Source organism: Pedobacter sp. Leaf216 (assembly GCF_001421515.1).
Classification (GTDB): domain Bacteria; phylum Bacteroidota; class Bacteroidia; order Sphingobacteriales; family Sphingobacteriaceae; genus Pedobacter.
Genome location: NZ_LMKM01000037.1, coordinates 57,672 through 115,342 on the forward strand (window position 1 = coordinate 57,672; position 57,671 = coordinate 115,342).

A 57,671-nucleotide genomic window follows, 5' to 3' on the forward strand; every position below is an offset into this window, starting at 1 on the left:
TGCATTTGAAACTGGCAAGATCCCAATCCGTCAGCACATTAATGCAAATTACTTTTTTGCCCAAACCGATGTTTCCACTTTAGAGAAAATCCCTCATCCGGCACCAAGGAGGCAATATGTTATTACGCTTAAAGGTAAATTGAAGTTTACAGTTAGTAACGGAGAAACCTTTATTATCGAACCAGGAATTGTGCTTATTGCCAATGATACCGCTGGAGAAGGGCATACCTGGGAAATTGTAGATGGTAATGAATGGGAAAGAATTTATATCCCGCTGGAAGAAGATGCAGATGATTATTTTACTTTAGACTAAGACTGTTAAAACCAAAATTGGGTCAAATCCGTAAATAATAGCAAAACCTACTATTATGAAAACGATCTGCTCACTCCTGCTTGTTCTTTTAACTTACCTGCCCATGGAAAAAAATGTTCCTGTGGCTAAATTAGATTTAAAAAAATATTCTGGAACATGGTATTCGTTATATTCTATTCCTACAATTTTTGATAGAGGAAGCCGGGAAACAACCACAAAGTATACCTTGAATAAAGATGGTTATTACAATGTATTTACTACCTATAAAAAACCGGGCGATGATAAGGTGTACTCCAGGAGTTCGAAAATGTTTCCTTCAGAAGATGGTGATAAAGGAGAATTACAGGCGCAATTTATTTGGCCGATAAAGGTTGATTACTGGATTATTGAGCTGGCTGATGATTATTCTTACGTAGTGGTTGGCCACCCAGATCATAAATTTTTGTTCATCATGAGCCGTAATCAAACAATGCCAAAGAAAACTCATGATGAAATAGTAGCCAGATGTAAAGCTAAAGGATATGAGGTAGCTAAACTAACCTCGCAGTTGCACGAAAAAGTTTAAGCTGTAATTTTTTCGCCGCGTTTAACACTAAAGAGCATAAATATAACGCCTACCAAAAGTACAATCCAACCCCATTGGAAGTGTACTACTTTACCGATCAACTTATTGGCGAAACTATATTTTGTGTAATTGTTGGCGGTAAAATAAACGGCTACAACAGCTAAAACATACCATATTGCCATTACAAAACTCATAAACCTAAATGCACCAACACTTCTGATAAAAAGGAATAGAACTGAAATGGCTATTATCGCATAGGTAATTAGAAATAAACGCGCATCAGATTGATACAAATTCCAGTTCCCTTTAATAGGTACCTTTAAAATTGGGCAAAAGCCAGCAATAACGCATAATATTATGCCTAACCAAGCCCTGAATTTATTTAATACTAACATTTTTATAATGGTTAATTGTATGAATGGTCAACTGTTTTGGAGTTAATGATAGTCCACGGTAATGTAAAAAATTGGTCTGCCTATCTCAAAACTTCCTTAATTGATAAATTGTTTGAATTGTTACCTGTTTCAACATTAGTTAATGTGCAATAGTTGATTGCCTATAGTGTATCAGCCTAATCTGCATTTTTCAAAAACCCTAAAAGCGAAAACTATTAGAATTGATTAACACATCTGACACAAGCTGATGGTTTCAAAATTTTCAGCTAAATGCCTGTCATTTTTTATCCATTAACTATTGACTAAACTACTGTCCTTCAATAATCCCCATTTTATCGGCAAAGTGTGCACAGTAATCGCGCAGATCTTCAACAATTAAAGTTTCGTTTGTGGCTTTTAAAAAGCTATCTCCCATTGTTTGCAAAGTTTCGTAAAAGAAACGTTTCATTTCATCAACAGGCATATCTTTTGTCCAGAGATCAATACGCATCGAGTTTTTATAATTATGATCCCAAAGGGCAAGAATCATCGATTTTACCGGCACCTGATCTGTTGTTTGTGCATCGGTACTTTCCCAAAGAATATTCTCTGGCATATTGTTATCGTCTAACTCAACTGTTATTTTAATTTCTGCTTTTCTCATGTTAATATTGATTGCACCGCTTCAATAGATTTCTCCAATTAGATCGGTTAATTTTTCCGGATGCAAAGATGCTTATTTAATTTGATTCCTCTGATTGGTTGCTTAAACCGATAAAGATTGAACAGCGATTTTTACGGTTTGATTACGTTACCTTTTGTAAAATCAGCATAATTACTGCCGCAATTACAATGAAAATCAGTTCTACCACCCAAATTCTTTTTAAATCTTTTAAGGTAAAACGAAAAATCATATCAGTTATAAATGTTACCACAATTAAACAGCCCAAAATAAGCAGGTAAAAACCATCCATGTTTACATGTCTGGGTGCTGTACTTTTATCCGATAAAAGATTTACAACCACAAGCCCTAATCCTGCGGCACTAATGATATTCAAAGGTGTAATCCTAAGTTTCATCTGTGTTTATTTATTGTTTTAAATTGTCAGATGGAGCCTTTGACGATTTAAATAATTATTTAGAAAATTAATACTTATTTTAATTGCGTCGGGTTCATTACTTTTTCTTATCGAATTTTTTACCTTTTTTAAAGCTCTTAATCTGCTTTCCGGCCTTTGCTTTCGCTTTTTCCCTTACCTTTTTTTCAATTGCAGCAGCATGTTTTTTCTCATGGAAAGCACCTTTAAAATCAGGATCTTCTTTCCGTTTTTGCATATCAATTTCCTTCGCAATGTGTTGACGTTCTTCGTAAGGGGTTTCATCAATAAAAACTCCTTCAGGAATTTCAACAACAGGAATATACTGGCGGATCAGTTTTTCGATTTTGCGGATATAATATTTTTCAGCATCTGTAGCAAATGTTATCGCATCGCCTTTGGCAAAAGCCCTACCTGTACGCCCGATACGGTGCACATAATCTTCAATAATGATAGGCACATCGAAATTAATTACGTGACTTACATCACTTACATCAATCCCTCTACTCGCAACATCTGTAGCAACCAAAACCCTGATATTACCTTCTTTAAAGCTATTTATAGAGTTAATTCTTGTATTCTGACCTTTATTGGCATGAATTACGCGAACATTATCGGCACCATACCTCCGTTCGATAAAACTATATATGTTATCTGCAACGGTTTTGGTTTTACAAAAAATAATCAGGCGGTTAAAAGCCTCGTCATTCTTTAGCAAATGCTGAAGCAAGTTAATTTTCGTTTTAAAATTCGGAACGTAATATAAGGCCTGTGTTACATTTGCAGCCGGGGTTGCTTGCGCAGATGCCTCAATCACAAGTGGATTATTCAAGAAATCGCCGGCAATTTTTTGTACTAGCTCACTCATTGTTGCCGAAAACAGCAAATTTTGGCGTTTACGTGGAACAATTTCTAAAATTCGGTGAATTGAGCCAATAAAGCCCATATCCATCATTTTATCAGCTTCATCCAACACTAAAAATTTAAGACTTTGGGTATTGATATCGCCAGACAAATACAAATCCAAAAATCTTCCAGGGGTAGCAATCAAAATGTCGATACCCTTAGCAATCTGTTCTTTCTGCGTTTTTGGACCAATTCCACCGAAAATTACCAATGAACGTAGATCGGTATGTGTAGAAAACAACTTTACCTGCTCTGCAATTTGCATGGCCAATTCGCGGGTTGGAGATAAAATCAAAGCCCTGGGATTGTCACCCTGAGCATATTTTAATTGCATTAAAATAGGCAAAACAAAAGCCGCGGTTTTCCCTGTACCGGTTTCGGCAATACCAAAAATATCCTGTCCCGATAATACCGGAGCAATTGCTTTTTCCTGTATCGGCGTGGCAACGGTGTAACCTGCATCGGCAACTGCATTTAAAATTTGCCTGTTTAACTTAAATTCTTCGAACGATTTTGCCATAGCGCACAAAGATAGTGATTAAGGTTGAGGGTTTGAAGGTGTTAGGCAGATGGTTTCGATCACATTCAAAAACAGGGCTCCTTTTATAAGAATGAGTAGAAAAGCAATTTCAGGAATTCTTCTTTAATCAAGCCCCACAATCTGCTCTACTTCATGCCAGTAATTTTCCGGTTTATTGCATTCAAAACAGTAACATTAAAACTCTTCTGTACCTCTTTCCGCTTAACCAGCGTGTCAAAATTCTCAAATCTCCTATCTAACTTCTCAAATCTATTTTTACCTTTGAAAGTATGAATACTTACCTGATAAAAGCTGCCACAATTGTAAATGAAGGACAAAAAATTGTTGCTGATGTATTGATAAAAGATGGATTGATAACCAAAATAGGCCAAAATTTATCTGCAGCCGATGCACAAGAAATCAACGCAGAAGGCCAATACCTTTTACCAGGAATGATTGATGACCAGGTGCATTTTCGCGAGCCGGGCTTAACCCATAAAGCAGATATTTTTACCGAAAGTATGGCTGCCGTTGCCGGTGGGATTACATCCTTTATGGAAATGCCAAATACTGTACCCAATACCTTAACACAAGATTTACTGGCTGATAAATATGAAATTGCCGCACAAACTTCGCTGGCCAATTATTCATTTTATATGGGCGCCAGTAACGATAATATTGAAGAGGTACTAAAAACGGATCCAAAAAATGTTTGCGGAATTAAAGTCTTCATGGGCTCATCCACAGGAAATATGCTGGTTGATAACGAAAAAACGTTAGAAAACATCTTTAGCAAAGCACCGATTTTGGTAGCAACCCATTGCGAAGATGAAGCCACTATTCGCCATAATCTTGCCGAATTTAAAGCGAAATACGGTGAGGATCTTACAATTGAAATGCATCCACTGATCCGTAGTGCTGAGGCTTGTTATAAATCATCCTCATTAGCGGTAGAACTGGCTAAAACTTATCAAACACGTTTACACATTCTACATATCTCTACAGCAAAAGAAATTGCTTTATTTGATAACATTACTCCATTAAAAGATAAAAAAATTACAGCCGAAGCTTGCGTGCATCACCTATGGTTTAACGATAAGGATTACGCATCAAAGGGAAATTTCATTAAATGGAACCCGGCTGTGAAAACCGAAGATGATCAAAAAGGGGTGCTCAAAGGTGTATTAGAAAATTATATTGATGTAATTGCCACAGATCATGCGCCACATACATTGGCAGAAAAGCAACAGCCTTACAGTCAGGCTCCATCAGGAGGGCCATTGGTTCAGCATGCTTTGCCTGCTTTGCTGGAAATGCATTTACAGGGTAAAATTTCTTTAGAAAAAATTGTTGAAAAAACGGCACATAACCTAGCGATTTGTTTTGATATAGAAAAACGCGGATTTATACGGGAAGGATACTGGGCTGATTTAGTTTTGGTAGATTTAAAAGATTCATGGACGGTAACCAAGCTTAATAATTTTTACAAATGTGGCTGGAGCCCCTTTGATGGAGATACTTTCCAGGCGAGTATTACACATACTTTTGTATCAGGCAATTTAGCTTATCAAAAAGGGAAATTCACGACTGATCAAATCGGAAAACGCCTAACTTTTGCCAGATAGATTTGTTATATTTGTTTTAATATAAAGTTATTATATATGGAAACATTAATTGCACATCCAAAAAACGAAGAAGAAGCTACTGCCTTGAAAGTTGTTATGAAAGTTTTGAAGATCGATTTTGAAACAGAAGAAAGTCCGTATAACCCAGAATTTGTAGCTAAAATAAAAAGAAGTCAAGAACAAATGAAAGCGGGAAAAGGTGTCAAAATTGCCGTAGAAGATTTATGGAAATAAGCTCTTGGGTGACGTACAAAACATGATAAAATAAATCCATTAAGCGCTCAATACCATGGATATTATATATTATGATGAAGCCTTAGCCGACATCGAATTTTGGAAAAAATCTGGAAATAAAACAATTCAGAAGAAGATTCAACAGTTAATTATTGCGATTTTGAAAGACCCGTATGAAGGGATTGGAAAACCAGAACCTTTAAAACATGATTTATCCAGTTTATGGTCCAGAAGAATAAATCGCGAACACAGAATCATCTATCAGATATTAAACGATGCCTTACATATCCATTCACTAAGAGGCCATTATAAATAAATAATGATAGCCCGACGATTACTCATCAAATTATTCATTTCACTTGGTCTTGCCATCTTAATTTTCACCTTTGGCTTCTTCCCCACCCTTGTCCAAAAATATTATTCAACAGGCTTTTACCCTTATATTTCTTCAGCATTAAGATTTATATCGTCCATTTTCCCTTTTGCCATCGGCGATATCATTTATGCTTTGCTTATTGGCTTTGTATTTTATAAGATTTTTAGGTTTTATAAGCAACGAAAATCACTAAAAAAGACGGATAGGATTTTTGTTCCTTTACAAGTGCTCAACTTTTTTCTGGTTCTCTATATCATTTTTAAAATTGTATGGGGCTTAAATTACAGTCGACCAAGTGTTAGTGAAGAATTAGGCATAGGCAATGAAAAGTATAATCTTAAAGAACTGGTTCTCCTGGGTGATTATTTTGTGCAAAAAACCAATAACCTAAAGCTTAAACAAGGCAAAATCCCCGCTTATACGATTAAGGAACTGGAAGTAAAATCGTCAGAAGCTTATTCACTCATGTTGCAAAAAAATCAATTATTTCGATATCAAAACCCTTGTTTAAAGTCGGTTTTAAACGCATGGATAATTAGTAAAATCGGAATCGAAGGCTATTATGCCCCGCTTTCAGGCGAAGCAAATATGAATATGAATCTTCCTGACTTTGTAAAACCTTATGTAAGTTGCCACGAAATCGGACATCAACTTGGCATTGCCTACGAAGACGAAGCTAACCTATTGGGGTACCTAACGGCCAGTAACAGTAGTGATGTGAATTACCAATATTCTGCCAATTATGAAATGTTGCGGTATATTTTGTTCGAAATCAGAATGAAATCTCCTGACGATTATAAAATACTTTATTCGAAAATTTTGCCACAAGTTTTAGCAGATTTTAAAACCGAAAAAGAATTTTGGAGAAAATACAATGGCGATATGTTCGGTTACATGGATGCCGCTTTCGACAGTTTCTTAAAGTTAAACAACCAGAAAAAGGGAATAGATAGCTACCAGGATATTGTAATCTGGTTATGGAATATACATAAAAAGGAGTTAACAGTTGCCAATTAACAGTTGATGATGAAAAACTGCAAACCGAAAACTTAACTATCCGTGTATTGCTTCTTTAGTTCCGAAACTCTGAATCAGTTCTCCTTCAAAATTCAGCCACTCTTTCCAGCGTTTATCCACATCTACATCTGTACTGTATTTACGGGCGAAATTTAAAAATGTAGTGTAATGGCCAGCTTCCGATACCATTAATTCGTGATAAAACCTGGCCAGTTCCTCATCTTTTATATTTAACGATAATACCCTGAAACGCTCGCAGCTTCTGGCTTCAATCATTGCGGCAAACAACAATCTGTCAATAAATGCCATATTCCGGCTACCATCTTTTTTGCTAAACTTTACCAAACGGCCAACATAATCATCTTTGCGTTCTCTACTTAAGGTATAGCCGCGTTTTTTTATAATGTTTATTACCATTTGGAAGTGTTGCATTTCTTCGATGGCAATCGCTGTTAACTCATCTACAAGATCTTGATGTTCAGAATTTTGTGTAATCAAAGTAATTGCATTGGTTGCTGCTTTTTGTTCGCACCAGGCATGATCAGATAAAATTTCCTCTAAATTCGATTCCGCAATATTTGCCCAACGCGGGTCTGTCAATAATTTTAATCCTAACATGTAATGCTTTGTGTTGAGCTGCAAAATTAGGAATATTTAAGATACGTTTAATATTTCGGGCAGATTTTTAGATCATGTAGATTTTACTTTTCACGCTGCAAAACTAAATTTATCTGTGGGAGCCGAAAAAAAGAGTTTATTTTGCAGGAACATGAATAAAGGTGCTAAGAAATTATTGATAATCGGATTGGTGTGGCCCGAACCCACTTCATCGGCAGCGGGAACAAGAATGATCCAACTGGTTAATTTATTTCTATCAAAAAATTATCAGATCACTTTTGCGTCAGCAGCATCAAAAAGCGATTTCAGTTATAATTTTAATGGAATTGGTGTTTCTGAGCAGGAAATTGAACTGAATAACGAAAGTTTTAACGCATTTTTGAGAGAACTGCATCCCGAAATCGTACTTTTCGATCGTTTTATGATTGAGGAACAGTATGGCTGGAGAGTACAGCACGAATGCCCCCATGCACTAAGAATTTTAGATACAGAGGATTTACACTTACTGCGGAGTGCCCGCGAGCTGAGCGATAAGAAAAAACAAGCTTTAGATTTATTTTCAGATACCGCTAAAAGAGAAGTTGCGTCAATTTTACGTTGTGATTTATCCTTAATTATTTCAGAAACTGAGATGGATATTTTAACAACAGATTTTAAAATTGACCGCTCATTGATTTATTATCTACCTTTTCTTGAAGAAGAAATTAATACCGATACCATCAAAAACTGGATACCGTTTGAAGATCGATCTGATTTTATTTTCATAGGTAACTTCCTGCACGAACCGAACTGGAATACCGTACAGTTTTTAAAAACCAAAATATGGCCAATACTACGGAAAAAACTCCCTGGAGCAAGGCTTAATATTTATGGTGCATACCCCTCTCAAAAGGTTCTACAGCTGGCTAATAAAGCCGAAAAATTTATGATCAAAGGTAGAGCACTATATGCTAAAGAAACCATTTCCAAACATAAGGTATTGTTGGCACCCATTCAATTTGGTGCAGGAGTAAAAGGCAAATTTATCGATGCCATGCAGACAGGTACACCATCCGTTACCACTTCTATCGGTGCAGAAGCCATGAAAGGCAATTTAGAATGGAACGGTTATGTTGAGGATAATTTAGACGAATTTATAGATAAAGCCGTAGAACTTTATCAGGATAAAAATAGCTGGCAAATAGCGCAACAACATGGCATCCAGATTATTAACCAAAGATATTCGGCAAAACATTTTATTGATCATTTTACATCAGAAGTTGAAAGATTAATTTCAGGTTTAATAAAACACCGTCAGGATAATTTTTTTGGCCAAATTCTAAATCACCACACTGCACAAAGCACAAAGTACATGAGCTTGTGGATTGAAGAGAAGAATAGAAAGTAGGTTGGAGGTTTTAGTGGAGATTAGGTAGTTCCTGGCCAAATAATTATATTATTAATCCCTCGATTTGTGTACCCACAGACCAAAACACCTTCACACTCGCGCAATACAATCCTTGTAAAATAAACCTTATGGTGCGGATGCCGATCCTTCAATCGGAAGAAGGGACAGCAGGAATGCAGTAACCAAAGAATTACCGAACACTTCATTTCCAAACCCTAATTCAATTTGAGAAAAACGAATTTCAATCTTGACAACATTAAAACATTTCAACCCTAAAACCTTACAACATTATTGTAAATTTGCAACCATGGCAAAAATATCAATTAACCTTGCTACAGGTTCGTTTCAGAAGGAAGAAATTATAGTTGGAATCGATTTAGGCACAACCAATAGTTTGGTGGCGTTTATCAATCCAGATAAAAATCCACAGGTAATTAACGATGCAGGTAAAGGAATATTGATACCATCGGTGGTATATTTTAATGGCCAAAATGAGGCCGTTGTAGGTAATGAAGCGAAAGAATACTTAACAACAGATCCTTCAAACACCATTTTTTCTGTAAAAAGATTATTAGGCCGCTCTTATAAAGATGTAGCCGAACACAAGGATATTTTTTCTTACAAGATTATAGACGATGATAGCGATGCATTGGTTAAAATCCATGCCGGCGACCGTTTCTACACACCGATTGAATTATCCGGAGAGATTTTGAAAGAACTCAAAGCAAGAGCAGAACATGCGCTAAAAACTCCTGTTAACCGCGCCGTAATTACTGTTCCAGCTTATTTTAACGATAGTCAACGCCAGGCCACCCGCGATGCAGGAAAGCTGGCCGGTTTAGATGTAATGCGCATTGTGAACGAACCTACTGCGGCAAGTTTGGCTTATGGAATTGGATTAGACCCTTCGCAACAAAAAACAATTGCAGTTTACGATTTAGGCGGAGGAACATTTGACGTTTCTATTCTACAGATTCAGAATGGAATTTTCGAAGTTTTGGCCACAAACGGCAATACTTATTTAGGTGGCGATGATTTTGACCGCGCCATTTTAAATTATTGGCTGGAAAAAAACAACCTTGATGTAGCAGAAGTTGCGCAAAACAATATATTGATGCAAACTTTGCGTTTACAGGCAGAGGCAGCGAAAAAAGCCTTATCAACTCAAAATTTATATAACGAACAGGTTGGCGATATTTGGTGTACGCTTGATAAACAAACTTTTGAAGCGTTAATTTCATCGAAGGTAGAAGAAACCATCACTGCCTGTAAAAATGCATTAAAAGATGCAGATTTATCTGTAAGCGATATTGATGAAGTCATTTTAGTGGGAGGTTCTACCCGAACACCATATGTAAAACAGGCTGTAGAAAATTTCTTCGGTAAAAAACCACAGGATAACATCAACCCTGATGAAGTAGTAGCCCTTGGCGCAGCCATTCAGGCTGATGTTTTGGCTGGAAACCGCTCCGATATCTTATTGTTGGATGTTACGCCATTATCTCTAGGTATAGAAACTATGGGTGGTTTAATGGACGTTATTATCGCCAGAAACAGTAAAGTACCTACAAAAGCAGGTCGCCAATACACAACCTCTATCGATGGACAAGTAAACATGAAAATTTCTGTTTATCAGGGTGAACGTGATCTGGTGAGGGAAAATAGAAAACTGGCAGAGTTTGATTTAAAAGGAATTCCTGCAATGCCGGCCGGTTTGCCTAAAGTAGATATTAACTTTTTGTTGAATGCCGACGGCATTTTAACCGTTCAGGCAATTGAATTACGTTCTGGCGTTAAACAAGAGATAGAAATTACACCAAGCTATGGCTTAAGTGATGACACTGTTGAAAAAATGCTTTTAGATAGCATTGAGCATGCAAAAAGCGATGTAGAACAACGTATGCTTATAGAAGCAAGAAGTGAAGGCGAGCAACTGGTTTATACCGCAGAAGGTTTTATTAAAAAGCATGCAGAACATTTAACTGAAGCTGAAATTGCAGAAACGGTTTCCTATATAGAAGCACTAAAAACAGCTCTGGCTACCCATGAAAAAGATACCATTTTGAAAAAAGCTGATGACCTTAATGAATTTACACGTCCTTTTGCAGAGCGCGTAATGGATGCAGCGATTTCCACAGCAATGAAGGGGAAGAAGATTGAGTAGTTTTCAGTGGGCAATTGTTAGTTGTTAGTTGATAGTTATTAGTTCATAGTTGCCGTCTTTTAACATATTTACGTCTCCCCGAATTTATTTCAGGGTCTATTTCTAAAAGATGCTGTAACAAGTTCAGCAAGACGACTGCGGTAAGATATGATAGTAGAAACGAATAGTCGTCCCCCTGAATTTATTTCAGGGTTTATTTCCAAAAAATGCTATAACAAGTTCAGTAAGAAGATTGCGATTACATATAATTGCCAAAACGAATAGTCGTCCCCCTGAATTTATTTCAGGGTCTATTTCTAGAAGATGCTTTAACAAGTTCAGCAAGACGATTGCGGTTAGATATAATAGTCAAAACGAATAATCGTCACCCTGAATTTATTTCAGGGTCTATTTCTAGAAGTTGCTTTAACAAGTTCAGCAAGATTATTGCGGTTAAAATTAATAGCCAGAAAGGTTAATCGTCCCCCTGAATTTATTTCAGGGTCTATTTCCAAATGCTTTAACAAGTTCAGCAAGGCAATTGCAATCATCATTTTTCTTACCATACATCAAAAATCAATATCAGTATATCAATTACCTTTGTTAAAATTATTTTAACATTATGGAATTAGGTATCGGTATGTTTGGCGATTTGCAGATCAATGCAAAAGGAGAAATTCAACCCGCACAACAAAGACTTCAGGAAATTATTGCAGAAATAAAATTAATGGATGAAGTTGGCTTAGATTTTTATGGAATTGGTGAACACCATCGCCCCGATTATGCTGTATCGAGCCCTGAGATTATTTTAGCTGCTGCTGCTACCGTAACCAAAAACATCAAATTAAGTAGTGCGGTTTCGGTGTTAAGTTCGTCAGATCCGATTAAGCTTTACCAAAATTTTGCAACTATAGATTTAATTTCAAACGGAAGAGCAGAGTTAATGGCTGGACGGGGAAGTTTTATCGAATCTTTTCCTCTATTTGGTTACAATTTGCAGGATTACGATGAACTTTACGAAGAAAAATTAGAATTGCTGCTTAAAATAAATAAAGAACCAAAAATCAGTTGGAAAGGTAAATTCAGACCTGAACTAAATAACCAGGAAATATTACCAAGGGCAGTAAACGATAACTTAAAAATTTGGGTAGCCGTTGGTGGCACGCCAGAATCGGTAGAACGTGCCGGCAGATTGGGTTTACCTGTGATGTTTGCCATTATTGGCGGTCAGCCCATACAGTTCAAACCTCTTTTTGATTATTATAAAAGGGTTTACGAAGCTTACGGACATGACATGGATAAATTTGAAGTTGGCGTTCATATGCATGCTTTATTTGGAGAAAACAGTGCTGAAGTTGCAGATTATTATTACCCACTTTATTCTGCACAAATGAATAGAATCGGTAAATCGAGAGGCTGGGCACCTTACCAGCGCAATCAATTCGATGCTGGCAGAAGCAATAGCGGTGCCCTGATTATTGGCGATGTAAACGAATCGGTAGATAAAATTCTTGCCATCCAAGAAACCTTTGGATTAACACGTTTCTCTGCACATATGGATGTAGGTGGACCATCACATATCGCCTTAATGAAATCAATTGAATTATTTGGAAGTAAAATTGCGCCAAAAGTACGCGAGGCTTTAAAGAGATAAATTAAGCCGCTTTCTTTTTAGAAAAAATCTGTAAAAAGGAATAGATATAACAGCCTACACAAATGGCGAACAAGCTCTCTAAAAGAGCAAAAACGATCATAATTGAGGTAAAAATCAATGCCGAGTTATAAAAATCGAATAAAGATACCGCGGTAATCAACAGGCAAAATCCAAAGCCCAAGGTTGCCGCGAACTTTTTTGGTGCCAGATCTTTCATTTTATTTGGTATTGAAAAGACATTGGAAATTTTTAAAGCTATAATTTTCAGCAGGCTGAATTTGCCTGATGAAAAAGCCCTTAATGCGAAATCAATAAGTAAAAAAACTATCGCCCAATAATTAGAAAACGCGATACAGGCAAGAGCAATAAGGGCAACCATAAATGCAATTATCCTTACTACATTTTCATTTACTCTTTCGGCTGATATTGGACAGGATAATTCCATAGATAATTTTACGATAAAAATAAGAATTTATTTACCCACCTCCACATTAAAAGAAAATCAGAATGAATTGCATAAACGGATTTCATTTATGTTAAACTTTTTAAATGGTGAATAAAATATTAAATAGATACAAAAAGCTCAAAATACATTATTTTAAACGACTAACTATAAGCGCATTAAAATAAAAATACATACATTAGAGATATGAAAAGATTAACGATTTTAGCCGCGTTAATCATCCCAATTTTTCTATGTACTTCGTGGGGATTCTTTGCACACCAAAGGATAAACAACCTTGCCATTTTCACTTTACCAGGTGATATGATTGGTTTCTATAAAAAGAATATCAAATACATCACCGAACACGCCGTAGATCCTGATAAACGCAGGTATGCAGATACCTTGGAAGCACCCCGGCATTACCTGGATGTAGAAAATTATGAAAAAAATATTGATAGTATTCCCGAAAAATGGAATGATGCATTGGCTAAATATGGGCTGAAAAAGCTAAATGCAGATGGGATTGTGCCGTGGCAAATTCAGCGCACCTATTATAGCTTGGTTAAAGCTTTTAAAACTCGCGATTCGATAAAAATCTTAAAATATTCGGCTGATTTAGGTCATTACATTGGCGATGCACATGTTCCCCTCCATACTACGGCCAATCACAATGGCCAATTGAGCAACCAGGTAGGAATCCATGCCTTTTGGGAAAGCCGCTTGCCCGAATTATTTTCAACGAATTATAATTTTGTTGTTGGCAAAGCAAATTATATCGAAAACCCACTCAAAGAAGCTTGGAAAATACTTAAACATACACACAGCCTTGTTGATACGGTATTAACTTTCGAGGCCGACTTGAATGCATCGTACCCTTCTGCACAAAAATATAGTTTTTCAGAGCGGAATAATGCCGTACTTAAACAGTACTCTAAAGCATATTCAAAAGCTTATCACGACAGGATGAATAACATGGTAGAAAAGCAAATGCGGTCTGCAATACTGGAAATTGGATCTTTTTGGTACTCAGCATGGGTTGATGCCGGCCAGCCTGTACTGAAAAACCTCGTTAAAACAGAATTATTACCTGATGAGAAAAAAGATGAATCAAAAACCGAAAAGAAATACCAACAGGGCTCAGTGATTGGCCGCGAACTTTAATTATCCTTTAGGGTTTTCTCCTTCGATAATTTCTTCAATCTTCTTAGGCTGTAAACGGCTTCTAACTGCTGCCCAGATGGCGGGAACAAAAGTTACAACAGCAATGAAGATAATTACCAGCTCAAAATTATTTTTGATTACGGGAATCTGGCCTAATAAATAACCTCCCAACAGCAATGCAACTATCCACGCAACACCGCCAATGATATTATAGTAAGTAAAACGCCCAAACGGCATTTTGGCAATTCCGGCTACAAAAGGTGCAATGGTTCTAAAAATTGGCAAAAACCTACTTAGCATAATCGCTTTACCGCCATGTTTCTCAAAAAATTCGTGTGACTGATGGTAATATTTCAGCTTTAAAATTTTGTTTTTTTCCTTAAATACACCTGCCCCCAATACCGTTCCGAGTTTGTAATTTACTGTATTTCCTAAAATTGCGGCCACAATTAAGATAACCAACATGATCCAGATATTTAAACCAGTTTCATGTTCACCTGCAATTAAAGCACCCATTGCAAAAAGCAGAGAGTCGCCCGGAAGAAATGGTGTTACCACAAAACCAGTTTCAGCAAAAATAATCAGGAATAAAATAAGGTAAGTCCAGGTGCGGTATTCGTTTACAATTTCTGCTAAATGAACGTCGATATGAAGAATAAAATCTAAAAGCTGATGTAGTAATTCCAATTGATCTGATTTTGGGCAAAAGTATGAATAGTATAGAGATTATGTGCTAGTAAATTGCAATAAATATTAATTGGTGGATATTATCCTATTTTTAAGCTCACCTTTTCTATCTCCATCAAGCAATATTAGGTAAACCCTACCCTTATTAATATTAAATGTATCAAGCGGTGTTACTATTGGAGGCGGATTTGTTGCGGTAGGGCTTGATAGCTTGAAGGCAAATTTCATTGCTTTGTTAACCTTCACTTTAAAGGTTTTAATCCCACCATAAGCCAGCGTAGATTCTTTAGGGCTTGCTACATTTGTACTGTCGGTTATAACCACACTGGAACCTAAGGTATAGCCCAGGTTTAAAAATGTTAGTTTAGCAGAGTCAAGATCGGGCTTTACATCATCTTGGTAGATTTTTAACTTGGCTGGCTTATCGATAGCTTCTTTAAGGTAAAAAACAGAATAATTCTGGCCAATTTTAAATGCCTGATCTGGAAGAGAAGTAACATCAACCCCGCTATTGATATTTTTTGTTGTAATTTTAAAAGTAGAATCTCCAGGAATTACAACATAACTCGTATTCGCATTATAAGTTACAGAAGTTCCGATCTGAATTCCGTTTAAATAAAAATTTTGCGTTGTATCTGTAGAAGCGGCATGGAAAAAACGAATTTTAGCATCGCCTTTAATAAAATTATTGTTTTTAATACAAGAGCTGATTAAAATGGCACATGCAAAAAGAAAGAATGTTTTAACAAACACTACTGTATTTTTCATAAGGTAAAACTGATGCTAATAAAACGTAAAGATAACAGAAACCATATGAATTTGTTAAAATTAATTATCGGTAATAATATGTGCCTGTAACGTTGCTGCAGTTGTGCCACTAAACCAAATTGTATAGATTTTGCCAGCCTCTAAAGCAGAACTATCAATGGTTTTAATGTTACCAGAACCTACCACATTATACCTTAAATTAAAAGTTGTATCAACCGTAAAGTAAGAAGAAGCTTCTTTAAAAGCCAAACCGTTAACGAATTGCGTTCCTCCTTGTACCATTACATTAATACCCGTTGTAAAATTAGGACTCAAACTGATTAATTTAATTTTAGCTTTACCAATTTCAGTGTTGCTCAAATTATCTTCATAACTTACAACCTCCATATCGCCTTTTTTATTGGTAACTAAAAATGTGGTGTAGGTGATAGATGGCGTAAAATTTAGTGATGTATCAGTACTTGCGCTATTTGTTCCGGTATAAGAAATATTTCTGTTGCCTGAAGGTATTTTAACATATTCACTGCTTTCGCCAAAAGCCAAAGCGGTAGCTGTTAGTTTTTCATTGTCTAAATATACATCCTGGTTAACAGCAGCTTGCGAGGCGTTAACAATTTTCACCTTGGCCTGTCCTTTAACAACTTCGTCTGGATCGTGTTTTTTGCAGGCTGATAAGCCAATTGTCAGAAAAGAAATAATTAAAATTAATGATTTCGAGAGAGAAGTATAGATTTTCATAAGTTGGTTAGTTTGGTAAACAAGAATGGCTCGGTCAAAAACCAAGCCATTTTATATACAAAACTAAAAAACTAGTAGTTTTAGTAGCTATTGTTTAACATTACCGGCATTACCAACATTAAAACATCTTCGTTTTCATCATTGGTTTGAGGAATCAAAAGCCCTGCCCTATTAGGTGTAGAAAGTTCTAAAGTGACTTCATCGCCACTTAAATTGCTCAACATTTCAATCAAAAAACGAGCATTAAAGCCTATTTCAAGGTCTTCACCATCATATTGACAGCTTAAACGCTCATGTGCTTCATTTGCAAAATCTAAATCTTCGGATGAAATATTTAATTCGCTACCACTAATTTTTAACCTTACCTGGTGAGTGGTTTTGTTTGCAAAAATTACAACCCTGCGAAGTGTATTTAAAAATAAACTTCGATCAATAATTAATTTGTTTGGGTTGTTTGTAGGAATTACTGCCTCATAATCGGGATAACGCTCGTCTATTAAACGACACACCAGGTTTATATTTTCGAACTTAAAGAAAGCACTTGTAGCATTATAATCAACAGAAACATTAATATCTGTTGATGGCAATGCAGCTTTTAATAATGTTAAGGCTTTTTTTGGCAAAATAAATGATGTTGCTTTATCAGCTTTACTATCCATACGGCGGTAGCGCACCAATTTATGTGCATCTGTTGCCACGAAAGTGATGTGCTGAGGAGATAACTGGCAGAAAACACCTGTCATTGCCGGACGAAGTTCATCATTACTTACAGCAAAAATGGTTTTTGTAATTGCTTCTGTTAAAACCGATGCTGGTAAATTTACTGAAGAAGCATTTTCTACAATCGGAATTTTTGGAAAATCATCACCGTTTTCGCCACTCAATTTATATTTACCGTCGCCTGCGCTAATCTCAATTGCGAAAGTACTGTCATCAATGTTGAATGCAATTGGCTGATCGGGTAATGTTTTAAGGGTATCTAATAAAATTTTAGATGGAACTGCCACTTTACCTTCTTCCTTAGATTCTACAGCCAAAGCAGTTGTCATGCTGGTTTGTAAATCGGTAGCTGAGATAGTTAAGTTTCCATCTTTAATTTCGAAAAGAAAATTTTCTAGTATAGGTAAAACTGTACTGCTGCTTGATGCACCATTTACAGTTTGTAAGTGTTTTAATAGAGTTGATGTGGATACAATAAATCTCATGATATCATTTTAGTCTTCTTCAAAAATATAAAAATTATTTAGCGTACTTGTATTTGCGGTAATAATGTTGAAAAATCGCAAACAATATTAACAATAGCAAGGGAGCCACAACATTTATGAACTGCCATTTTGTTTTTTCGAGTTTAATTTTGGCTTTATCCAATAACCTTATCTTCACTTCTTTATTTCTTAGCGTAATTAAGTTATCATCATCGGTAAAATAATCAACTATATTCAATAACAAAGCTTTATTTCCAAAAGTACGTTGCGAATATCGGTCGTATCCCAATGGGAAAGGATTTCCATTTTGCTCGGATACCTGATTTTTGAATACATCACCGTCGCCAATTACAATCATTTTTGCCGGTTTACCTATACTTTGTACACTATAAGGTTGTGTTATTGTAGCGGGTAATGGCCTGCCTGCAAAAACAGATGGGAAGTTTCCTTCCAGCATTAATCCAACATTTTCTGGTTTGCTCTGGAAAGATCTTGGATCCAACTGTTCGCCAACCATCTGCAAGCTAAACAATTTAGGCACATTGTAAACCTTATTAAATGCAGATGTTGTTAAAATATATGATTTCTTTATTCCCCTGGCTCCAATAGTATCCACTGTGCTCGGAAATTCAGATTTTATGCCATCTAACTTTTTCACAACACTTTGAGCCGTATCAGGCAACAAAACAGGATAGTAAATCCATGGTACCAGTTCCATTTGATTTTGCCCGCCAACAACACCTGTAGATACCGGAATTTCGGCACTGTTTGCAGGATCGGCAATGATATTGTAATTAATCCTTGCACCATACATAAAAAGCATATCATTTAGGTTCAGATCACGATTAATCGCCATTTGACCGCTTCTGCCCCTTAAACTATCCAATTCTGCATTCACCTGATCTATGCTCCAAAGAACCCTGCCACCATTCATCACAAAGTAATTGATTTTATACTTCTCTGCTTCAGTAAAAGGCTTTTTAGGCTTTGCGATAATTAACATTTTCAATTTATCCAATCCAGCTTTATCGATACTGTTTAAATCAATACGACCTACTAAATAACTGCCAGAAAGCGTATGGATGGCATCAGCTAGTTGCAAATCAGAAAGTTCGCCATTAGATTCTGAAAAACCAATCCTGGGATTATCGCCCGAAAGCACTTTTTTCAAACTTGAAGTGAAAATATACTCCAGGTTTTCAATAGATCGGTTGATATTGTCTTCATAATTACCACGGGTATCCAGATTCTGAAAAAGTTTAATTGGAAATTCCTTTCCATCACTTTCTATCATGGCCATTGGAAATACGAGTTTCTGTGTTAAGCCATCTTCGGTTTTAACACTTAAATTGGTCGCTTCAATTCCTCTTTCATACAGATTATTGATCACGGTATCTTGATCTGCCTGATTCAAACCTGCAAGCGGATCAACAAAAACCACTTTTACATTGGTTTTGGCATAAGCCCGATAATCAGATAAAATATCTGAAACGGCAGCTTGCAACCGCTTAAATGCCGGAGGCAGCTCTCCGGCTAAAAATACTGTGATTATTACCTGCTTTTCATTTTTTTGAAGAATCGATTTTGTTTTTTCGCTTAAGGTGAACCGTTTATCTGCTGTAAAATCGAACCTGTGGAAAACATATTGACCAGCAGTGTTTAAAATGACCAACACCGCTATCACTATAATAAAACTGAAACATTTGTTTTTCTGCTTCACTATCGTTTCCCTCCTATTATTAATTTGGTGAAACATAAAAACAGCACTGAAAAGGTAATAAAGTAAATTAAATCCCTGGTATCTAAAACCCCGCGACTGATGGAAACGTAATGCTGATTGATGCCTAAATTTGTAATTGTGCTATCAATTGCTTGCATGGCAGCGATTTTACTCAGGTAATCGAATCCCAAAAAGGAAAATGCACAAAGAGCAGCGCATATTACAAAAGCAATTACCTGGTTTTTAGTTAAAGACGAAGAGAAAATACCAATTGAAGTAAATGCTGCTCCTAATAAAAATAAACCAATGTATGAGCCAATTACCGATCCTGAATCGATATTTCCTTCCGGAAAACCGAGTTTTGAAATGCTATAATAATAAATTAAGGTCGGAATTAAAGCAAAAAGCACCAATACCAGGCTTGCAAAGTATTTTGCTGCAATTACCTGCCAGAGTTGTATGGGTTTGGTAATTAAAAGTTCATAAGTGCCTTCACGCCTCTCTTCTGCGAATGACCGCATGGTAATTGCAGGAATTAGAAACATAAAAAGATAGGGAACCAGGCTAAAAAAGCCATCTAATTCTGCATATCCATAATCAAGAATGGAAGTATCGGGAAAAAACCAAAGTAACAGGCCCGAAACCAATAGAAAAACGCCAATGGTTATATAAGCAACCATCGAACTTGAAAAACTGAATAACTCGCGTTTAAAAACTGCGTACATGTGCTATTAAAACGCCGAAGTTAACCATTTATTCCTGCAAAATTAAAAGGACTTTGATTAAATACAGGTTATAAAAATCTATTTAAAATTAAGGATTTCCAGTACCAACCAGAAATCCTTATTTTAAAAAATTGCATGAAGATTAAAGCTTTTCTTTCAGTTTTAAAAAGAAAAGCCTAAACCCACCGAGAAAACTTTATTTTTAAAGGTAATTTCGTCCGATAGATCTGTATCTGCAATACTGCTTAATCCTAATCCGTAGCCAGCATGGATATTGATACCATTGTTCAATTGATAACCTGCCAAAAAGTTAATCCCAAAATCGGTACGCTTAAATTCTGATTCATTCTCACCAAACTTGATGTCTTCTTTAAGAGAACCATATTTAACATTTGCATTGATTAAGTAGGCAAAATAAGGTCCGGCACCAACAAAAAACTTACCAGAGTTGCCCAATTTAAAATTGGCCAATACGTTTACCGGCAACTCCAGATAATTAAAGTTCAAAGTTACTTTTTCATCAGTGTCAAAATCATCAGTTCCGAAAGCAAAGTTGTCGTTATTTAGTTTTGTTCCTTTGCCGATAAAACTTAAACCTGGCTGGATTGAAACTACATCCGATATGGCAAACTCAGCTGTTCCACCTACATAGAAAGATGTTTTTGTATCGAAACTTATTGAGGTGCTACCTGAAGATACGGTCATATTTGGAAAAGCTACCCCTGCTTTTACCCCAAAAGTTACCGGTTTGTTAGTTTGAGCTGAAGCTGCAAAGCTTAAGCCTGCAACTGTTAATAAAGATAATACGAGTGTTTTCATCTGATTTTTAAGAATTGTTTTTAGTTTCCGTGTTTTCACCTATAAGCGAAAACGGTACAATGATAAACAAACTAATTTAATAGTTAATAAAAATGATTAATTATTTTAATCAGTATATACAACAAAACCCCCAATTTAGTGGAGGCTTTGAAAATAAACTATGGATTAATATTATAAACCAAATGCAAAAGCAGCACGTAAGCCAATAAAGCCTGTAGAACCGCCATTTCCTGACCAGTTTTCATAACGTAAACCGAAATCCAAACTAGATTTATCAGCAACTGAAAATGATGCACCTAATGTTGGAGCAACAGCAAATAAAGTGCTACCACCGGTTTCGGTACTAATTGCAGCACCTAATTCGCCTGCACCATAAAAGTTGCCACCAAAATAATATTTAGCACCAGCTTTTAATGGAACAACACCTACACTTGTTTTAGCACCTATAGCTTTTAGATAATCTTTAGCATCGCCAGTAGCCATTACAGATAAATAACCAGCAGAACCGGTTAAACTTAAAGATTTAGCAACCGGATGTTCATATTGTAATGAACCGCCTACAATTAAAGCATTTGAATTTTTTTCGGTTGGCAAACCAAACTCAGCACCGATGCTTAATTTTTGAACCGCTCCTTCTGTTTGAGCTGATGCTGCAAAGCCAAAGCCTGCAACAATTAATAAAGAAAGTAATACTTTTTTCATGTGATTTTTGTTAATTAAACTTATTATTTAGTTAAGCAAATAGACACCATAAAAATTAAAAAGTTACACTAATAATTAAAAAACTTAAGAAAGTTACCATCGATAAAAAACAAAAAACGCCCTGAAACTATTCAGGGCGCATTTTTTAATGTGAGTTTGCGTTAAAAAGAAAAGCCTAAACCAAAACCTAGATTTGGTAAAACACCGCTACCTTTTAAGGTGGAAAAAGCACCATCATTATCATCATAATTAAATGAAGAATAGGCAGCACCAAGGTTTAAATCGATCACAAAACCGCTATCAAAGGCCCATTGGTAACCTGCTTTTGCACCAATATTCAACGATCCATAATTGGTTTTGTAATCTTTACCGTCATTAAAATCTTCAATCTTTACTTTTCCGGAAAGGTATCCAACTTTTGCACCCAAATACCAGCCATGTAAGCTTTCGCGGAAATAATAACGGTATTGGGCTTCGCCACCAATACTGGAGTATTTAGAATCAGAAAGTTTATAGCCAGCTACACCTAAACCAGCACTCACTGAACTGTTGGCACCAATTTTAAATTCTCCACTTACTAAATCCGTACCCCCTAAAAGCGCGAGAGGATTAGCTTTAATTGCAATTGTTTGAGCTTTAGTTGCAAATCCTAATCCTGCAACCATTAATAAAGACAATAGTGTTTTTTTCATTATAATTATTTAAAGTTTAATTGCAAGCGTAAGGCAAGCGATGTGCCATCACGAACTATAACTTTAGTAAATAGCCAACAAACAGCCTTTACAATGCATTTAAGCCAGAAAAAAACTATAAAATAATATTTGCGATTAAAGCAGTAAGAAAATTCGGGTTTTCATTACTGTGGATTTATTTCAACGAAATGGGGAAAATATTCCACATGTGAAATAAAACAATTATTAATATTTAAGAATTATAAATTAAAAACATAAATAAACCTGATGCCAACAAAGCCTTTTGTATTGGATTTATTGATGACAACAACATCATTTTTACCTGTCCACGCTTCGTACCTGATCCCAAAGTCGAGTTTATTGCCCCCAGATAATTTAAACTGGTTCCCAATGCCTGGCGACCACACGAATAAAGTTTTTTGACCATTGTTTAAGGGTAGCGCAGCCCCTACCTGGCCTTCAGCATAAAAGCTTTCGCCAAATTGATATTTCAGTCCTGCTTTAACAGGTAAATAAGTAAGATCCTGTATTTTAAAAATTTGATTTCTTTTGCCAAAAAAATTCATAAAACCGCCATTTACCGTTAAGGCAAAATTTTCTGCGATAGGAAAATCGGCTTTAACTGATGCTCCAACACCGATGCCTGATATTCCTGAGAAATTACCAGATGGCAGGCCGATTTCTGCGCCAAACCCAATAGTGCTATTGCTCTGGGCTTTTAATGCCAGGGGCAAGAAAAATAAAATTGCAATTGAGGTAACTATAGTTTTTAGGTTAAACATGTATTAAGCAGTAAGTTTTCTAAAGATATCTTCCAATGATTGTTGCTGATGCGCTTCTTTAAGGCCTTCGAGCGAATCGTTTGCCACAATTTTACCTTTATTAATGATGATAATATCGTCGCAGATGGCTTCAACCTCCTGCATAATGTGCGTAGAAATAACAACGGTTTTAGCTGTTCCTAATGTTTTAATCAACTTTCTGATATCAACGAGTTGGTTAGGATCAAGGCCTGAAGTGGGTTCGTCTAAAATAAGCACTTCCGGATTATGGATAATGGCTTGCGCCAGCCCTACCCGCTGGCGGTAGCCTTTTGATAACATGCCTATCTTTTTATGTTGTTCTGGTGTTAAACCCACCATTTTGATTACCTCATCAATCCGTATCGTTAAATTGGAAAGTTTATAGGTTTGACCTACGAAGTTTAGAAATTCCTTTACATACATATCCGCATAAAGCGGGGTGTTTTCTGGAAGGTAACCAATGTGTTTTTTCGCTTCGATGGCTTCTGAGAGGATACTTTTACCAGAAATTTCGGCTTCGCCAGAGGTGGGTTCTAAATAACCGGTAAGCATGCGCATGGTAGTGGATTTACCAGCTCCATTTGGACCTAAAAAACCTAAAATGCGACCTGGCCTGGCTTCAAAACTTATTGAATCGACTGCTTTTTGCTTATCGTAATGTTTAGAAAGATTTTTAACTGAAATACTCATATTTGTATATTTAACCGCAAATAAAACAAAGGCTTTCGCAAAGTATGGTTTAGGATTATGATCCTTACATGGCACCAAGCAAACCCACAACGGTAACCTATTGTGAACACTTTAAGATTACTTAGGGCTTCGCAACAATGGACATATTAATTAATATGCGATGAACTTAACTTTTTGTTGTACCTAAACTTATCCAATTCTTCTGCTGCCTGTGGTAAATTATCACCCGATAAAATGTCGGCACCATTATTAATGAGATGGTAATAAACATTTTTTGCAGGGCTTGCCATTGCACTTTTATCAATATTGCCCATAGTACCTAAAATAGTGGTAATGCCTTTATCATGAAGGTATTTATAAAATTCTTTATCGGGTGCAGAAACACCAACAAAGGCCACTATCCGATTATTTGGGATGCCCATGTTATTTAAGCGTTTTAATTCTGCTTTCTTTTGAACTGATGCAGAAATCATCATTTCAGGAGCCAATTGGTGTACTTCTTTCGCCTGATCTGCAGTATAAGTAATAATTATCGAATTGCTTTCAACCTTATATTGCCTAACTTTTTCGATCACTCGGGCATATGAAACACCTTTCTTTAAATCGATGGTTAACAATGCTTTTCCTTTACTCCAGCTTAGCACACTATCTAAAATTGGAATTTTAAACTTAGTTTCTTCGCCATTATTATCGATCAGATTAAAAGCTTTTAATTGTTCATACGTATAATTGCCAATCGATCCTTTACCTGTTGAAGTTCTATCGAGTTTATCATCATGCATAATTACCATTACCGAATCTTTACTGTAAGCAATATCAAATTCGATTATAACGGGATTATAAGTAGTGGCATTATCGAATGTTTCGATACAATTTTCAGGAAAACCAGGCATTGGTCCGCCGCGATGTGCACTAATTAAAGGAAAACGGTTTTCTGGCGACCATTTTAAGAACTGATATAATTCTTGGATGTTCTTAAAGTGAATATATTGATGACTTTTTTGTTTCGGCTTGCAAGAGAAAAAAACCGCAACCATAACCAGAAATAGTAAATGATGAAATTTCATGCATCAAAAGTAAACAAATTGGTTAATTGTTTGGGGTGGTATAACCGATTAGGTATTGAGATTGGTTTTTCGCTTAATTTTTGGCATGTTGCGAGGTTAACTCCTTTATTCAGTTAAAAAAATATTCCTCAGGCAAATCCATTTTTGATGGCAAAAACAGCCAATCCTACACGTGTTTTAAGTTCGAGTTTTTCGCAAAGCTGATCGCGGTAACTTTCTACAGTGCGTGGACTACAGAACATTTTATCAGCAATTTCTTTATAATTAAGCTCGGTAACGGTATACTTTAGAAATTCTTTCTCGCGGTCTGAAATTTTAATTTCAACATCCTTGCTTTTATTAAGGCTGGAAAAAATGATTTTTGAAGCCCAGTCGGGATAGAAAAAACCGTTGGCATTTAATTTCGTAAGTGCATTTTCAAGCTCTATCGGATGAGCATTTTTTAACAGATAAGCTTTGGCCCCATTGCTCACCATCTTAATTACGCTTTTTTCTTCCCCTTGCATGCTTAGCGCCATTACTTTTACTTCCGGAAAGTGTGCGGTTAACCAGCTAACCGTTTCAAATCCATCCATAATGGGCATACTGATATCTAAAAGTACAATATCAGGGATTTTATTCTTGTTTTCGAAGTTTTGAATCAGTTCTTTCCCATTTTCACAGACATAAATTACCTCGAAAGCCGAAAAATTATCAATAATGCCTTGTAGCGCCTTTGCTATCAGCATATGATCATCAACAATAACTACAGTTTTTTTCATGAAGGGCCGTTTAAAATAACAGTAAGTGTGGTGCCGAAACCTGGTTTACTTTCCAAATTGAACTTCCCTCCTATTATTTCGGCTCTTTTTTTCATGTTTTTTAGTCCAATTCCGTCAGAAGTTAATTTACTAAAATCGAAACCTTCCCCGTCATCCTGAATGCTTAAGGTTAAAAATATCTCGGCAGACGAATAAAGTTTGATCTTGATCTTGTTGCAATTGGCATGCTTTAAACTGTTTTGAAGAAATTCCTGAGTAATGCGCAGCAGGACGTTCTTTTTCACAAATTCAAGGAAAATCCCATCCGCATTGTGTTCAAAAATTACCTTGCATTTTCTTAAAGCATTGATGTTTTTTACTTCTTCCTGTATTAAAGTTACAATTTCATTTTCACTTATATTATCGTCGGTTAAATTTTTCGACAAACTCCTCAAATCTTGCAACGATGAGTTAATGATCTGATAAATCTGTTCTATTCTTTTACTTGCTTGTGGCACCTTATTTTCGTGCACAAGCTGTTGGGTGTACAAACTTACCAGTGTTAATTTTTGGCCGATATTATCGTGTAGTTCTCGGCCAATCTGCTGCATAGTAGCCTGTTGTATTTCCAATTGGGTGGTTAAAAGTTCTTTTTGGTGTATTTCGTTACTGATTTGGATCTCATTCAGAAACTCTCTTTTCCGTTCTTTATATTTTTTGATATACACCAGTATGGCCACTACAAAAAGCACAAAAAACAGATTGAAAAGGATAATTGTAATTAAGAGTTCTGTTTTCCCCATATAAATGAAATTGAGAATAGTGCATACATAACAATTCCTGAAATGAGGAAATAATAAAAATAGATACTCCAGATCTGCTTATATTCTACCAGTAGGTAATAAAATGTCCAAAATGGTAACGTTCCAATATAAAACAACGTTACTCCTAAATTAACATAGAACATTCTGTTCTTATTAAAATTAATAATGTCAGAAGAAGTGATCTGCTTATAATATTCCATTACCACTAAAACCATCAAAATAAACGATCCAAAAGTATAATTGAACGAAAAGATTATTTTACTTCCCTTAAAGTAGAATTCGCTTGGTATAAATGAAAGTAAGTACAATAAGGAAAGAGTCCAAAATAGCTTTTTATTGTTTAAAGATTTAAAAGCATAAAGCCAGTAAAAAAATATAAACTGGAAAGGGATAACGAAATAGTTATAATATTTTGTTTTAGAAAAGCTGATATACACACCACCCCATTTTCCAAAGGCCTCACAGACAAAAACTAAAGCTAAAAAATAAACAAAAAAGCGCCAATATTTCCCTTTTAAGCCTTTTAGATGTAGGAAAGCGATGATTGTAGCCACTCCTTCTGCCCAAAGATAACTATCGCTAAGAAGTTTTTGTAAGCTGTTCATTTCTTATTACTTAATAAATTTCAACCGCAGCTTCTGCTGGTGGAATAAGCTGTCCGTGATTTTGTGCCATAACCTGGCGCGATTGGGCATCGCCAGCATCAGAACTCATCGCCATCAAGGTTACCGGGCGATCGTTTTCGCGTTCCTTTATTATAAATGTTGTTTCATCCAAAGGATTAAAGTCGTAATCAAGGTTGCTTCCCTGGTTAATTTTCTTTTTTAAAGTAGGGATCATGATTAGCGTATGTTTCTGGGCATAATCCTTTCCTATTGCTTTTTCATTGGCCATATTTTCCCATTCACCTTCTTTAGGGTAAGCCGCGTAATAAAAACGGATGCCAAGTGCAGCAATTCCAATACTGGAATTTCTTTTTTTGGTTTGGTATTCAATATCTGTAATAAATTTTTTGAGTGTTTTCAAATCAAAAGATACCGAATGTGCATCATCCAATCCCAAAGTTTTATTAATGGCATCCAGGTGGTTAATTCGATAGTTATCAACCATGTGATGGATAATTTTGGGATCCATGGTGTTGGGATATTTTCTTTCGCTTTTATCTATTGCGCTGATCAATTTTTGAAACAGGTATAGCACTAAAGCACCACATAAAAAAACAATGGCATAAACCGGTAAATTTTGCATTTCCATAATTTTTGAGTTTTAATTAAAGTTAACTTTTATTCTCAAATGTGCTAAAACTTTTATGGATAACTGATGGGGTTTTCCCCATATTTTATTGCTGTTTTTACTGCTTTTTATTTTGTTGCCATCACTACTGATTTCTAGTGATTTACCTAAGGTTATTCTACCACTATTCTAACAATTTTGGGAAGTGTTTAACACGAACCGGAAGAAGCCGAAAATCCGGAATAGAGTAGGCAAAACTTACAACCTTAAAACCATGTCGAAAACATTAAAAAAAGAAGAAAAAGTAGAGTACACCGGCAGATACCTTGTACTTTTACCAGAAGGTTCGAACACAGCAGATTCGATCAGCCAGATCAACACCATCAGCGGGCTTAACCTAAAAAGCTCTTTAGAATTTGAAAACGAATTTTTTACCGACAAAGATCTTGATAAAACTGATGGTATTGTGTTGGATAAATTGGGCATTGCTATCGTAAATGAAAAACCCAAGGCAGAAAATTCCATCAGCAGTTTAGGCGATAACGAAATGATCGTTGAAAAGGAACGGGTTGTTTATGCCATCGGTATGCTTGATGAAAGCACCCAAAATTATGTGGAAGGCTATCGTGATGCGGTAAACCATATGACCAATATGCTGGTTGGTACAGAAACAGAGAATTTTAATTTTGAAGAGCAGGATTCGGAAGTAGAATCAGTTGGTGCCACCTGGGGATTAAAAGCTACCAATGTTGTACCAAGCACCTTTTTAAGGTACAATCCATATAATGGAGCAGGCATTAAACTAGCAATATTGGATACTGGTTTCGATTTTAACCATCCAGATTTTGCTGGCCGCCCAATTGTTCATCAAAGTTTCATCAGTGGCGAAAGCACACAAGATGGTCATGGCCATGGCACCCACTGTACTGGTACATCTTGCGGTCCGGCAAGTTCTCCATCAGCAACAGAAAGATATGGAATAGCCTATGCGGCGAGCATTTACATTGGTAAAGTTTTAAGCAATGGTGGTTCTGGTGGTGATGGGGGCATTCTTGCAGGTATTAACTGGGCAATTGCTAACCGTTGTGATGTGGTGAGCATGTCGTTAAGAGGTTTGGTAAACGGAACTGGCTATTCGGCTGTATTCGAAACTGCCGCAGCACGCGCACTGGCCCAGGGAACTTTAATTATTGCCGCAGCAGGAAATGATTCGGCCCGACCAGGCATTGTAAAACAGGTAATGCACCCTGCAAACTGCCCATCTATTATGGCTGTGGGTGCGGTAGATGTAAATATGAATGTTGCAAGTTTCTCTAACGGAGGCCTATACCCAACTTATGGTGCGGTAGATATTGCTGCTCCGGGCGTAAATGTGTACTCTTCTACAAAACTACCAACTAAATATGCAAGCTGGAACGGTACCAGTATGGCTACACCACATGTTGCTGGTATTGCAGCACTCTGGGCACAGGCTACCGGCTTAAGGGGCATTAACCTTTGGCGTAAATTAACTTCAACCGCAAAAGCATTACCTTTACCTGGCAGAGATGTTGGTGCAGGATTGGTACAGGCACCTACAAAAACAAGATTAATCAAATTCCCAATTGATAAAACTCCGATTTTGATTCATCCAAAATTCCCTTTCGATCCAATTGGTCCAATTGAAAAAATTATACGATGAAAACGAAGTGGTTAATATCTGTAGAGCATGGTGCAATGGAACAAGTGGCTAAAGAACTGCGCAAAACGGGCATTGCTGATATAGAAGCCCTGGATGCGATAGGTGTAATTGTTATTGTTCCCGGCGAACAAAAAATTGCAGATATCAAAAAAATCGATGGCGTAATAAATGTTGAGGAGGAAAGGGACATTAGCATTTAATAGAAACCATTAATCATTAACCTCATAAATCGGTGTAGCTTGTGTTGCACCGGTTTTTTTTGTGGGGAAATATTCTTTTTGGAGCCTAATTTTTATTGGAGTAAGCATTTTACAACAAGGTTTGCAAACAAGTAAGATTGCTTCTAAGAAAAGCCAGGCGAGGCTGTCGGCTGAAAAAGTCTTCTCGTGATCTACAACATTTCTTTAAACCCTAAGGTTACTTTGCTACTGATCAAAAACCTTAAGTCCTTTACCTTTAAACCCTGCACCTTTTTATTATCTTTGCTGCATTATGGCTCAAAAGAATAACGACGAACAATTTAAAAATGTAATATCACACGCTAAAGAATACGGTTTTGTATTTCAGAGCAGCGAAATATATGATGGCTTAAGCGCTGTTTACGATTACGGCCAATTGGGTGCCGAGTTAAAAAACAACATTAAAACTTACTGGTGGAAAGCCATGGTGCAAATGCACGAAAACATTGTAGGAATTGATTCTGCAATTTTTATGCATCCTAAAGTTTGGAAAGCCAGCGGACACGTTGATGGTTTTAACGATCCCATGATCGACAATAAAGACTCTAAAAAACGTTACCGTGCCGATCAGTTATTAGAAAATAAAATTGATGAACTATATTCAGAATTGGCCAGTTTCAGTGCAGAAAACAAAGCTAAATTTGAGGAGTTTCAGCAAGAAATATTAGGATTAAGTGATGAAGGACAGGCAGCATGGATTCCAAGTTTTAAAGATGAGGCTACCATTTTAGACCATGAGAAATATCCTTTTGTTGATGAAACAAGCTGGAGATTTGTTAAAAAAGGTTTAGCACTTGAGGTGGAAATGAACCTGGCACTTAAATCAGAAAACCTGGCACAGTTAAAAGATTTAATTGTTGGTTATAAAGTAATCTGCCCGATTTCTAAAACCTCAAACTGGACAGATGTACGGCAGTTTAACTTAATGTTTAGCACACAATTTGGTGCTATGGCAGAAGGAAGTGATGAAGTTTATCTTCGTCCGGAAACAGCGCAGGGTATTTTTGTTAACTTTTTAAATGTTCAAAAATCTGGCAGGATGAAAATTCCTTTCGGTATAGCGCAAATTGGTAAAGCTTTCAGAAATGAAGTAATTGCACGTCAGTTCATTATGCGTATGCGCGAATTTGAGCAGATGGAAATGCAATTTTTTGTTCGCCCAGGTGAAGATAAAAAATGGTTTGAATACTGGAAAGATGCCCGTTTAAAATGGCACAAGGCTTTGGGTACTGCTCCTGAAAAATACCGTTACCACGATCACGTTAAACTTGCGCACTATGCCAATGCTGCAACTGATATCGAATTCGAATTCCCATTCGGATTTAAAGAGGTTGAAGGAATCCATAGCCGCACTGATTTCGATTTAACGCAACACCAGGAATTTTCGGGCAAAAAAATGCAGTATTTCGATAACGATTTAAATGAAGAAGGTAAACCTTATGGCAATTACGTTCCTTATGTAATCGAAACTTCAATCGGTTTAGACCGCATGTTCCTCTTAACCATGATCAATGCTTTTGAAGAACAGGATTTAAGCACCGATGATAAACAGGATAGCCGTACATTATTACGTTTACACCCTGCTTTAGCACCTTATAAAGTAGCTGTTTTTCCTTTAACGAAAAAAGATGGCTTACCTGAAAAAGCACGCGAAATTATGGATGCGCTTAAGTTTGATTTCAACTGCATTTACGAAGAAAAAGATGCAATTGGTAAGCGATATCGCCGTCAGGATGCGGTAGGAACTCCTTTCTGTATCACGGTTGATCATCAAAGTTTAGAAGATAATACCGTTACCATCCGTCACCGCGATAGCATGGATCAAGAACGTGTAGCCATCGCAGATTTAGGGATTATTATAGGTTCGGCAGTAAGCTGGAAAACTTTGTTGGCATAAAAAACATAATCTGTCATCTCGCGCGAAGTGCAACGAAGCCGAGAGATTTAAAGATAGATCTCTCCATTCCACTGCGTTTAAGTAGAGATGACGAAAATTTTACGAGGTCGCAGGTTTTAAGCTGCGACTTTTTTTTATGCCACACATATGGATTTAGCCGAACGTAATCCGTTTCAAATAGAACTAAAAAATAAAGTGCGTTGCTAGTCTGATAAAAACTCATGGAATATTGATTTCCACACCTTTGAAATAAATAAAATTGAACTGGTTTATAACGATTGGTACCAACGAGAAAGATTTGTTCAAAAATTGCATCAGTTTTCTTTATCTTAGCCTATCAATTAACCATAACAAATTAACACTCGTGAAATTACCTTTCAAACTATCCCTATTGGCATTCGTATGCCTATTAATTACATCATCCTGCAAAAAAGAAATCGATTATCATCAAGATTGGGTTACATCAACCATGAGTGCAAAAGTTGATGGTACTTTGTTGCAATGTACCATAACTACGGCCCAGGTTTATGATGCTGGCGGAAAAATAAGCGCACAAATTTCGGGTTTTAAAGGCTCTACTGCATTTACATTAATAATTAGCGATTTTAAAGGCGTAGGCACTTACAGTTTATCCGATTACAATTTAGCTACTTATCTTACCGGTACATCCTTCGCTCAGGATGCTTACATTGGAGGTAGTGCTGGAACAATTAAAATAACCAGTTATTTAGCGGATAAATACATTAAAGGCACTTTTGAATTTAAAGGTGAAAATGTATCTACTTTAACAGTTAAAACCATTACCGAAGGGCAGTTTAATATCAGTTTGGTTCCTGTTAAACTCCCTGAAACCAACAATAGCACTAATAATTTAAGTGCAAAGGTAGATGGTACCACAATTGGATTTACCGGAGAAGCAACATCAACCAATGCTCCCATTATTGGCAACTTCCTTACTATTGTAACCATAAATGGTGATAAACGTATGATTCTTGGCGTTTTAGGTTATAAAGGTGTAGGCACTTACGACTTTTCAACGGATGGGTCTGCAACATATATGAAAGATCAAAGTCCTACAGGTTCATTTACGGCAACAAGCGGCTCGTTAGTAATTACGAGTGAAACTGGCGGAAAACTTAAAGGAACGTTTTCATTTAAGGCACCCAATGAAAATTCTACAATCAATACATCGGTAACTGTTACTGACGGTACTTTTGACATGCCCTATAGCAAAAAATAAGAGCTGATTTTCTTAAATATGAAGGGCAGCATTATCATTAAAGATTTGTGATCATGAGCTTGTCGAAGCCTATTTAAATACCCTTAAAGTGTTTCGACAAGCCCAAAATGACATAATAATTTAAAGAGAAATAGTTTTATAATGCATCCTCTTTTGTTATAATGGAAATTAATAGCCGTAATCCTTCAGTCACAAAAGGCAAATGCCCAGTGTGTAATTTCTTATTCATTTTACCGAATGGTATATTTGTTTAGCGATCAAAATCATTTATATGAATATTCCACAGAAGTTTTTTGCCCGTCGACATGAAATTGCGGCAGATTATTTAAAAGAATTAGATAAACATCTCGACGATATTGTATCTGGCCGTGCAACTGAAATGTTTGAGGTAAGGGATTTTGCCGATTTAATCCATGTACATCCAACTCACCTAAGCAACACCATTAAAGCCGCTACAGGCCATTCGCCATGTTTCTTTTTCGAAGAGCGATTAATGGAAATTTCAAAATCGATGTTGCAAAATGTAAGTATGCCCATTGCAGAAATTGCACGGATATTAACTTATGATCCATCCAACTTCACCAAGTTTTTTAAACACTTTGCAGGCCAAACCCCAAAACAGTATAGGGAGGCTTATTTTGAATCTTTGGCAACAAAAAAGGAAATTATCACCATATAAAACTTAAGCACTCACCATTTTTACTTAAGCTATCACCATTTTTACAGCATATTTCCATCTAATTTTGTTTAACAAATTAAAAGAAAATGGAAACACAAAATAAAATTGCCCTGGTAACCGGCGGTAGTCGCGGATTAGGAAAAAATGCAGCCTTAAAAATCGCTTCTAAAGGGATAGATGTAATTATAACCTATCAATCCAAAAAGGAAGAAGCAGAACAAACCGTAAAAGAGATTAAAGAATTCGGCGTTAATGCAGCTGCTTTACAGTTAAATGTAGCCGATAGCACTACTTTTGATGCTTTTTTCGCTGAAGTTAAAAACGTGCTAAAAACTGTTTTTAATGCAGAAAAATTCGACTTTTTAATAAACAATGCAGGCGTCGGCATCCATGCTTCTTTTGCCGAAACCACCGAAGAACAATTTGATACTTTGGTAAATATCCATTATAAGGGTGCTTTCTTTTTAACGCAAAAAGCCCTGGCCTTATTAAATGATGGAAGTGGGATTATTAACGTTTCCAGCGGCTTGGCACGTTTTGCTACTCCGGGTTATGCGGCATATGCAGCTATGAAGGGTGCAATGGAAACATTAACCAAATACCAGGCAAAAGAATTAGGCGCAAGAGGAATCAGATCGAATATTATTGCTCCAGGAGCTATTGAAACCGATTTTGGGGGTGGTGTTGTACGCGACAATGACCAGGTAAATGCAGGAATTGCTGCTAATACCGCTTTAGGCCGTGTAGGCTTGCCAGATGATATTGGTGGCGTAATAGCATTCTTATGTACTGAAGATGCAAGATGGATCAATGCCCAACGCATTGAAGCTTCAGGCGGTATGTTTTTATAATCATAAACGTAGCTTTTGACCATGAATGCACTAAGGCACCAATGTTAATAGCTTGGTATTTTGGTGTATTTGTAGTTATTTTTTTGCCTAATTGAATAATAAAGGCTTAACCCATGGCATAACGCCAACTAAAATCCGTTAAACAGAAAATAATCCGCATCAAACGGCGTTATCCATGAAAATCATCCCATGTTTAAAATACTGCTACCAGCACTCTTTGTATTCCTTATAATAGGCCATGCCAATGCCCAAAAGTGGACAGATGCCGAATTTCGTAAAGCAAATACCGCAGCAAATGCAGCTTACTTAAGCAACGAAGAAAAAAACATAGTGATGTACATGAATCTCATCCGAATTGATGGAGAAAAGTTTTACTATACCTTTTTAGAAGATTACATTAATAACTACAATGCTAAAGTTCGCCAATATAGAAACTACAATGAACTTAAAATTACACGGAACAACTCTTACTATACCTCTTTATTGAAACATTTACGGGGTATCAAAAATTTGCAGATGTTTTATCCTGATGATAAACTTACCTCGTTAAGCCGCAACCATGCCCAGGATTTAAACAGAAATAACCTCGATACACATGAAAGTAGCAATGGCGATAAATTTTCGAAGCGTTTATCTAAATATTTTCCTAATAAAGCCATGAGCGAAAATATCGATTTTGGTTATTCGAACAGTTTAGATATTGTATGCCATTTGTTGTTGGATTGTGGTGTACCATCTCTTGGTCACCGCTTTAACCTATTGGATCAGAAATACAAACTCAATACGGTTGGCGTAAGCATTCAGCCGCATCCTTCTTACTCCTGGTGTGCAGTGATCGATTTTGTTGCGCAACCTACATTTTACACTAATAACCAATAAATTATAGTAGATTTATCTGTTGCATTTTTTTATAAATGCAACAATTTTCTCTATGTCAAAATAGAAAAAAACTATTTATTTGCTTGCGAAAATTACTCCATTTTTATACCAGATTACAAACCCTAAACGATGAGCGAAAAGAAAAAGCTAACAAGTGCATCGGGCATTCCATACGCAAATAACGAAGATAGCATGACGGTTGGTCCACGTGGCCCGATTCTGATCCAGGATTTCATTTTACACGAAAAAATGGCTCATTTTAACCGTGAGCGGATACCTGAACGGGTGGTACATGCAAAAGGATCTGGTGCTTATGGAACTTTTACTGTTACCCACGACATTACAAAATATACAAAGGCCAAACTCTTCTCCGAAATTGGGAAGCAAACCCGTACTTTCTTACGTTTTTCTACTGTTGGCGGCGAAAAAGGTTCGGCTGATAGTGAACGCGATCCGCGTGGCTTTGCGCTTAAATTTTATACTGAAGATGGAAACTGGGATTTGGTTGGTAACAATACACCCGTTTTCTTTGTGAAAGATCCGAAAAAATTTGGCGATTTTATCCACACCCAAAAACGCGATCCGCAAACAAATATGAAAAGCCCGACCATGATGTGGGATTTTTGGAGTTTGAATCCTGAAAGCTTACACCAGGTATTAATTTTAATGAGCGATAGGGGAACACCATTTTCTTACCGCCATATGGATGGTTTCGGCAGTCACACCTTCTCTTTTTACAACAATAAACATGAGCGTTTTTATGTGAAGTTTCACTTTAAAACTAAACAGGGTATCCAAAACTTCACCAACAACGAAGCTGTTGACATGAAATCTCAGGATCCTGACCATTCGCAACGCGATCTGTTTGAAGCCATAGAAAGAGGTGAGTTTCCGAAATGGACACTTAAAGTGCAGATTATGCCTTTTGATGAAGCCAAAACTTACCACATTAATCCATTCGATTTAACCAAAGTTTGGCCACACCGCGATTATCCTTTAATTGAAGTGGGTGAATTGGAATTGAACGAAAATCCTGACAATTATTTTGCGCACGTAGAGCAAGCCGCCTTTGCTCCTGCACACGTAGTGGATGGCATTTATTACTCGCCGGATAAAATGTTGCAAGGCAGGATTTTATCTTATCCGGATGCACAACGTTACCGTTTGGGTGGCAATTACGAACAAATTCCGGTTAACCGATGTCCGTTTATGACCAATAATTACCAGCGCGATGGTTTAATGGCAGTTAATGGTAACGGTGGATCGAACCCAAATTATTTTCCAAACAGTTTTGATGATATTGTGGTTGATGAAAGCTATAAACAACCCGCCTGGCCTTTAGAATCATTATTGGCCGATAGTTACAATAGAAATGTTGAAGGTGAAAACGATCATTATACGCAACCAGGCAACTTATTCCGTTTAATGGATCCCGAAGCCAGAAAAAATACCATTGCAAATATTGTAAGCGCAATGGGTGGCATAAATGGTGTTAAAAAGGATGAAATTGTAAACCGACAGCTTTGCCATTGGTTTAGAGCAGATATGAGTTTAGGCCTGGCCATTGCAAAAGGTTTGGATTTAAATTTAGACCAAGCAATGGAAGGTATGGTGCATGCAGATCCGCCGCATAAAGCCACTAACGGATAACGGTATTAAAATGTCTCCCAAAATTGGAGGCATTTTTTGTTTCTATAATATTCTGTATAAAAAATTACCTTTGCGCTAATAATGATATGCGATAGCTCGTTTTTGATCATTTGAGCTTTTAAATTTAACTTTGAACCCCAATGCGTAATGCAATTTTAGCCATAATAGATTTTTTCTACCCTCCTTTTAAAAAATATATCTCTCCACATAATTTCAGGTATTTGGCTACAGGTGGTGGCACTTTATTATTGGGTATACTAAGCTATTATTTCGCTTACTTTTTCATTTTTAAAACAGCGGAAGTAAATTTTGGAGTAATTGTACTTCAGAGAGAAACCGCATCACTACTGGTAGATTATTTAGTTGCCATACCAACCAGTTTTTTGCTGAATAAATATGTAATATTTACGCACAGTGAACTAAAGGGCAGGGTTCAGCTTTTTCGTTTTTTAAATCTTCAGTTTATCAACATTCTTGCAACATATGTTTTTTTAAAGTTTTTATTGGAGCTTTTAAGAGATTACCCCGCTTTATCTATTTTATCGAGAATATTAGTTTCTGTTTCAATGGCACTTTTCAGTTACCTGTATCAACACTATTTTACATTTAGTGTAAAAAAAATCGGGGATAAAAATGAAAAGAAAAATCAATAATTCAGTTTGGCAATAGCATTGTTTTGCCACGGAGACACAGAAAGCACGGAGAACTATATCGTCCTCGTTTGTAACGAGGAAGATTTAAGTTTCGTCATTGCGAGAAGGCTTTTTCAGCCGACGAAGCAATCTTTATGGCAAGGCTCACTAGCATGAATGATTGCTTCGTACCTCAGCAATGACGACCGCTTTACTAAAACATGTCAGTGGTAGCGTAGTCTAAGAACAGTAAAAAGATTTGGCAAAAAGGCATTCAGAACCTCTCCGATGAAATTCCATCATTCCTTCACTAACCATTAATCTTTCTTTTTTACCACCCAAAACCTTTATTACTTTAACCTGTTAATTAATCCTGTTGCTTACTTGTTAAGATAAAAACAACAAGCTAACTTAGCTGCCGACCAACTTATTTTCAGAATAACCATGAGCCATTTAAATGATTTTAATAATGCGCAGGTAGCAAAATTGCCCAATCATTTGAAGCAATTTATTGTTGACCAGAATTACGCAAAATATACGCCGGTTGATCAAGCAGTATGGCGTTACGTAATGCGCCAGAATTACAGTTACCTAAAAAATGTTGCTTATTACCCATATATAAAAGGTTTACAGCGGGCTGGCTTGAGTATTGAGCACATTCCTGATTTACAAACCATGAATGATAATTTGGGTAAAATTGGTTGGGGGGCTGTAACGGTTGACGGATTTATTCCACCAGCTGCTTTTATGGAATACCAGGCTTACCGTGTTTTGGTAATTGCTGCCGATATCCGCCAGATTAACCATATCGAATATACTCCGGCACCCGATATTATACACGAAAGTGCAGGCCATGCACCTATTATTGCTGATGCCGATTATAATAATTATCTAAGTTATTTTGGTTCAATCGGGGCCAAAGCCATGTTTTCGGCCAAAGATTTCGAACTTTATGAAGCCATAAGAAAGATTTCTATTTTAAAGGAAGCTAATGATGCCGACGAATTTCAGATTGCTAAAGCAGAAAAGGAACTCCGCTACATTAATGATAATATGGGCGAACCTTCTGAAATGGCATTGCTTGGCCGCTTGCATTGGTGGACGGTTGAATATGGTTTGATCGGCACATTAGAAAACCCAAAAATTTATGGTGCAGGCTTACTTTCTTCTATAGGTGAAAGTGCAACCTGCATGCAGAATGAGGTAACAAAACTTTGGTATAACATGGATACCATTAATTATCCATACGATATTACCAAACCACAACCACAACTTTTTGTAACTGAAACTTTTCAGAATTTAATTGATGTTTTAGAAACTTTTGCCAACACCATGGCTTTTAGAAAGGGCGGCACAGAAAGTATTATGAAAGCCATTGCCTGCAAAAATATAGCAACAGCAGTTTACAGCTCGGGCTTACAGGTGAGCGGTATATTTACCGATATTGGTGTCGGCATGAAAGATGAAGTAACTTTTATTAAAACAACTGGTCCATCTGCATTGGCCTTTAATGGCAAACAACTAATTGCACATGGAAAAGATTACCACGCCGATGGATTTTCTTCGCCGGTTGGTAAATTAAAAAACAGCACAAAGGCTTTAGAAGATAATAGCACACCAGAATTACAGGCTTTAGGTATTATTTTAGGAGAAAAAGCCGAACTTTTATTTGAGAGTGGCATTAAAGTGGTTGGGCTTGTTAAAGATATTTTATTTAAAGAAAATAAATTGATTTTAATTGCTTTTAAAGATTGTACTGTTACAGAAAGCAACGGAAATATTTTGTTTAAACCCGAGTGGGGCATTTATGATATGGCAGTAGGCGAGAAAATTATCTCGGTTTTTAATGGCGCGGCTGATAAAGATGCCTATGAAGAAATTACTTTAATCAGTGGGGAGAAAACCCATCAAATTGCCTACGATGGTAAAACAACAAAGCTACATGCTTTATACCAAAAAGTAAGGGAGATTAGGGAAAGTGGAGAAAACCTGGATATGCTTTCTGAAATTTTCGCGGAATTAAAAACCGGCCACAGGCAAGATTGGCTTTGTGCATTAGAAATTTTGGAGATTGTTTACCATAAAAAGATTTACCACCAACTTGAAAAAGAAGTTCAGGTATATTTAGAAATTAAAGCAGGCAGGGAGTTAGACCATTCCAAACTGATCAGTGATGGCTTGCATGTGATTAAAAATCCGGTGAGCCAATTGCTTGTTGACGATTGAGTACATTGAGAATGGAATAGAGAATTAAATTGCTTATCCAACAATGCTCTTTGCAAACAAAAACTATAATGAGGCTTAAAATCGGTCGTAATCCTGAATTATTTCATGGTATTATGCAAAATAGTTGTTGATTCTGAAGATTCCGTTCAGCATAACGAAACATTGCTAAAATATTATGAATTTTCTTTCAAGCTAGAATTATCTTAGGCTAAAACATTCCAATCTTTTAACTTTACAACAAATTAAAATTTTAATGAACATTATAATTACAGGTGCTAGTAGTGGAATTGGGTTCGAAACTGCTTTAGAATTTAGCTTACAGAAAGAAAATAAAATAGTTGCTATTGCCCGTTCGGCTGATAAGCTACGTAAATTGTTGGAAATAGCTAAGGGCATTAATCCTGACTGCACCCTTTTGCCAGTAGAGTTTGATATTGTGAATGATGATTATGCAGCCTTATTGCCATTTTTGAAAGAGCGTTTAGGCACAGTTGATATTTTGATTAATAACGCTGGTGCATTGATTAACAAACCATTTTTAGAAACTACAGAAGTTGATTTGGGTGTAATGCTCCAAAGTAATGTAATTTCACATTTCAAAATGATTCAGAGTGTTTTACCCCTATTGCAAAATGGAAGCCATATTGTAAATATTGGCAGCATGGGCGGTTTTCAGGGGAGTATAAAATTCCCTGGTCTTGCTGCCTACTCTGCAAGTAAAGCAGCCTTGCACACTTTAACTGAATGTTTGGCATTTGAATTGGCCGAAACCGGAATCAAAATTAACTGTTTGGCATTGGGATCGGCACAAACTGAGATGCTAGAAGCTGCTTTTCCGGGTTATCAAAGTCCGGTTATGGCCTTTGAAATGGGAAAATATGTGGCTGATTTTGCAAAAACAGGGCATAAGTTTTTCAATGGAAAGATTTTGCCGGTAGCGGTTACTACGCCTTAATATTCATATTTTTTAGTAATTTACAAGCCTAAACGGAAAACTAAAAAAATCTATGGAAACAAACTCCCCTTTTAAAACTGTCGATAACGGAAAAAATGCAGCGATAGTAAGCTATTTTTGGTTTATCGGATGGTTAATAGCCTACTTTGCAATGTATAAAGATAATCAGACCGAGCTCAGCAGGTATCACTTAAAGCAGACTCTCTTATTTCATTTAGTATCTACTGTATTAAGTTGGGGGTTAAGCTTATTATTTATTCCAATAATATTAGCTACAGACCTTGGAGGTATCTATTATATCCTTCGTATTGTCCAGATCGGACTTTTCGTACTGTGGATTATCGGATTAATCGCTGCAATACAAGGTGAAAAGAAACCAATTCCACTCATCGGAGATAAAGCACAAACGATGTTTCCAAGTATTTAATCGAAGCCAAATATTTTAAATGAGAGTCTGGGTTACAAATCTCAGACTTTTTTGTTTTAACTCGTTTTCAACATTTTAACCGACTTTAGATATTTTTTATATCTTTGGTTCCAACATATGAAGAAAATAATAGTCCCGATTTTGTTTTTCATTTTGTCTGCTACGGCAGGAAAAGCCCAAACAATCTTACCCGCACAGTACCAGGAGTTGGTAAAGAAACTTGTTGCCACCCTTCCTAAAGAGGTAACCGTTACCGAAAACAATTCTACAACAAACTCAACATCACTTATCGATTTTGCCAAAAGCATGCTGGGAATTCCCTATCGTTATGCCACCAGCAACCCAAAGGTTGGCTTTGATTGTTCTGGCTTTGTTAGTTATGTTTTTAGCAATTTCGGGTTCAAAGTGCCACGCTCATCGCGCGAATTTAGCTATGCAGGCAAAGAAACGAGCTTGGAAAATGCAAAAGTAGGTGATGTGTTAATTTTTACAGGAAGTAAGTCGAGAGTAAGAAGAATTGGTCATGTTGGCATTGTTTATTCAATTGATGAGAACGGGATTAAATTTATCCACGCATCGTCGGGCAAAGCACACCAGGTAACAATTACCGATCTGGATGGTCATTATAAAGCCCGTTTTATGAAAATTGTGAGTATTCTTTAGTTATTTTTTATACTTCCACATCCTCGTTTTACCTTCGGCAAGCCATTCTAATGTGGTATCCAATCTTTTTAATCTGGTTGCTTCGGTTTTAGCCTCTTCCAGCCATAATACATAATCTTTTTTATTGGATAAACTGAAATTCTGGAACACAGCCATTGCCTGGGGTGCTTCATTTAAGGCCTCTATAAAATAATCTGGCAAAATGAGTTCTTTTTTCTCTGTAGATTTTGGTTTTGGTGGCAGTTTAATATTGTCCTCATTTAATTGAATTGCCTGCTGGATATAAGCAATAAGAATTTCATCGGGAGGTAAATCATTAAAAGAAGTTATTTTACCAAGCAAGCCCATTGCATTAGAACGTTCTTTAAAAATACTATATTCATCTTTCATCAATGATCCTTTCCAAAAGCCAAAGGCACAATGATTTTTAAAAGATGCCATATGGCAAACCGTTCCCTTGAAATCGAAAAAGGGCATCCCCCACTTAATTTTTTCTTCAATCCGGGCATCGGCTTTATGTATAAGGTTTCTTAAATGATCCAAAATTGGAATCGCAAATTCTGCCGAGTTTATGATGTACTGATCTACCTGAACAATTGTATGCATAGTTAAGTGATTACCTTAATAAATTTAAAGCAAAACTATTTTTAAAGCAAGTTCTACATCTCCGAAATTGAGAAACTTCTTTGCAAGCTCATGCAGTTCCCTTTCGCGGTTGGTGCTATCGCCGATAGTAGCATCCAGCACCTCTTTAACATCTGCGTGATTGCTTACCAGATCAATTTCCTCGTCGCTGGGTAAGTGTTCAACATTGCCTAACCTCCCTAAATCATTTCCGGTTAATACTTTCGAAAAACGGACGGAGTGAGGCAAACGATCTACCCCTATACCCAGTTTAGCCAATGGTTTTGCAACCTTAAATAGGTTATTGTCTGTAACCCTACAATACCAATCGCCACCTAAACGCGCCACCAGATCGATCTTATGCTGATCTATTCTATTATTTTTATCTAAAATATCCTCGTTAATATGAATCAGCTTAATTTCTGCCAGAACAAGATTGCCGGCACCATGGTTATTGCCCAATGAAATTACTTCATTCACTACACACTCAAACTGCACCGGCGCTTCCGCCACTCTCGGTGGTTGTACCATCTCAGATTTTAACATCGTAAAACCCGCTTTTTCAAATTCATTAACCCCTTTTGCATACTCAGTACTGGCCAAACTCATCTGCTGTACCATATCATAATTCACAATATTGATTACGCATTCTTTTACCCGAAGTACGTTTTCTAAAGTATGTTTGGTGGTATTATCGCGAACCCTTCTGGATGGAGAAAACACACAAATGGGCGGCTTTGTGCTAAACATGTTAAAGAAACTGAAGGGGCTTAAATTGATATTCCCATCAGCATCAATGGTTGAGGCAAAGCAAATTGGCCGCGGAGCGATAGCGTATTGTAGATAATTCTGTAAATCTACAGCAGAAAGATCGGAGGTATTTAAAGTCAACAATATTTACACAGGTTAAATTGTGGTTTAAATGAAGATTATAACAACCAAAGTTTGGCATTTCGAGCGTTGTGAAACCTTGGTCGGTAAAGCAAAAAAGATAGATTTTTAACCTGCTCTGCAACAATCAACGGATTAATTTAACCTACCTAAATGAGTGATCAGGATGTCAGCTGACTCCATGAACCACGAATAAATGATAACAATGCTTATTGTTTGAGCGCATATATTATTTCTTCAAACCTAAGATAGAAAAATCTGTATCAGCTTTTGTAATGGTATTGGTTAGTGCGCCGAGGCCTGTAATTTCCATTTCCACCACATCGCCTGGTTGCAACCACTGTACTTTGTAATTGGGATCGTTAAGCAAACCTGTACCGTTTAATTCTAAAAAACAGCCTGTACCTACCGTACCGGAGCCAATTACATCACCTGGAAGAATATCGACCCCATAAGCACAACGTTCTATAATTTCGGCAAATGTCCAGTCCATATCTGCTGCATTTCCTTTCGAAACTTCGATACCATTAACGCGGCAGGTCATTTTAAGGTCGTATGCATTACCCACATGGCCTTCTTTGGGTGCAACTTTATATTGCAACAATTCATCTGGTGTTACCAGCCACGGACCAATTACGGTAGAGAAATCTTTTCCTTTTGCCGGGCCTAAATTCAGGAGCATTTCTTCCATTTGTAAGGTGCGCGCACTCATATCGTTCATTACCATATAACCGGCAATGTACCCATCGGCTTCTGCAGCTTTTACGTTTCTCCCCTTCTTACCGATTACAACGGCAAGCTCAAGTTCAAAATCGAGTTTATCAAAATGATCTGGCATGCATTCGATTTCTCCTGTGCCTTGAATGGCATTATGATTTGTGAAATAAAAAATCGGATACTCATCAAACTGAGGAATCATATCAACCTTTCTGTTTCTCCTTGCGGCCGCAACATGCTGCCTAAAAGCGTATCCATCTCTGCAACTTGTAGGGTGAGGAACAGGTGCTAAAATTTCATAAAAAATTTCCTCTTTAGCTGTTAAACTTCCTTCTTTTATTTGATCATCAATCTTTTTTGCCCGTTCCATCAATACCTCTCCACCCAGCAAAAACGCGTTCATATTATCTGGAATAAGCTTATCGCAGCTATTTAAGTTATAGATATGTCCACTTACAAACACACCAAGATGCTCTCTGTCTTCGGTTTTATAGGATACTAGTTTCATATATCATTTGGTTAAATATGCGGTAAAGCTAAGCAATTAGGGCATTCAAAATAAACTTAGTCGTATTATTTTAACACGGTATATTGCTTTAGGTTTGATTTAATCAGTGGAAAATCTTTTGCCTGTAAACCTTTGTAATTTTTTTTATTGGAGAACAATCCTCCGATCAACAACCCTCCTGAAACGCCAACAGGCACTCCCGCAGCAATTAGCACTACAGATTCTACCAACTTATCGCTCTTGGCAGCCAATACAAAAAAAGTTAAACCTCCGGCAATGGCTAAGGGTGCTGCAATTCCTTTCCGGTGAATGTACAACGCGCTAATGCTATCGGCACTGAGTTTTACGGTATCCCTTCGGTTTCTGATTATGGTTACACCATCATCGGCAGCAGCATAAAAAGAACCTCTTGTGGCGTTGCCACTCCGATCTACAACCCTAACTGTGTATTTGGCTCTTTGTTGTGCATTTACGGTATAACTTAAGGCTATACAAATTAAAAATGTAAAAATTAACTTCATAAAATAACGGGGCTATATGCAATTAAAGGTAAATTAAAATTTCAACTTTTAAATAAAATACTTACCTTGGCAGCATTAAAACCATGATCTTAAAAGCATTACATATTAACTTAGTGAACGACGCCATAGCTGCCCGTCGCTATAAGATGCTATCTAAGCTGATCATGGCTCAATATTCTCTGTAATTTCCTCTACCCTTTCTTGCTAATTGAAACGCATTTCCGTTTTAATTGTTAATTCATTAGGATTTTTCTTTTCTAACCATAACATCATTTAATTATGCCTATTTATCATAAATTGGGGCAGATTCCAGCTAAACGCCACACGGTTTTTCGTAAACCTGACGGAAATCTTTATGCAGAAGAACTCGTATCAACCGAAGGATTTTCGAGTTTATATTCGCTGGTTTACCATTGCCACCCACCAACAATTGTAAAAAATTTAGGTGAGCCTTATAGCGTAGAACCCACTATTGCCCGCGAAAAGCACTTAAAGCACACCAGTTTGATCGGTTTTAACATTAAACCTGAAGACGATTTTCTGAAAAGCAGAAAAGCTGTTCTGGTAAATAGCGATCTGCATATTGTTTTGGCAGCACCAAGAAAATCGATGACGGATTATTTCTACAAAAATAGCCAGGCCGATGAAATGATTTTTATCCATGAAGGTTCGGGGAAATTGAAGACAGGTTTCGGCGAGATCAAATTTGCTTATGGCGATTATCTGATTATCCCCAGAGGAACCATTTACCAGATGGAATTCGATAACGAGCAGAACAGACTGTTCATTGTAGAAAGTTTTAGTCCGCTTAGGCCGCCAAAAAGATACTTAAATCAATTTGGCCAATTGATGGAACATGCTCCCTATTGTGAGCGCGATTTAAGATTGCCCGAAAACCTGCAAACGCATGATGAATATGGCGATTTTAAAGTGTTGATTAAAAAGCAGGGCTTTATTTATCCATATACTTATGGTACACATCCTTTCGATTATATAGGCTGGGATGGTTACCATTATCCATACGCGTTTTCAATACACGATTTTGAGCCGATAACAGGCCGTTTACACCAACCACCTCCTGTTCATCAAACTTTTGAAGGGCACAATTTTGTGGTATGCTCTTTTGTTCCGCGGAAATACGATTACCATCCAGATTCTATTCCGGCCCCATATAACCATAGCAATGTAGATAGCGATGAGGTGCTTTATTATGTTGATGGCGATTTTATGAGTCGGAAAAGTGTAGTTAAAGGGCAAATTACCTTACATCCGGGCGGTATTCCTCACGGGCCACATCCCGGCACCGTAGAAAAATCAATCGGAAAAGAAAAAACAGATGAGCTGGCAGTTATGATCGATCCTTTTAAACCGCTAATGCTTACGCAAGATGCATTGGATATTGAAGATGAGAATTACCATAAAAGCTGGCAGATTAACGTAGAGTAAAGCTAGGATGATTAAGATTTCGGGATTATAAGATTTAAGCTCTTTAAAGTAACATGCACAGTTAACCGATTTAAACAATTAAGCGGTTAACCATTTAAAAATAACAACAACAATGGAAACACAAACATTCGCAGAAAAAATATCGAAAGCACCAGATTTTCTGCCAATTAACGGAACTGATTATATTGAATTTTATGTGGGCAACGCTAAACAAGCGGCCCACTACTACAAAACTGCATTTGGGTTTCAAAGCCTGGCTTATGCCGGACCAGAAACTGGCGTACGTGATCGTTCATCATATGTATTGCAACAGGGTAAAATCAGATTGATCTTAACCACAGCATTAAAATCAGATCATCCCATAGCAGAGCATGTAAAAAAACATGGCGATGGGGTAAAAGTATTGGCCCTTTGGGTAGACGATGCCTATAGTGCCTTTGAAGAGACCACAAAACGTGGCGCGAAACCCTATCTGGCTCCTCAAACATTAACGGATGAAAACGGAGAGCTTAAGATGAGTGGCATTTATACTTATGGCGAAACTGTACACATGTTTATTGAGCGTAAAAATTATAACGGAACCTTTATGCCAGGTTACCGTGTATGGGAAAGCGATTATCAACCTGCTGATGCCGGTCTTTTATATATCGACCATTGTGTAGGTAATGTAGGTTGGAACCGCATGAACGAGGCTGTACAATGGTATGAGGATGTAATGGGATTTGTAAATATTTTATCTTTTGATGATAAGCAAATCAATACTGAATATTCGGCGTTAATGAGCAAAGTGATGAGTAACGGAAACGGATATTCCAAATTCCCGATCAACGAACCTGCAGAAGGTAAAAAGAAATCGCAGATTGAAGAATACCTTGAATATTATGAGGGCGAAGGTGTACAGCATATTGCCGTGGCCACCAAAGATATTGTTACAACCGTTAAAGAGCTAAAATCGCGTGGTGTAGAATTTTTAAGTGCTCCACCTGAAGCTTATTATGATATGATGCCACAGCGTGTGGGCAAAATTGATGAAGAAATAGCCTTATTGGAGAGTTTGGGCATTTTGGTAGATTGTGACGAGGAAGGTTACTTGTTGCAAATTTTTACCAAGCCGGTAGAAGACCGCCCTACCCTGTTCTTTGAGATTATTCAACGCAAGGGAGCACAAAGTTTTGGCGCGGGTAACTTTAAAGCCTTATTCGAATCTTTAGAGCGTGAGCAGGAATTGAGGGGAAATTTATAATACAGGGATTCCTCATATTATTTCGTCATTTCGAGCGAAGTGCCACGAAGCCGAGAAATCTTTTTAGATAGATCTCTCCGGTCTGCTGCGCCTCAGTCGAGATGACGTTTTTTTATTTAGCTCGTCATTCCCGCGCAGGCGGGAATCTTAATGCTTATGAAACATTAACATGCATTAAGATTCCCAATCAACCCGATAGCTATCGGGTAGGAATGACGAAACTTCTCTAACTACAACACTTCCCCTAAATGTTTATAATTTGATTTTATCGTATCCAAAACTTCGCTCATTTTTCCGCCAAGCATTAACTTTGCCATCGATTCTGTCATCCCTTTAACCTGCGCCCATTCTATTTTTGGTGGCATCGCTAAAGCATTGGGATTAGTCATAATATTTAACAAAACTGGTCCATCTTCAATTAGCGCATGACTAATCGCAGTTTCAACTTCTTCAGGCTTAGAAACTGTAATTCCTTTAAAGCCCATGGCCTGCGCCACCAATGCAAAATCCGGATTGATCATATCGGTTTCATTATCAGGCAATCCATCAACTTCCATTTCTAATTTCACCATTCCTAAAGCCCTGTTGTTAAATACAATTAGTTTTATAGGAAGATTATATTGTTTAATGGTAGCCAGATCGCCCAAAAGCATTGATAAACCACCATCACCACAAAGTGCTATAACCTGTTTTTCGGGATGCGCCAAAGCAGCGCCAATTGCCATAGGCATGGCATTCGCCATCGAACCGTGGTTAAAAGAACCTAACATTTTGCGTTCGCCGGTTCCATCAATAAAACGTGCACCCCAAACACAGCACATCCCGGTATCTACGGTAAAAATGGCATCCTGAGCAGCCAATCTGTTTAGGGTTTCAGCTACAAATTCGGGTTGAATTTTATTTTCTTCTCCCCTATCTTTAACATAAACCTGTTGTCTTTCTATTACTTTCTGATAAAACTCAAGCTGAGCTTTCAGGAAACTTTCATCCTTTTTTTCTTCCACAAGAGGCAATAATGCGCTAACAGAATCACTTATATTTCCACATAAACCCATGGTAAGCTTTGCTCTTCTCCCCAATCGTTCAGGTTTTTCGTCAATTTGCACAACCTTGTTCTTTTCGGGCATAAAGTTTACATAAGGAAAATCGGTTCCTAAAAGCAATACAACATCTGCTTCATGCATGGCATGGTAACCCGATGGCTGACCTAAAAGCCCCGTCATTCCAACTTCATAAGGATTATCGTATTGAATGCTCATTTTACCACGGAATGAAAATCCTACAGGTGCCTTTAGTTTCGCTGCCAATGCTACTACTTCGTCATGGGCTTCGGCGGCTCCTATTCCGCAATAAAGCATAATTTTCTTTTCACTGTTTAACAATTCTGCCAGGGTATTCAGCTCCATATCGGATGGACGGATTACCGGTTTATTATTAAACAGCTGCATGGCGGTTATACTTTCTACAGCATCCATTTGGGCTACATCGCCGGGCAAACCGAAAACGGCAACACCTTTTTTATGAATGGCGTGTTGCACAGCGGTTTGAAACATTCTTGGTGCCTGTGCAGCAGTTGTGGCTACCTGGTTGTAGTAACTGCAGTCATCAAATAATTTTATGGTATTGGTTTCCTGAAAAAAGTCCATCCCAAACTCACTGGTTGGGATAGTGGATGCAATGGCAATTACAGGAACATGCGAACGGTGGGCATCGTAAAGGCCGTTAATTAAATGAACGTGGCCCGGGCCGCAGCTTCCGGCGCAGCAAGCAATGCCATCAAGTTCAGCTTCTGCTGCTGCGGCAAATGCACCTGCTTCTTCATTACGGACGTGGATCCATTTAATTTTACCGTTTCTTTTTACCGCATCATTAAAATAATTTAAACTGTCTCCAGTAACGGCATAAACTCTTTTTACGCCAACTTCAACCAGCATTTCAACCAGTTGTTCTGCCACATTTTTACTCATGAAGATATTTTTTAATCAGGGATTGTTTAAGATAACATATAAAGAGATTAAGCACCAATATTGTTTTTATTATACCTACAAAATAAGCCAAACTGACTCAACAAAGACTTTTTATCCTAAGTTGTAACATAAGTATCGCATTAGGGAATGGATAAAGTTTTCTTCACTAAAACTTCATAAATGAAGTGCACCTTTGAAATAACAAAACACGAAGCGATTTCAATTTTGTTAAATTCTAAAAACTCATAATTAGTTTTTTAGTTTTCCGGTTACCCTTATCTGATACCTCATGTATTGCAAAATACATGAGGTTTTTTTATGCAAAATGCGGCTCTATGAGGGCATAAATATGCAGTAGGTTTAATCTTAAAAAAAAGCAATAACTTTCCGTTATCACAACTACTCAAATTATGCTTACTAAAGGATTCGGAATATTATTAATTATCTGTTTTGGAGCTTTTGAAATGCAATTTCAGAATATGAGCAAAAAAGTAAGACATGAAAAAATTACGGCAGCTCAAAAACCTGAACCCTCAAAATCAATGTTAAATGACACCACTTACAGGCGAAAACCTGTTTATGTGAAAGAAATCAAATATATACGCAACAGCGATTTAGGTACATTTGCTAAAATCACAATTAAAAACACCACCAAACAAGTTATCACTGATATTTCTTTCTACTTGGATGGTTATGTGGCCAAGGGCTGTAATAAAAAATATCATATTAAACAGCAGATTAACCTTAAACCAAATGAAAATTTAATCATTTCCCAGCGTTTAGTAAAGGATGATTGTGAGGTTCATGTAATCAGAGACATTCGTATCAAATACACTTTAAATGTTAACTTTACGCTCGACTAAAAAAGGCTTGCTCATAAATCAACAAGCCCGTATATAGGAAGGTTTATTGCCATTAAGCATTTTATTTTACCCGGCACTTTCGTTCAGCATCTGATAAAGATCTGTTGCTCCACCATCAAACTTAGTTCCGTTTACATAAAATGAGGGCGTACCATTTACACCGCTTCGTACACCGCTGTCAAAATCATCTTCTATTTTCGTTTTAATTTCAGCAGAAGCACTGTCTTGCTGAAACTGCTCCAAATCCAGTCCAATTGTTTCGGCCAGTTCATCAAATAAATCAGCAGTTAACCGGTATTGGTTTTCGTAAAGTGCATCATGCATCTCCCAAAATTTACCTTGTAAGCCAGCTGCTTCGGCTGCTATTGCGGCAGGGAAAGCCAACTCATGTGCATTGGCCAAAGGAAAATGCCTGAAGATGAATTTAATCTGATGTCCGAAAGTTTCTTCAATCTCTTTTATAATCGGGTAGGCATCGCCACAATACGGGCATTGGTAATCGCCAAATTCCACAATGGTGATGCTTGCAGAATCATCACCTTTAATGTGATCCTGGTTACTTACTTCAGGTTTTAATGAGCTCATAATTATTTTTTGCTTAATTCTTCCAATGCATCCAAAATGCCATCGGCACCAGGGTTAACCGCTATCGGAGATAAATAACTCCATGCAATTTTACCTTCCTTATCAATTACAAACAGTGCACGTTTACTTTCGCCAAGTTCATCGTCGTAAGCGCCATAAGCTTTAGAAACTGCTCCCTTTGGTTCAAAATCGGCCAAAAGTGGAAAATGTAACTTTCTATTCTCTTCAAAAGCAAGGTGACACCATACGCTATCTACAGAGATACCAAAAATCTGCGCATCGTGCTTATCAAAATATTTTAACATTTCGTTATATAATGCCATCTGGTCGCTGCACACCGGGCTCCAGTCGGCAGGATAAAAAGCCAGGATTACATTTTTACCTTTAAAATCTTTAAGTTTTATTTTTTGATCGGGTGTAGCATTCAATTCGAAATCTGGTGCTGTAGCGCCTTTTTCTAACATATCAGGGAGTTTTAAATTTGAATTGTTATTAGTTTAACATTGCTGGCCTCGGGGTTGTTTTGTAAAAAAATTAGCCTAATTTCTGCCGCTTAATTAAGTAAGATTGTAGAATAGGATAATAACCTTCATGTATATCGGCATCGATCAAATCGATTTTATACTGGGCGCATTTCAAGGCAATTTGCTGGCGGTAATCAGTAACCGCAGCCATGTAATTGTCTTTAACCTGGTTGGTGTGCACTTTAATAGTTTCGCCGGTTTCCATATCGATAAACTGGTAAGGTCGGTTTTCAAATTCGAAATCAACCTCTTTTGATTTATCTACCACATTAAAAACCACAACTTCGTGTTTATTAAATTTTAAATGTTGCAGCGCATCAAAAAACTGATCGGTTTTATCGATACTGGTTTGCGTATTAAAAAGATCACTAAAAATAATAACCAGCGAGCGTTTATGAATCAATTCGGCAACCTGGTGCAGGGCCTCGCTTAAGTTGGTTTGTGCATTTACGCTTGGTTTCTGCAGCAGCTCCTCCAACTGGGTAAATAAATATTTCTGGTGTACAGTAGTCGATTTTGCTGGCGAATTTAAAAGGATTTCTTCCGCAAACAAGCTCAAACCAAATGCATCGCGTTGTTTTTTAAGCAGGTACATTAATGATGCCGCAGCCTTTATAGCAAAAGTAAGCTTGTTATTTTTTGGCTCGGGGAAATACATCGAAGAAGAAACATCGATTACAAACTGGCAACGGAGATTGGTTTCCTCCTCAAAACGTTTGCTGTACAATTTATCGGTTTTAGCATATAATTTCCAATCAATATTTTTAACATTATCACCATTATTGTATTGGCGGTGCTCAGCAAACTCTACCGAAAAACCATGAAAAGGGCTTTTATGCAGGCCTGTAATAAAACCTTCTACTACTTGCTGGGCAAGCAGTTCTAAATTACCATAACTTGTTTCGTTTTCGTAGTTTACAGCCTGCATATGGTAAAGCTAATAAAAGATTTATAAATAATCTGCTCAGGTATTAAAAACCTAATTAAAGCGTAAAACAGGAAACGGCGAACTGGTAATTGGTAGTTGTTAATTTTTAACTGCGAAATGGCTATTGTGAATTGCAAACCAAAAACTATCAACTCAAAATTGATAATTGTTAACTGCTCACTGATAAGTATAAACTGCAAACTAATAACTATTAACTGAAAACGGATAAGGGCAAACCGATAAGTATAACTGCAAACTAATAACTGTCAACTGAAAACTGTCAACTGAAAACTGAAAACTGATAAGGGCGTTTCCCAAGCTGCGCAAGGGGGCGGGCTTTACAGGGCTCCGCTTCGCTCCGGTACCGATGAAATATCGGCACTGAACCCTTACAATCCCTAACGCAAAACCCAGCGCATTACAAGGTAAGCGATAATCCTAATTTCAAGGTCTGTGTATCCACAAACTTTTAACATTAAATCGATCACTACATCTTAAAACGAGTTGTTATTAATTGTATACGGAAAACGGCCCCAAAAACCCCGATAAAAGAAATGAGCCCTCCTTTGCAAAAAAAGTAAAGTGATTTAAAACAAAAATCCCGAACTCAATAAATGAATTCGGGATTAGTATTTAATAAATTATATTATTATTTCTTCGCTATTCTATACAAATGTCCGTTATCGGTAACCGAATAAAGTGCACCATCTTTACCCTCTACCATATCGCGGAAACGTTCGCCTTTGCCTTCCAGTAGTCTTTCTTCTCCAACGATCTTATCGTCTTTAATTACCAAGCGGATAATGTGCGAACCACCTAAACCACCCACAAATAAATTCCCTTTCCATTCAGCAATTTTAGTGCTGTTGTAAAAAGCAATGCAACCCGGTGAGATACTTGGATTCCAGTAATAAACTGGTTGTTCCATGCCTTCTTTTTGCTGAATTCCATCCCCAACTTTCTTTCCGCTATACTCAGTTCCATAAGTGATGATCGGCCAGCCATAGTTTTTGCCTGGTTTAATGATATTTACTTCATCGCCACCCTTTGGTCCAAATTCAGCCTCCCATAAGTCGCCTGTTAACGGGTTTATGGCCAAACCATCAGGATTACGGAGTCCATAAGCATAAATTTCTGGTTTTGCATCTCCTTTTCCTGCAAACGGACCGTTTGGAACCGCTTTACCATCAGTGGTAAGGTGAAGGATTTTCCCTAATGAAGAATTTAAATACTGCGCCTGGATTCTGATATCGTTTCCTGAACGCTCACCGGTACTTACAAATAAATTGCCGTTTTTATCAAAAACAATCCTTGAGCCATATTGAAGTTTACCGCCATAAGCAGGGCCGGCACGGTAAATAATGGTTTGGTTTTCTACCGTAGTTTCATTAGCAGCCAGTTTTCCTTTGGCAATGGCCAGTAAAGAACCTTTTTCCTGTGGCTCTGAAAAAGCCCAGTAAATTATTCTGTTTTTTGCAAAATTAGGGTCTAAGGTTACATCCAATAATCCTCCTTGCCCAGATGGATCTACTTTTGGTAAGCCGGTTATCTTTTTGCTTAATTTACCATCAGGCGTAAGAATAACCATGGTACCTTGCTTTTGTGTAATTAAAAAACCACCATTCGGAAGCACTGATATCGCCCATGGGTTCTCTAACTTTTCGTTGATAACCGAAATATCCAAAGGGGTTTTGGTTTTTACACCTGCAATTCGGGTTTGCCCGGCAAAGGCGGGTTTATAATCAGCCGATGGTTCATTGGTTTCAACAGGGTTTTGTGCAGCTACACGTGCTATATTTGCACTGTTTAATGCCAAACCCGCCAATAAAATACCTAAAGTTTTATTGCTAAATAAGTTAATAGACATGGTTGTTAGTTTTTTATTAAAGAAACAAAATTATGTTTGCAATAAAAAACCCAAATTCATCAAATGAACCTGGGTTTTAAATATGTTACAAGCCTTTGGGCTTGGTGTTTCTGCTTTGAGCTTAAACTAAGCCAGTTGCTTGTTTAATTTTTCTGCCAATACTGATTTTGGAACAGCACCAACTTGTTTATCTACAACCTGACCATCTTTAAAGTATAATAAAGCCGGAATGTTACGGATACCAAACTGCATTGAAATTTGAGGGTTGTTATCAACGTTTACTTTTCCAACTACCGCTTTACCATCATATTCTTTAGCGATTTCTTCTACTACTGGACCAACCATGCGACAAGGGCCACACCATTCTGCCCAAAAATCTACTAATACGGGTTTATCTGATTTTAATACAAGCTCCTCGAAGTTTGCATCTGTGATTTCTAATGCCATAATTATTTTTTTTATGTTCAAATATATGTATTCAATTGTAATGCCAACACATTTCCAATGTCAATTTGACATTATTCTGAGGTAGAGGCAGGAAGCGGTATGCGTGGGGCGGTTAGCGTTAACAAGCTAAACGCATATCGCTAAGCGCCAAACGTTAGTTTAATTTGTAATTTACAACATTCAATCCGAGCAATTGTTCCAAAAACTTATTGTTCGGGTTTATCTTTAGGTTTTTTGATGGCAAATCGAGCATAATTTCTTTTTCACGGTCAAAAATTGCGAAGTTAAGATGGCAGTTCTGCTGCTCGGAGTTTGCCTTATTGTCTGCTAATATTGCTTCAATTTCGCGCATCAGTTGATCGTTAACCCGCTCAATCGGCACCTGTATCGTTAAACTTTTAGCCAGTTTATCCCTCAGTTCAGACATGAGGTTAATCGCTGTTATTTTAAACTCCCAATCGCCTGCTTTACCGAAACGCTCTCCTACCCTTCCTCTAATCTGTAAAAAGTATCCCTCTGTTAAAAAAGATTTAAACTTTAAAAAGTCTTCTCCGAAAAGGGCCATTTCGCTGGCATCATCATAATCTTCGAACACGAAAGTACCAAAGGGTTTACCTGTTTTGGTAATCCGTTGTGATGCCGTAACCACTAAACCTCCAACACAGAGCTCGCGGTTTTTCAGTTTCTCAAATTCAGCTAAAACTTCTTCATTGTTATCGCCCATGCGCACTTTGTTGATGATACTCAGCTGCCTTACGCCATGTGTACAGAATTTATCAAGTTCAAGTTTGTAATTATCCAACGGGTGGCCGGAAAGGAAAATCCCGATGGCATCTTTTTCATACTTCAACCTGTCCATTAAAGCCCATTCTGGCGAAACCGGCAAACTTGGTTCTAAAATTAAGTCAGCTTTAGATCCACCGAACAATGATGCCTGCGAAGTGCTTTCGTTATTCTGAAAATCGTTGGCATATTTAATAATCTTTTCAATACCATTCATTTTATCATTGGGGCCGATATAGAAATATTGTGCCCTATGCCCTCCAAATGCATCAAATGCGCCACTATATACAAAACTCTCGTATGCTTTTTTATTCACAATACGGGTGTTAGAACGTTTTGCAAAATCGTAAACGTTGCTGTATGGGCCATTGCTCAATCTTTCCTCTATAATACTTTCTACCGCTTTTTCGCCCACACCTTTTACTGCCGACATACCAAAACGGACTTCGCCTTTGGCATTAACCGAAAATTTAAGGTCAGATTCGTTTACATCAGGCCCCAATACGGTAACACTCATCTGGCGGCATTCTTCCATAAAGAAAGCCACCTGCTTAATATCGCTCATGTTGTTCGATAGTACCGCAGCCATATACTCAGCAGGGTAATGCGCTTTTAAATAGGCTGTTTGATAGGCAATCCAAGCATAACAGGTGGAGTGCGATTTATTGAAAGCATAGGATGCAAATGCTTCCCAATCTTTCCATATTTTTTCTAAAGTTGTGGCATCATGACCTTTTTCGGCCGCTTGTTTCACAAACTTTGGTTTCATTTTATCCAGTACGTCTTTTTGCTTTTTACCCATTGCCTTACGCAGTACGTCGGCCTCACCTTTGGTAAAGCCTGCCAGTTTCTGCGATAAAAGCATCACCTGCTCCTGGTAAACGGTAATTCCGTAGGTTTCTTTTAAATATTCTTCACAGGCATCCAAATCGTACTTAATTTCTTCTTCACCATTTTTACGGCGAACGAAACTCGGAATGTACTCCATCGGTCCTGGGCGATATAACGCATTCATCGCAATTAAATCGTCGAAAACTGTTGGCTTCAGTTCCTTCATGTATTTCTGCATCCCCGGACTCTCATACTGGAAGATACCGATTGTTTCGCCACGCTGAAAGAGTTCGTACGTAAGTACATCATCGATCGGAAAATTATCAGGATCAAGATCGATACCGAACCGTTTTTTAACCAGTTTTACGGTATCTTTTATCAGCGTAAGGGTTTTTAAACCCAAAAAGTCCATTTTTAATAAACCCGCGCTCTCTACAACGGAGTTATCAAACTGGGTAACATATAAATCAGAATCCTTTGCGGTAGATACGGGCACGAAATTGGTAATATCACTCGGCGTAATAATTACCCCGCAGGCATGAATTCCTGTATTCCTTAACGATCCCTCTAAAATCTGCGCCTGTTGGATGGTTTCGGCACTTAAATCTTTTAAACCGCCTAAGTTTTTCAACTCCACCACCCGTTCGTATTCATCCGGGCGAAGCGATTCTTTAAGCGTTTTCTCATCCAGGTTGAAGATTTTTGCGAGCTTCATGTTCGGAATCAGCTTTGCAATTTTATCGGCTTCGAAAAGTGGCAGATCCAATACCCTCGCGGTATCGCGGATAGAAGATTTTGCCGCCATTGTACCATATGTGATGATTTGCGCAACCTGACTGGAACCGTATTTATTAATTACATATTCCATCACACGGCCACGGCCCTCATCATCAAAATCGATATCAATATCGGGCATGGATACACGATCCGGATTTAAGAAACGCTCAAAAAGGAGATCGTACTTAATCGGATCGATATTGGTAATCCACAAACAATAGGCAACCACCGAGCCGGCTGCAGAACCCCGGCCAGGCCCCACCGAAACATCCCTGCGGCGTG

Annotated in this window: 59 protein-coding genes (2 of these 59 cut by a window edge); 26 read left to right on the plus strand and 33 right to left on the minus strand. The window is 37.3% G+C overall.

What is annotated here, in order from left to right:
• Together ASE74_RS22825 and ASE74_RS22830 are read left to right on the plus strand one after the other, a co-directional pair.
• Positions 1-313, plus strand: the 3' portion of a protein-coding gene (locus ASE74_RS22825) for a hypothetical protein (protein ID WP_055914605.1). Its footprint begins 77 nt before the window's first position; only the last 313 of its 390 coding nucleotides appear in the window; the start codon falls outside the window, past its left edge; its stop codon occupies positions 311-313.
• Between the two features lie 55 nt (positions 314-368).
• A complete protein-coding gene (locus ASE74_RS22830; protein ID WP_055914608.1) occupies positions 369-878 on the plus strand; it encodes a lipocalin family protein in 510 nt (169 codons plus the stop codon).
• Here the strand turns inward: ASE74_RS22830 and ASE74_RS22835 are convergent.
• From ASE74_RS22835 to ASE74_RS22850, 4 genes are all read right to left on the minus strand, one after another.
• Positions 875-1,273 (minus strand): hypothetical protein, encoded by a 399-nt coding sequence (locus ASE74_RS22835; protein WP_055914610.1) that lies wholly within the window; start codon positions 1,271-1,273, stop codon positions 875-877. The two genes, ASE74_RS22830 and ASE74_RS22835, sit on opposite strands and share 4 nt — an antisense overlap.
• Before the next feature lie 307 nt (positions 1,274-1,580).
• Positions 1,581-1,916, minus strand: a complete 336-nt coding sequence (gene gldC / locus ASE74_RS22840) for a gliding motility protein GldC (protein ID WP_055914613.1) — start codon at positions 1,914-1,916, stop codon at positions 1,581-1,583.
• Between the two features lie 142 nt (positions 1,917-2,058).
• Positions 2,059-2,331, minus strand: coding sequence for a hypothetical protein (locus ASE74_RS22845; protein ID WP_055914616.1), 273 nt, complete (start codon positions 2,329-2,331; stop codon positions 2,059-2,061).
• Positions 2,332-2,428: 97 nt separating this feature from the next.
• Positions 2,429-3,775: a DEAD/DEAH box helicase gene (locus tag ASE74_RS22850; RefSeq protein ID WP_055914619.1), complete on the minus strand. Its 1,347-nt coding sequence runs from the start codon at positions 3,773-3,775 to the stop codon at positions 2,429-2,431.
• A gap of 290 nt (positions 3,776-4,065) precedes the next feature.
• Between ASE74_RS22850 and ASE74_RS22855 the strand changes: the two genes are divergently transcribed.
• From ASE74_RS22855 to ASE74_RS22870, 4 genes are read left to right on the plus strand one after another with little or no spacing between them, the layout of a single operon-like run.
• Positions 4,066-5,400: a dihydroorotase gene (locus tag ASE74_RS22855; RefSeq protein ID WP_055914622.1), complete on the plus strand. Its 1,335-nt coding sequence runs from the start codon at positions 4,066-4,068 to the stop codon at positions 5,398-5,400.
• A 36-nt stretch (positions 5,401-5,436) separates the two neighbouring features.
• Positions 5,437-5,634, plus strand: coding sequence for a DUF2683 family protein (locus tag ASE74_RS22860; RefSeq protein WP_055914625.1), 198 nt, complete (start codon positions 5,437-5,439; stop codon positions 5,632-5,634).
• Between the two features lie 55 nt (positions 5,635-5,689).
• Complete coding sequence (locus ASE74_RS22865) at positions 5,690-5,950, plus strand: Txe/YoeB family addiction module toxin (RefSeq protein ID WP_055914630.1); 261 nt, start codon at positions 5,690-5,692, stop codon at positions 5,948-5,950.
• A 3-nt stretch (positions 5,951-5,953) separates the two neighbouring features.
• Positions 5,954-7,027, plus strand: a complete 1,074-nt coding sequence (locus ASE74_RS22870; protein ID WP_082458905.1) for a DUF3810 domain-containing protein — start codon at positions 5,954-5,956, stop codon at positions 7,025-7,027.
• A gap of 36 nt (positions 7,028-7,063) precedes the next feature.
• On the opposite strand, the gene ASE74_RS22875 is transcribed toward ASE74_RS22870, so the two are convergent.
• Positions 7,064-7,645 (minus strand): tRNA-(ms[2]io[6]A)-hydroxylase, encoded by a 582-nt coding sequence (locus ASE74_RS22875; protein WP_055914636.1) that lies wholly within the window; start codon positions 7,643-7,645, stop codon positions 7,064-7,066.
• A 151-nt stretch (positions 7,646-7,796) separates the two neighbouring features.
• Here ASE74_RS22875 and ASE74_RS22880 point away from each other — a divergent pair, with 151 nt between their 5' ends.
• The 3 genes from ASE74_RS22880 to ASE74_RS22890 all read left to right on the plus strand — a co-directional run bounded on the left by ASE74_RS22880 (position 7,797) and on the right by ASE74_RS22890 (position 12,829).
• Entirely contained in the window at positions 7,797-9,032 is a 1,236-nt protein-coding gene (locus ASE74_RS22880; protein ID WP_055914639.1) for a glycosyltransferase family 4 protein, read from the plus strand.
• A gap of 307 nt (positions 9,033-9,339) precedes the next feature.
• On the plus strand, positions 9,340-11,196 hold the full coding sequence (gene hscA / locus ASE74_RS22885; RefSeq protein WP_055914642.1) for a Fe-S protein assembly chaperone HscA: 1,857 nt from the start codon (positions 9,340-9,342) through the stop codon (positions 11,194-11,196).
• A 601-nt stretch (positions 11,197-11,797) separates the two neighbouring features.
• The gene (locus ASE74_RS22890) at positions 11,798-12,829 is read left to right on the plus strand and encodes an Atu2307/SP_0267 family LLM class monooxygenase (RefSeq protein WP_055914644.1); all 1,032 of its coding nucleotides are present in this window, start codon (positions 11,798-11,800) and stop codon (positions 12,827-12,829) included.
• A 1-nt stretch (position 12,830) separates the two neighbouring features.
• On the opposite strand, the gene ASE74_RS22895 is transcribed toward ASE74_RS22890, so the two are convergent.
• Positions 12,831-13,274 carry a DUF4395 domain-containing protein gene (locus ASE74_RS22895; RefSeq protein ID WP_055914647.1) on the minus strand — a complete coding sequence of 148 codons (444 nt, stop codon included), beginning with the start codon at positions 13,272-13,274 and terminating at the stop codon, positions 12,831-12,833.
• 204 nt (positions 13,275-13,478) lie between these two features.
• On the opposite strand from ASE74_RS22895, the gene ASE74_RS22900 reads away from it, so the two are divergent.
• The gene (locus tag ASE74_RS22900; RefSeq protein ID WP_055914651.1) at positions 13,479-14,435 is read left to right on the plus strand and encodes a zinc dependent phospholipase C family protein; all 957 of its coding nucleotides are present in this window, start codon (positions 13,479-13,481) and stop codon (positions 14,433-14,435) included.
• Here the strand turns inward: ASE74_RS22900 and ASE74_RS22905 are convergent, their stop codons facing one another.
• The 16 genes from ASE74_RS22905 to ASE74_RS22980 form a co-directional block, all read right to left on the minus strand.
• Positions 14,436-15,122, minus strand: coding sequence for a DedA family protein (locus ASE74_RS22905; RefSeq protein ID WP_055914655.1), 687 nt, complete (start codon positions 15,120-15,122; stop codon positions 14,436-14,438). It lies immediately after the preceding gene.
• Between the two features lie 66 nt (positions 15,123-15,188).
• The gene (locus ASE74_RS22910; RefSeq protein WP_055914658.1) at positions 15,189-15,890 is read right to left on the minus strand and encodes a DUF4397 domain-containing protein; all 702 of its coding nucleotides are present in this window, start codon (positions 15,888-15,890) and stop codon (positions 15,189-15,191) included.
• Positions 15,891-15,950: 60 nt separating this feature from the next.
• The gene (locus ASE74_RS22915) at positions 15,951-16,628 is read right to left on the minus strand and encodes a DUF4397 domain-containing protein (RefSeq protein ID WP_055914662.1); all 678 of its coding nucleotides are present in this window, start codon (positions 16,626-16,628) and stop codon (positions 15,951-15,953) included.
• Positions 16,629-16,708: 80 nt separating this feature from the next.
• On the minus strand, positions 16,709-17,833 hold the full coding sequence (gene dnaN / locus ASE74_RS22920) for a DNA polymerase III subunit beta (protein WP_055914665.1): 1,125 nt from the start codon (positions 17,831-17,833) through the stop codon (positions 16,709-16,711).
• Between the two features lie 34 nt (positions 17,834-17,867).
• The gene (gldG, locus tag ASE74_RS22925) at positions 17,868-19,553 is read right to left on the minus strand and encodes a gliding motility-associated ABC transporter substrate-binding protein GldG (RefSeq protein WP_369800245.1); all 1,686 of its coding nucleotides are present in this window, start codon (positions 19,551-19,553) and stop codon (positions 17,868-17,870) included.
• Positions 19,553-20,278 carry a gliding motility-associated ABC transporter permease subunit GldF gene (gene gldF, locus ASE74_RS22930; RefSeq protein WP_055914668.1) on the minus strand — a complete coding sequence of 242 codons (726 nt, stop codon included), beginning with the start codon at positions 20,276-20,278 and terminating at the stop codon, positions 19,553-19,555. The genes gldG and gldF overlap by 1 nt, the downstream gene beginning before the upstream one ends.
• Before the next feature lie 162 nt (positions 20,279-20,440).
• Complete coding sequence (locus tag ASE74_RS22935; protein WP_157255511.1) at positions 20,441-21,097, minus strand: porin family protein; 657 nt, start codon at positions 21,095-21,097, stop codon at positions 20,441-20,443.
• 171 nt (positions 21,098-21,268) lie between these two features.
• Entirely contained in the window at positions 21,269-21,799 is a 531-nt protein-coding gene (locus tag ASE74_RS22940) for a hypothetical protein (RefSeq protein WP_055914676.1), read from the minus strand.
• Between the two features lie 161 nt (positions 21,800-21,960).
• Positions 21,961-22,491, minus strand: a complete 531-nt coding sequence (locus ASE74_RS22945; RefSeq protein ID WP_055914679.1) for a DUF3575 domain-containing protein — start codon at positions 22,489-22,491, stop codon at positions 21,961-21,963.
• Positions 22,492-22,730: 239 nt separating this feature from the next.
• A complete protein-coding gene (locus ASE74_RS22950) occupies positions 22,731-23,273 on the minus strand; it encodes a hypothetical protein (protein ID WP_055914681.1) in 543 nt (180 codons plus the stop codon).
• A gap of 3 nt (positions 23,274-23,276) precedes the next feature.
• Complete coding sequence (locus ASE74_RS22955; protein WP_055914684.1) at positions 23,277-23,984, minus strand: ATP-binding cassette domain-containing protein; 708 nt, start codon at positions 23,982-23,984, stop codon at positions 23,277-23,279.
• Positions 23,985-24,130: 146 nt separating this feature from the next.
• The gene (locus ASE74_RS22960) at positions 24,131-25,051 is read right to left on the minus strand and encodes a glycerophosphodiester phosphodiesterase family protein (RefSeq protein WP_055914688.1); all 921 of its coding nucleotides are present in this window, start codon (positions 25,049-25,051) and stop codon (positions 24,131-24,133) included.
• Between the two features lie 128 nt (positions 25,052-25,179).
• Positions 25,180-25,812: a response regulator transcription factor gene (locus ASE74_RS22965; protein ID WP_055914691.1), complete on the minus strand. Its 633-nt coding sequence runs from the start codon at positions 25,810-25,812 to the stop codon at positions 25,180-25,182.
• Complete coding sequence (locus ASE74_RS22970; RefSeq protein ID WP_055914694.1) at positions 25,809-26,594, minus strand: sensor histidine kinase; 786 nt, start codon at positions 26,592-26,594, stop codon at positions 25,809-25,811. The genes ASE74_RS22965 and ASE74_RS22970 overlap by 4 nt, the downstream gene beginning before the upstream one ends.
• Positions 26,573-27,220 (minus strand): hypothetical protein, encoded by a 648-nt coding sequence (locus tag ASE74_RS22975; RefSeq protein WP_055914697.1) that lies wholly within the window; start codon positions 27,218-27,220, stop codon positions 26,573-26,575. Before ASE74_RS22975 ends, ASE74_RS22970 begins: the two co-directional genes overlap by 22 nt.
• Positions 27,221-27,230: 10 nt before the next feature.
• A complete protein-coding gene (locus tag ASE74_RS22980; protein ID WP_235526200.1) occupies positions 27,231-27,863 on the minus strand; it encodes a hypothetical protein in 633 nt (210 codons plus the stop codon).
• 259 nt (positions 27,864-28,122) lie between these two features.
• On the opposite strand from ASE74_RS22980, the gene ASE74_RS22985 reads away from it, so the two are divergent.
• The 13 genes from ASE74_RS22985 (at position 28,123) to ASE74_RS23045 (ending at position 41,867) form a co-directional block, all read left to right on the plus strand.
• Entirely contained in the window at positions 28,123-29,529 is a 1,407-nt protein-coding gene (locus tag ASE74_RS22985) for a S8 family serine peptidase (RefSeq protein ID WP_082458911.1), read from the plus strand.
• Positions 29,526-29,729, plus strand: coding sequence for a hypothetical protein (locus tag ASE74_RS22990; protein ID WP_055914702.1), 204 nt, complete (start codon positions 29,526-29,528; stop codon positions 29,727-29,729). Before ASE74_RS22985 ends, ASE74_RS22990 begins: the two co-directional genes overlap by 4 nt.
• 292 nt (positions 29,730-30,021) lie before the next feature.
• On the plus strand, positions 30,022-31,665 hold the full coding sequence (locus ASE74_RS22995; protein WP_055914704.1) for a glycine--tRNA ligase: 1,644 nt from the start codon (positions 30,022-30,024) through the stop codon (positions 31,663-31,665).
• Between the two features lie 364 nt (positions 31,666-32,029).
• Positions 32,030-32,905: a DUF6252 family protein gene (locus tag ASE74_RS23000; protein WP_235526202.1), complete on the plus strand. Its 876-nt coding sequence runs from the start codon at positions 32,030-32,032 to the stop codon at positions 32,903-32,905.
• Between the two features lie 271 nt (positions 32,906-33,176).
• Positions 33,177-33,584: an AraC family transcriptional regulator gene (locus tag ASE74_RS23005; RefSeq protein WP_055914709.1), complete on the plus strand. Its 408-nt coding sequence runs from the start codon at positions 33,177-33,179 to the stop codon at positions 33,582-33,584.
• Between the two features lie 86 nt (positions 33,585-33,670).
• Positions 33,671-34,435 (plus strand): SDR family NAD(P)-dependent oxidoreductase, encoded by a 765-nt coding sequence (locus ASE74_RS23010; RefSeq protein WP_055914712.1) that lies wholly within the window; start codon positions 33,671-33,673, stop codon positions 34,433-34,435.
• Positions 34,436-34,624: 189 nt separating this feature from the next.
• Positions 34,625-35,314, plus strand: coding sequence for a CAP domain-containing protein (locus ASE74_RS23015; protein WP_055914715.1), 690 nt, complete (start codon positions 34,625-34,627; stop codon positions 35,312-35,314).
• Between the two features lie 129 nt (positions 35,315-35,443).
• A complete protein-coding gene (locus tag ASE74_RS23020) occupies positions 35,444-36,964 on the plus strand; it encodes a catalase (protein WP_055914718.1) in 1,521 nt (506 codons plus the stop codon).
• 140 nt (positions 36,965-37,104) lie between these two features.
• Entirely contained in the window at positions 37,105-37,617 is a 513-nt protein-coding gene (locus ASE74_RS23025) for a GtrA family protein (RefSeq protein WP_055914721.1), read from the plus strand.
• 423 nt (positions 37,618-38,040) lie between these two features.
• Entirely contained in the window at positions 38,041-39,822 is a 1,782-nt protein-coding gene (locus ASE74_RS23030) for an aromatic amino acid hydroxylase (RefSeq protein ID WP_055914726.1), read from the plus strand.
• Between the two features lie 253 nt (positions 39,823-40,075).
• On the plus strand, positions 40,076-40,777 hold the full coding sequence (locus ASE74_RS23035; RefSeq protein ID WP_055914729.1) for an SDR family oxidoreductase: 702 nt from the start codon (positions 40,076-40,078) through the stop codon (positions 40,775-40,777).
• Positions 40,778-40,829: 52 nt separating this feature from the next.
• Complete coding sequence (locus tag ASE74_RS23040) at positions 40,830-41,204, plus strand: DUF4870 domain-containing protein (RefSeq protein WP_055914733.1); 375 nt, start codon at positions 40,830-40,832, stop codon at positions 41,202-41,204.
• A gap of 117 nt (positions 41,205-41,321) precedes the next feature.
• A complete protein-coding gene (locus ASE74_RS23045; RefSeq protein ID WP_055914736.1) occupies positions 41,322-41,867 on the plus strand; it encodes a C40 family peptidase in 546 nt (181 codons plus the stop codon).
• Here ASE74_RS23045 and ASE74_RS23050 read toward each other — a convergent pair whose 3' ends face one another.
• The 4 genes from ASE74_RS23050 to ASE74_RS23065 form a co-directional block, all read right to left on the minus strand.
• Positions 41,868-42,473: a YdeI family protein gene (locus ASE74_RS23050; RefSeq protein WP_055914739.1), complete on the minus strand. Its 606-nt coding sequence runs from the start codon at positions 42,471-42,473 to the stop codon at positions 41,868-41,870.
• A gap of 24 nt (positions 42,474-42,497) precedes the next feature.
• Positions 42,498-43,385 (minus strand): flavin reductase family protein, encoded by an 888-nt coding sequence (locus tag ASE74_RS23055; RefSeq protein ID WP_055914741.1) that lies wholly within the window; start codon positions 43,383-43,385, stop codon positions 42,498-42,500.
• Between the two features lie 226 nt (positions 43,386-43,611).
• Positions 43,612-44,607, minus strand: a complete 996-nt coding sequence (locus ASE74_RS23060) for a fumarylacetoacetate hydrolase family protein (RefSeq protein WP_055914744.1) — start codon at positions 44,605-44,607, stop codon at positions 43,612-43,614.
• Between the two features lie 65 nt (positions 44,608-44,672).
• A complete protein-coding gene (locus tag ASE74_RS23065) occupies positions 44,673-45,128 on the minus strand; it encodes a hypothetical protein (RefSeq protein ID WP_055914747.1) in 456 nt (151 codons plus the stop codon).
• Between the two features lie 279 nt (positions 45,129-45,407).
• On the opposite strand from ASE74_RS23065, the gene ASE74_RS23070 reads away from it, so the two are divergent.
• Positions 45,408-46,574 carry a homogentisate 1,2-dioxygenase gene (locus ASE74_RS23070; RefSeq protein WP_055914750.1) on the plus strand — a complete coding sequence of 389 codons (1,167 nt, stop codon included), beginning with the start codon at positions 45,408-45,410 and terminating at the stop codon, positions 46,572-46,574.
• 112 nt (positions 46,575-46,686) lie between these two features.
• Positions 46,687-47,817, plus strand: a complete 1,131-nt coding sequence (hppD, locus tag ASE74_RS23075) for a 4-hydroxyphenylpyruvate dioxygenase (protein ID WP_055914753.1) — start codon at positions 46,687-46,689, stop codon at positions 47,815-47,817.
• 230 nt (positions 47,818-48,047) lie between these two features.
• Here hppD and ASE74_RS23080 read toward each other — a convergent pair whose 3' ends face one another.
• Positions 48,048-49,784: a thiamine pyrophosphate-dependent enzyme gene (locus tag ASE74_RS23080; RefSeq protein WP_055914756.1), complete on the minus strand. Its 1,737-nt coding sequence runs from the start codon at positions 49,782-49,784 to the stop codon at positions 48,048-48,050.
• A gap of 410 nt (positions 49,785-50,194) precedes the next feature.
• Between ASE74_RS23080 and ASE74_RS23085 the strand changes: the two genes are divergently transcribed.
• Positions 50,195-50,647, plus strand: a complete 453-nt coding sequence (locus ASE74_RS23085) for a hypothetical protein (RefSeq protein WP_055914759.1) — start codon at positions 50,195-50,197, stop codon at positions 50,645-50,647.
• A 66-nt stretch (positions 50,648-50,713) separates the two neighbouring features.
• On the opposite strand, the gene ASE74_RS23090 is transcribed toward ASE74_RS23085, so the two are convergent.
• The 6 genes from ASE74_RS23090 to dnaE all read right to left on the minus strand — a co-directional run.
• The gene (locus ASE74_RS23090) at positions 50,714-51,232 is read right to left on the minus strand and encodes a thioredoxin domain-containing protein (protein WP_055914763.1); all 519 of its coding nucleotides are present in this window, start codon (positions 51,230-51,232) and stop codon (positions 50,714-50,716) included.
• Positions 51,233-51,234: 2 nt separating this feature from the next.
• The gene (locus ASE74_RS23095; RefSeq protein WP_055914766.1) at positions 51,235-51,696 is read right to left on the minus strand and encodes a redoxin domain-containing protein; all 462 of its coding nucleotides are present in this window, start codon (positions 51,694-51,696) and stop codon (positions 51,235-51,237) included.
• Between the two features lie 70 nt (positions 51,697-51,766).
• Complete coding sequence (locus ASE74_RS23100) at positions 51,767-52,684, minus strand: DUF58 domain-containing protein (RefSeq protein WP_055914768.1); 918 nt, start codon at positions 52,682-52,684, stop codon at positions 51,767-51,769.
• Positions 52,685-53,333: 649 nt separating this feature from the next.
• Entirely contained in the window at positions 53,334-54,551 is a 1,218-nt protein-coding gene (locus tag ASE74_RS23110) for a PQQ-dependent sugar dehydrogenase (RefSeq protein WP_055914774.1), read from the minus strand.
• A gap of 126 nt (positions 54,552-54,677) precedes the next feature.
• A complete protein-coding gene (trxA, locus tag ASE74_RS23115; protein ID WP_029275428.1) occupies positions 54,678-54,998 on the minus strand; it encodes a thioredoxin in 321 nt (106 codons plus the stop codon).
• Between the two features lie 154 nt (positions 54,999-55,152).
• A protein-coding gene (gene dnaE, locus ASE74_RS23120; RefSeq protein ID WP_055914777.1) for a DNA polymerase III subunit alpha crosses the window boundary here: on the minus strand, positions 55,153-57,671 show its 3' portion. The gene runs 1,915 nt beyond the window's last position; 2,519 of the gene's 4,434 nt are visible here — the last part of the coding sequence; its start codon lies off the right edge, out of view; its stop codon occupies positions 55,153-55,155.

Bases quoted from the DNA above. Each gene is read 5' to 3' on its own strand.
- ASE74_RS22830 (WP_055914608.1), top strand. From the start codon at position 369: ATGAAAACGATCTGCTCACTCCTGCTTGTTCTTTTAACTTACCTGCCC.
- ASE74_RS22835 (WP_055914610.1), bottom strand. From the start codon at position 1,273: ATGTTAGTATTAAATAAATTCAGGGCTTGGTTAGGCATAATATTATGC.
- gldC (WP_055914613.1), bottom strand. From the start codon at position 1,916: ATGAGAAAAGCAGAAATTAAAATAACAGTTGAGTTAGACGATAACAAT.
- ASE74_RS22845 (WP_055914616.1), bottom strand. From the start codon at position 2,331: ATGAAACTTAGGATTACACCTTTGAATATCATTAGTGCCGCAGGATTA.
- ASE74_RS22850 (WP_055914619.1), bottom strand. From the start codon at position 3,775: ATGGCAAAATCGTTCGAAGAATTTAAGTTAAACAGGCAAATTTTAAAT.
- ASE74_RS22855 (WP_055914622.1), top strand. From the start codon at position 4,066: ATGAATACTTACCTGATAAAAGCTGCCACAATTGTAAATGAAGGACAA.
- ASE74_RS22860 (WP_055914625.1), top strand. From the start codon at position 5,437: ATGGAAACATTAATTGCACATCCAAAAAACGAAGAAGAAGCTACTGCC.
- ASE74_RS22865 (WP_055914630.1), top strand. From the start codon at position 5,690: ATGGATATTATATATTATGATGAAGCCTTAGCCGACATCGAATTTTGG.
- ASE74_RS22870 (WP_082458905.1), top strand. From the start codon at position 5,954: ATGATAGCCCGACGATTACTCATCAAATTATTCATTTCACTTGGTCTT.
- ASE74_RS22875 (WP_055914636.1), bottom strand. From the start codon at position 7,645: ATGTTAGGATTAAAATTATTGACAGACCCGCGTTGGGCAAATATTGCG.
- ASE74_RS22880 (WP_055914639.1), top strand. From the start codon at position 7,797: ATGAATAAAGGTGCTAAGAAATTATTGATAATCGGATTGGTGTGGCCC.
- hscA (WP_055914642.1), top strand. From the start codon at position 9,340: ATGGCAAAAATATCAATTAACCTTGCTACAGGTTCGTTTCAGAAGGAA.
- ASE74_RS22890 (WP_055914644.1), top strand. From the start codon at position 11,798: ATGGAATTAGGTATCGGTATGTTTGGCGATTTGCAGATCAATGCAAAA.
- ASE74_RS22895 (WP_055914647.1), bottom strand. From the start codon at position 13,274: ATGGAATTATCCTGTCCAATATCAGCCGAAAGAGTAAATGAAAATGTA.
- ASE74_RS22900 (WP_055914651.1), top strand. From the start codon at position 13,479: ATGAAAAGATTAACGATTTTAGCCGCGTTAATCATCCCAATTTTTCTA.
- ASE74_RS22910 (WP_055914658.1), bottom strand. From the start codon at position 15,890: ATGAAAAATACAGTAGTGTTTGTTAAAACATTCTTTCTTTTTGCATGT.
- ASE74_RS22915 (WP_055914662.1), bottom strand. From the start codon at position 16,628: ATGAAAATCTATACTTCTCTCTCGAAATCATTAATTTTAATTATTTCT.
- dnaN (WP_055914665.1), bottom strand. From the start codon at position 17,833: ATGAGATTTATTGTATCCACATCAACTCTATTAAAACACTTACAAACT.
- gldF (WP_055914668.1), bottom strand. From the start codon at position 20,278: ATGTACGCAGTTTTTAAACGCGAGTTATTCAGTTTTTCAAGTTCGATG.
- ASE74_RS22935 (WP_157255511.1), bottom strand. From the start codon at position 21,097: ATGAAAACACTCGTATTATCTTTATTAACAGTTGCAGGCTTAAGCTTT.
- ASE74_RS22940 (WP_055914676.1), bottom strand. From the start codon at position 21,799: ATGAAAAAAGTATTACTTTCTTTATTAATTGTTGCAGGCTTTGGCTTT.
- ASE74_RS22945 (WP_055914679.1), bottom strand. From the start codon at position 22,491: ATGAAAAAAACACTATTGTCTTTATTAATGGTTGCAGGATTAGGATTT.
- ASE74_RS22950 (WP_055914681.1), bottom strand. From the start codon at position 23,273: ATGTTTAACCTAAAAACTATAGTTACCTCAATTGCAATTTTATTTTTC.
- ASE74_RS22955 (WP_055914684.1), bottom strand. From the start codon at position 23,984: ATGAGTATTTCAGTTAAAAATCTTTCTAAACATTACGATAAGCAAAAA.
- ASE74_RS22960 (WP_055914688.1), bottom strand. From the start codon at position 25,051: ATGAAATTTCATCATTTACTATTTCTGGTTATGGTTGCGGTTTTTTTC.
- ASE74_RS22965 (WP_055914691.1), bottom strand. From the start codon at position 25,812: ATGAAAAAAACTGTAGTTATTGTTGATGATCATATGCTGATAGCAAAG.
- ASE74_RS22970 (WP_055914694.1), bottom strand. From the start codon at position 26,594: ATGGGGAAAACAGAACTCTTAATTACAATTATCCTTTTCAATCTGTTT.
- ASE74_RS22975 (WP_055914697.1), bottom strand. From the start codon at position 27,220: ATGAACAGCTTACAAAAACTTCTTAGCGATAGTTATCTTTGGGCAGAA.
- ASE74_RS22980 (WP_235526200.1), bottom strand. From the start codon at position 27,863: ATGCAAAATTTACCGGTTTATGCCATTGTTTTTTTATGTGGTGCTTTA.
- ASE74_RS22985 (WP_082458911.1), top strand. From the start codon at position 28,123: ATGTCGAAAACATTAAAAAAAGAAGAAAAAGTAGAGTACACCGGCAGA.
- ASE74_RS22990 (WP_055914702.1), top strand. From the start codon at position 29,526: ATGAAAACGAAGTGGTTAATATCTGTAGAGCATGGTGCAATGGAACAA.
- ASE74_RS22995 (WP_055914704.1), top strand. From the start codon at position 30,022: ATGGCTCAAAAGAATAACGACGAACAATTTAAAAATGTAATATCACAC.
- ASE74_RS23005 (WP_055914709.1), top strand. From the start codon at position 33,177: ATGAATATTCCACAGAAGTTTTTTGCCCGTCGACATGAAATTGCGGCA.
- ASE74_RS23010 (WP_055914712.1), top strand. From the start codon at position 33,671: ATGGAAACACAAAATAAAATTGCCCTGGTAACCGGCGGTAGTCGCGGA.
- ASE74_RS23015 (WP_055914715.1), top strand. From the start codon at position 34,625: ATGTTTAAAATACTGCTACCAGCACTCTTTGTATTCCTTATAATAGGC.
- ASE74_RS23020 (WP_055914718.1), top strand. From the start codon at position 35,444: ATGAGCGAAAAGAAAAAGCTAACAAGTGCATCGGGCATTCCATACGCA.
- ASE74_RS23025 (WP_055914721.1), top strand. From the start codon at position 37,105: ATGCGTAATGCAATTTTAGCCATAATAGATTTTTTCTACCCTCCTTTT.
- ASE74_RS23030 (WP_055914726.1), top strand. From the start codon at position 38,041: ATGAGCCATTTAAATGATTTTAATAATGCGCAGGTAGCAAAATTGCCC.
- ASE74_RS23035 (WP_055914729.1), top strand. From the start codon at position 40,076: ATGAACATTATAATTACAGGTGCTAGTAGTGGAATTGGGTTCGAAACT.
- ASE74_RS23040 (WP_055914733.1), top strand. From the start codon at position 40,830: ATGGAAACAAACTCCCCTTTTAAAACTGTCGATAACGGAAAAAATGCA.
- ASE74_RS23045 (WP_055914736.1), top strand. From the start codon at position 41,322: ATGAAGAAAATAATAGTCCCGATTTTGTTTTTCATTTTGTCTGCTACG.
- ASE74_RS23050 (WP_055914739.1), bottom strand. From the start codon at position 42,473: ATGCATACAATTGTTCAGGTAGATCAGTACATCATAAACTCGGCAGAA.
- ASE74_RS23060 (WP_055914744.1), bottom strand. From the start codon at position 44,607: ATGAAACTAGTATCCTATAAAACCGAAGACAGAGAGCATCTTGGTGTG.
- ASE74_RS23065 (WP_055914747.1), bottom strand. From the start codon at position 45,128: ATGAAGTTAATTTTTACATTTTTAATTTGTATAGCCTTAAGTTATACC.
- ASE74_RS23070 (WP_055914750.1), top strand. From the start codon at position 45,408: ATGCCTATTTATCATAAATTGGGGCAGATTCCAGCTAAACGCCACACG.
- hppD (WP_055914753.1), top strand. From the start codon at position 46,687: ATGGAAACACAAACATTCGCAGAAAAAATATCGAAAGCACCAGATTTT.
- ASE74_RS23080 (WP_055914756.1), bottom strand. From the start codon at position 49,784: ATGAGTAAAAATGTGGCAGAACAACTGGTTGAAATGCTGGTTGAAGTT.
- ASE74_RS23085 (WP_055914759.1), top strand. From the start codon at position 50,195: ATGCTTACTAAAGGATTCGGAATATTATTAATTATCTGTTTTGGAGCT.
- ASE74_RS23090 (WP_055914763.1), bottom strand. From the start codon at position 51,232: ATGAGCTCATTAAAACCTGAAGTAAGTAACCAGGATCACATTAAAGGT.
- ASE74_RS23095 (WP_055914766.1), bottom strand. From the start codon at position 51,696: ATGTTAGAAAAAGGCGCTACAGCACCAGATTTCGAATTGAATGCTACA.
- ASE74_RS23100 (WP_055914768.1), bottom strand. From the start codon at position 52,684: ATGCAGGCTGTAAACTACGAAAACGAAACAAGTTATGGTAATTTAGAA.
- ASE74_RS23110 (WP_055914774.1), bottom strand. From the start codon at position 54,551: ATGTCTATTAACTTATTTAGCAATAAAACTTTAGGTATTTTATTGGCG.
- trxA (WP_029275428.1), bottom strand. From the start codon at position 54,998: ATGGCATTAGAAATCACAGATGCAAACTTCGAGGAGCTTGTATTAAAA.